Raw genomic sequence first — 56,024 nt, 5'->3', positions numbered from 1 at the left:
GGAAAAGCTCTTTAAAGATCCTGAGTTCTCATCAAAATTTGCTAAAAGTATGGGGAAAGAACAAACTCAATTAATGAAAACCTTATTAAAAGACCCTGAATACCAAGCAGGCGTTATAGAAATTATGAAAAATCCTGAAGTAGAAAAAATGATGTTACAAACAATGAAGAGTAAAGAATACCGTCAATATCTACAACAAGTACTAACAGAAACTGCTGAAAGTCCACTCTTCCAAGCCAAGATGATTGATATCATTAGTAAAGGTGTGCAAAAAGCTGAAAAAGGCGGATCTGGTAAGAAAGAAGCAGGCGGTGACGGTGGTTCTCAAGGCGAGAAGAAGGAAGAACAGTAAAAAATAATAACTATAATAACGAGTGGACAATTTATATATTGTTCACTCGTTATTACTTTATCTTGCTATTAACAGACAAAATGGACCCCTCTAATTAAGCGAAAGGTTTACTAGCAACAAAAGCCTTATTGTTGTCAGTAACAGGTGAACCCCACTGATTAAAGTTTCACTTTATTTTTGTGTAACAGCTGTTTTATCAATTACTGTTTCAGCTATTTTACTATAAATAATGCCAGTTGTATGTGTATCTTCATATACTGAAGGAGCAAAGTCTTCTTTATTCCAATCGGGTTGTTGCAGTGGAATACGACCAAGAACATTCGTTTGTAATTCGGTAGCTAACTTATCTCCCCCGCCTTTTCCAAATACATATTCTTTCTCACCAGTTACCTTACTTTCAAAATATGCCATATTCTCAACAACACCAAGAATACTATGTTCAGTGCGCAATGCCATCGCTCCAGCACGCGCTGCTACAAACGCAGCTGTTGGATGAGGCGTCGTTACAATAATCTCTTTGCAAGATGGCAACATTGAGTGCACATCTAACGCAACATCACCTGTGCCTGGTGGCAAATCTAGTACTAAATAATCTAAATCGCCCCATTCTACTTCTGTGAAGAAGTGGTTTAACATTTTCCCAAGCATAGGTCCTCTCCAAATAACTGGTGCATTATCCTCTACAAAGAAGCCCATTGAGATTACCTTTACACCTAAACGTTCCACCGGAATTATCTTGTCACCTCTTACGATAGGACGTTTTTCTATCCCCATCATGTCTGGCACACTAAAACCGTAAATGTCCGCATCAATAATACCAACTTTTTTTCCTAAACGAGCTAAAGCAACTGCAAGGTTAACGGAAACAGTTGATTTTCCCACGCCACCTTTTCCACTCGCTACTGCTAAGAATGTTGTTTTTGAATTAGGTGACAATAAAGATTCACTTTGCTCTTCTTCTTGTTCCGGTGCAAACTGAGCTAATTCCTCTTCTGTAAATTCTGCAAAACGAAGTCCAACTGTTGCTGCCCCAAGTTCTTTTACTAACTTTACAATTCCAGACTGCAACTGCATTTGTTCCGCTGTACCGGTTTTTACGATTGCAATTTTAACACTCACATGTTCCTTCTCTGGCTTGACTGTTACCTCTTTAATTGCACTTGTTTCTTTTAATGTTTTATGTAAAAACGGATCTACAATCCCTTCTAACGCTTCAACCACTTGCTCTTTCGTTACCATAATTAGCCCAGCCCCCTGTATGAAAAATAACGTAATGTTAATTGAATTTATCTCTGCGTATTCTTGAAATAAATGCGTTTACATTTCCAGTATAACATATTTTCCGAAAACTTCGTTAACGAGAGAAGCTCAAAAAAATCCTCCTTATTCTGGAGGATTTCCTTTTTCCGTGAAATAACGTAATATACCACGGTATATTGCAGCTGCTACCTTTTGCTGATATTTCTCCGAATTTAACATATACCTTTCGTTCACATTTGATAAAAAGCCGGCTTCAATTAAAGCACCTGGTGTTTTAGAATACTTTAATAAATACACATGCGAAATTGTCTTAGCAGAACGATTCGTGTTCTCTAAACTTGTTCTCAATTCAGCCTGTATAAATTTTGCAGCACGTTCATTTTCAATCGAAGAGCGGTAATAGAACGTTTGTGCGCCTTTCGATCCACTACTAGTTAAAGCATTTAAATGAATACTTGCAAAAAAGTCTACATCAGGTTTATTGATGATTTCTACACGTTTTTTTAAATCCTCTGCTTTACGTCTACTATATGACTTTGTATCTTTGTTAGCTAAATCATAATCTCCCTCACGCGTTAAAATAACTAGTGCACCTTGTTCTTGTAAATAGTCTTGTACCTTTTTTGTAATTTCAAGCGTAATATCCTTTTCTATAATATCCTTTCCACCAACAGCCCCTCCATCTGGTCCACCATGCCCAGCATCTAATACAATTACTTTCCCTGATAAGGGTAAATTCCAAGCTCGCCACGATTTTGTAATTTGAAATTCTTGCTTGACTAAAAAAAACAATACAACCGCAGCGAGTGCAAAAGAGATAATTCGAATTCTCTTCATACCTTTCCTCCTCCAGCTAGTCCCTCTAATTACTTATATGGGACAAGAGGAAAGTTTATGCTTGTCTTAATGAAGCTTTAATCGATATCTTCTTTCACCTTTTTCATACCCTTCTTGCCACCACAATCCTATAAACTGCTGACAAGATTCAAAAAGTAACTCCTCATCTTTCAACTTTATTTCTCGCATAGTCATACTCGTTAAAAATTGAAATAGCGTTTCAGTTAATTGTTGTTCTTCTTCTAAAGCTCTATATTTCACATCAAAAAACGATTCACCATAATAACCAAATTTACTGTATCTCGCTCCTAATAAATAAGATTCTATCCCTAATTCAATACAGTAATCTTCATACTGACGATGAAGCTCTTGCATTTGAAAGGCATCACGAATATTTGAACGCAATGTTTTTAATGATAATTCCCGCAACATCTTCCGCTCGTATTTTAACTGCTTTTCTTTTTGTTTTTCTTGTAAGCTGACAATGACATTCATAGTACATATAAACCTCCCTAATACGTATTAGTCTAAACTTCTAAAGAAGAAGCATACGCGCGGCGGTAGCACTAAAATATTCCAAGCTATAAAAATTGCAAAAGAGGAATGAAACATAAAAAAACCCCAACCAAAATGGTTGGGGTTTGTAGTTCGCAAAAATTAACGTTTTGAGAACTGAGGTGCACGACGTGCGCCTTTAAGACCGTATTTTTTACGCTCTTTCATACGTGCGTCACGAGTTAATAGACCTGCACGTTTTAATGTTAGACGGTATTCTGGATCAGCTTTTAATAAAGCGCGAGAAATACCGTGACGAATAGCACCAGCTTGACCAGTGTATCCACCACCATTTACGTTTACAAGTACATCGTAGTTACCTAAAGTTTCTGTTGCAACTAGAGGTTGTTTCACTACTTCACGTAATGCAGCAAATGGGATATAGTTTTCAAAATCACGACCGTTAATGATAACGCGTCCTTCGCCTGGAACTAGGCGTACGCGCGCTACTGAACTCTTACGACGTCCAGTGCCATAGTATTGAACCTGTGCCAAAGTAAGCCCTCCTTTAATTAATTATCCGCGAAGTTCGTAAACTTCTGGTTTTTGTGCTTGGTGTGGATGCTCTGCTCCAGCATACACGTTAAGTTTCTTAGAAACTTGACGGCCTAAGCGTCCTTTTGGAAGCATGCCTTTAATTGCAAGCTCTAACATTTGTACAGGGTAGTTTGTACGCATTTCAAGAGCTGTTCTTTGCTTAAGTCCACCTGGGTGGTTAGTGTGACGGTAGTAAATTTTATCGTTTAATTTATTACCTGTTAAATGAATTTTCTCAGCGTTAATAATAATTACATGATCACCCGTGTCAACGTGTGGTGTAAATGTAGGTTTGTTTTTACCACGTAAAATGGATGCTACTTCACTAGCAAGGCGACCTAAAGTTTGACCTTCAGCATCAACCACATACCATTTACGCTCAACTTCGTTAGCTTTTGCCATAAAAGTCGTACGCATGTGTTTCCCTCCTCGTTATCTTTTCCATAGAAAAAATCTATTGTTTATCTTAAACACGATTTCCTTCCGGGGCTAATCGTGGTTTTAGAAACAATACCATATGTTATGATATACTTTTGAGTTTCTAATGTCAAGCAAATGTTACACCAGGATTAGTTGTTATAGTTTACCTCCCATAAGTAAAGCCCATGACCTGGAGCCATCTTTCCAGCAAACTGACGATTTTGTTTCGCTAAAATCTCTGGAATGCTATCAGGATCAAGCTTTCCTTGCCCTACGCTAAGTAACGTACCAACAATAATTCTGACCATATTATATAAAAATCCATTACCTACAAAACGAAAAATTATTTCATCATCTTGTTCAATTAACTCGATTTCATAAATTGTTCGCACTTTATCTTTTTTGTCAGTTTTTGCCGAACAAAAAGAAGTAAAATCATGCGTTCCAATAAAATAAGGAATTGCTTTTCTTATAGAGTTGATTTCGAGCGGGTATGGATATTGATATACGTAATTTCTACGGAATACATCCGCAGTCTTTGATAATAATACACGATAACGATATTCTTTTTTCTCAACACCGTAACGTGCATGAAATTCTTCTGTTTTTTTCTCTACTTGCCTAATAACAATATCATCTGGCAACATTGTATTTAAAGCATTACTCCATTGCCACTCTTCAAGAGACAAAGGAGTATCAAAGTGTATTACTTGTCCTTTTGCATGAACTGTAGAATCTGTTCTACCAGATGCCTGAACACGAACAAGTTCTCCCTTATGCAATTTCTGCAATGCTTTTTCTATCTCCTGTTGAACAGTACGATGGTTCGGCTGAATTTGATAACCACAAAAATGCATGCCATCATATGCAACCGTACATTTTATTCTATCCATTTCTCTATTCTCCATTACGATCGCACCCATGCCAAAATACAAGCTAAACAAAATAAGCTGACAATCGTTACTGTATCGCTTGTTTTCCAGCGTAGTTGCCTAAATTTAGTACGTCCTTCACCACTTTGATATCCACGAGCTTCCATCGCAATGGCTAAGTCCTCTGCACGCTTAAAAGCACTGATAAACAGAGGAACGAGCAGTGAAATAATAGCTTTCATTCTATCTTTTATCGGTCCCCCGGCAAAATCAATACCACGTGACGCTTGTGCTTTCATTATTTTACTCGTTTCATCCATTAATGTCGGGATAAAACGAAGAGAAATTGACATCATTAATGCGATTTCATGAACAGGAACCTTTATACGCTTCAACGGCTTTAATAACGTCTCCAAACCATCTGTAATTTCAATAGGTGTCGTCGTTAACGTTAATAATGTCGTCATTAAAATAATAACGAAGAATCGTACAGAAATGTATATCCCTTGCTCTAATCCTTTTTCATATATCGAAAACCAACCAAGCTGGAATAGTACATCCCCCTCTTTATTTGTAAAAATATGCAGGAAAAATGTAAAAAGAAAAATCCATAAAATTGGTTTTAAGCCCGAAAGTACATAACGAATCGGCACTTTTGCAAAAAATAAAGCAATGAGTGCATATAAAAATAAAAATCCATATGAAATCGCATTATTTGCTAAGAAAACAACAAATACATATAAAAAGACAATCAGCAGCTTCGTACGTGGATCAAGTTGATGAATAAGTGAATTCCCCGGGATATATCTCCCAATAATCAACTGCTGCATGATTCATGACCACCTTTTCGTAACACCTGCACAACTTCATGAGTAAGATCCTCTAAAGATAAGGTAGCCTTTGGAATTGAAATACCAAACTTCTCTTCAATTGCACGTTTATACTTTAATGACATAGGAAGATCCACACCAATTTTCTCTAGTTCATCAGCATGTGAAAATACTTCCTCTGCACTTCCTTGCAAAAAGACCGTTCCTTTATGCATAACTACAATCTGCTCCGCATACTGAGCAGCATCCTCCATATTATGCGTTACAAGGATGACTGTAAGACCCTTCTCCTTGTGCAGCTTATAAAACATCTCCATAAGTTCGTTCTGCCCTTTTGGATCTAGTCCTGCTGTAGGTTCATCTAATACAAGCACTTCAGGTTCCATTGCCAGTACACCCGCTATAGCAACACGTCTCATTTGTCCACCACTTAATTCGAACGGAGAACGTGTTAACAGTTCTGGTTCTAGCCCTACAAGTTCAATTGCCTTTCTAGCCTTTTTCCTTGCTTCGTCTACAGATACTCCAAAATTAGTAGGGCCGAAACAAATATCTTTCTCCACAGTCTCTTCAAACAACTGATGTTCTGGAAATTGAAAGACAACCCCTACTTTTTTACGTAGTGGCTTTAGCTTTTTTTCTTTCTTTCCTGCCGAAATCAAATGTTCACCAATTTGAACTGTACCATTTGTCGGCTGCAATAAACCATTTAAATGTTGAATCATCGTCGACTTTCCTGAACCAGTATGACCGATAATGGCATAATAGCCCCCACTTGGAAACGACACGTCTACATCATAAAGTGCGCGTCTTTCAAATGGAGTTTTATATTGATAACGATGTTCTACTTTTTGGAATGTAATCTCCAAAGTTCGTTCACCAAGCTTTCCATTGTAAGATGCGTATTTTGCAAGAGAATTTCATTTCTTTTTAATAATTCTGCTATTTTCACCGAAAACGGTACATCTAAGCCAATTTCTTGGAGCATATGAGAGGATTTGAAAATTTTTTCTGGAGTCCCTTCCTCTAATATTTCTCCCTTATTTAAAATAATGACACGATCTGACTGTGCCGCTTCTTCTAAATCGTGCGTAATTGATAACACGGTAATACCTTTTTGAGTAACAAGTTGTCTAACCGTTTCTACTACTTCACGTCTCCCTTGAGGGTCTAACATTGACGTTGCTTCATCTAGTATTAAAATAGATGGTTGAAGTGCTAAAACGCCTGCTATTGCCACTCGCTGCTTTTGCCCACCAGATAAGGAATGAGGCTCATCATTAAGAAAATCTTCCATACGGACAAGTTGCAAGGCCTGTTCTAATCTTTCAATCATTTGTTCTCTTGGCATTCCGATATTCTCCAAGCCAAATACAACATCATCTTGCACTGTCGTTCCAACAAATTGATTATCTGGATTTTGAAATACCATTCCAATTTGTTTTCGAACATCCCATACCGTTTCCTCTGATAAAACCATTGTATCATTTACTGTAATAGTCCCTGCTTCTGGCAAAAACAAACCATTCAATAATTTTGCAAGTGTAGACTTTCCTGAACCGTTTTGTCCAATAATAGATACCCATTCTCCCTCATATAAGGAAAATGAAACATCTTTTAATGCATAAGTGGCTGCCCCAGGATATTGAAATGATATATTTTCTATCCGAAGTTTCTCTTTTTTCAATAGAAGGCACCCTTTCCTTCGCCAAGTTAGCCTATTTTTATATTTAAAAAAAAGGGCCATGACCAGTTTCTTGAAAAGAACTGTCCTGCCCTTTTAATTATCATTATACTAACTCGATAATTACCATTGGTGCTGCGTCTCCGCGACGTGGACCAATTTTTGCAATACGAGTGTATCCGCCTTGGCGCTCAGCATAGCGTGGAGCTACATCAGCGAATAGTTTTTGAAGTGCATCTTGACCAGTCTCAGCGTTAGCTACTTCATTGCGAATGAAAGCTGCTGCTTGACGACGAGCATGAAGATCTCCGCGTTTACCTAAAGTGATCATTTTTTCCACTACAGAACGAAGTTCTTTTGCACGAGTTTCTGTCGTTTGGATGCGCTCGTTGATAATTAAATCAGTAGCTAAATCACGTAACATAGCTTTACGTTGCGCACTTGTACGGCCTAATTTTCTGTATGCCATTCGTAGTTCCCTCCTTTGTTGATGGGTTTAAATCCTCAGTCGTCTTTACGTAAACCTAAACCTAATTCCTCAAGTTTATGTTTAACTTCTTCTAAGGATTTACGTCCTAAGTTACGAACTTTCATCATATCTTCTTCTGTTTTGTTCGCAAGCTCTTGTACAGTATTAATTCCTGCACGTTTTAGGCAATTATAAGAACGAACAGAAAGGTCTAGTTCTTCGATAGTCATCTCAAGAACTTTCTCTTTTTGATCTTCTTCCTTCTCGACCATAATCTCAGCATTTTGTGCTTCATCAGTTAAACCAACAAAGATATTTAAATGCTCAGTTAAGATTTTGGCACCTAAAGAGATAGCTTCTTTTGGCCCGATGCTTCCATCCGTCCATACATCAAGCGTAAGCTTATCATAATTAGCCACTTGTCCGACACGTGTCTTTTCCACTTGGTAAGTCACACGTGATACTGGAGTATAAATAGAATCAATAGGAATTACTCCTATTGGTTGATCTTCGCTTTTATTTGCATCAGCTGGCGTATACCCACGGCCACGCTTTGCAGTTAAACGCACGCGGAAATGCGCATCTTTTGCTAACGTTGCAATGTGTAAATCTGGATTTAAGATTTCTACATCACTATCGTGAGTAATATCAGCAGCTGTGACAATACCTTCGCCCTGTACATCAATTTCCAACGTCTTCTCTTCTTCAGAGTAGATTTTAAGAGCTAACTTTTTCAAGTTTAAGATGATCGTCGTAACGTCTTCTACTACGCCCTCAACTGTTGAAAATTCATGTAATACGCCATCGATTTGGATAGCAGTAACAGCGGCACCAGGGAGTGAGGATAAAAGAATACGACGTAAGGAGTTACCCAAAGTAGTACCATATCCACGCTCAAGCGGTTCAATTACGAATTTACCATATTTAGCATCTTCGTTAAGTTCAACCGTTTCGATTTTCGGCTTTTCGATTTCAATCATTAACTAAACCCTCCTTCAAAACGTCGAAACCCCGGTTAAACAAAGGTATAACCCCTGTCTAACCGAAAGTCCCCCTTAGGCAGTTCCCGATTGTGCACAACAAGCGATGTTTCTGTACGAAATTTCTCGATAATGCATCATATCCATTATAGACAAAAGGGAAAATTCTATACAGAAAAATTACACACGACGACGTTTTGGTGGACGACATCCATTATGAGGAACTGGAGTAACATCTCTAATTGCTGTTACTTCTAGACCTGCAGCTTGAAGAGCACGAATTGCAGCTTCACGACCAGCACCAGGACCTTTAACAGTAACCTCTAAAGTTTTTAAACCGTGTTCCATTGCAGCTTTAGCAGCAGTTTCAGCAGCCATTTGCGCAGCGAATGGAGTAGATTTACGAGATCCACGGAAACCAAGTGCACCAGCACTAGACCAAGAAAGTGCGTTACCGTGAGTATCTGTAAGTGTTACGATTGTGTTGTTGAAAGTAGAACGAATATGAGCTATACCAGCTTCAATATTCTTTTTCACACGTTTTTTACGAGTGTTTGTTTTACGTGCCATTGTTAGTTCAACCTCCTTTACTTATTATTTCTTTTTATTTGCTACTGTACGACGTGGACCTTTACGTGTACGAGCATTGTTTTTAGAGTTTTGACCACGAACTGGTAAACCACGACGGTGACGAAGACCACGGTAAGAACCGATCTCCATTAGACGTTTGATGTTAAGAGATACTTCACGACGAAGGTCTCCCTCAACTTTAATACGATCGATGATATCACGGATACGTCCTAATTCGTCTTCCGTTAAATCACGAACTCGTGTTTCTTCAGAAATACCTGCTTCAGCAAGAATTTTTTCAGCAGTTGTGCGACCAATGCCGAATACGTAAGTTAAAGAAATAACAACGCGTTTGTCTCGAGGAATATCTACACCTGCGATACGTGCCATTACGAATGCACCTCCTTCTGATTAACCTTGTTTTTGTTTATGTTTAGGGTTTTCACAAATAACCATTACTTTTCCACGTCTACGAATAACTTTACATTTTTCGCAGATTGGTTTAACTGACGGTCTTACTTTCATGTCTCGAACCTCCTTAAAGATTACGGAGTGCTATATTATTTAAAACGGTACGTAATACGACCACGATTTAAATCGTACGGAGATAATTCTACCGTAACTTTGTCTCCTGGTAAAATACGAATGAAGTTCATACGGATTTTACCAGAAACGTGAGCCAATACGACATGCCCATTCTCTAATTCTACTTTGAACATAGCATTTGGCAACGTTTCAAGAACGGTACCTTCGACTTCAATTACATCATCTTTAGCCATTCAATAGTTCTCCCTTCTTCAAATCAGTAACATTTTACACTGCTCTGAAATCCCGGAGAGCCAGCTACTTATAAAGTGGTAAGGATTTCGTATCCTGCTTCTGTAAGAGCAATCGTGTGCTCAAAATGGGCACACCATTTACCATCTACCGTTACCACTGTCCAGTCATCAGATAGTGTTTTTACATATCGTCTTCCTTGATTCACCATCGGCTCAACACAGATGACCATTCCCGGCTTTAATCTAGGGCCTCTATTTGGTGGACCATAGTGCGGGATTTGTGGGTCCTCATGTAAGTCTTGCCCGATTCCGTGACCAACATACTCCCTAACGATCGAGAATCCATTCTCTTCAGCATGGGTTTGAACCGCATGTGAGATATTTGATAATCTCTCGCCTGGTTTTACTTGTTCTAGACCAAGATACAACGATTTTTCTGTGACATCAAGTAGCTTTTGAACAGATTCAGAAATGTTTCCAACTGGATACGTCCATGCAGAATCTCCATGGTACCCATTGTATTTCGCACCAATATCGATACTGATGATATCGCCCTCTTTGAGCTTGCGCTTCCCTGGAATTCCGTGTACAAGCTCTTCATTTACAGAAGCACATATGCTCCCCGGAAATCCGTTGTATCCTTTAAAAGATGGCGTAGCACCATATTTTTGAATCGTCTTTTCCGCTATTTGATCGAGCTCTTTCGTTGTAATTCCTGGAGTAATGTGCTGTTTCAACTCTTGATGAGTCAAAGCAACGATCCTGCCAGCTTCTCGCATGATTTCTATCTCGCGAGGAGTTTTGCAGATTATCATTACGCTAAGCCTCCGATGAGAACATCGATATCAGCAAATACTTTATTGATATCTTGCTCACCATTAATGCTTTGTAAGTAACCAAGCTCTTCGTAGAAATCAAGCAAAGGTTTTGTTTGCTTAATATTTACATCTAAACGATTTGCTACAGTTTCTTCATTGTCATCAGAGCGTTGATATAATTCGCCACCACATTTATCGCACACATCAGCTTTTGCTGGTGGATTGAATTCTAAGTGGTAAGTCGCACCGCACTCTTTACAAATGCGACGGCCTGTAAGGCGTTTTAATAACAACCCTGAATCCACATTAATGTTTAAAACATAGTCGATTTTTTTGCCAAGATCTTTCATAATTTCTTCAAGAGCTGATGCTTGTGCAACAGTTCGTGGGAAACCGTCTAGTAAGAAACCTCTTACGCAGTCGTCTTGACTTAAACGTTCACGAACGATTCCGATTGTAACTTCATCTGGAACAAGTGCACCTTTATCAATAAAAGATTTTGCTTGTAGACCCATTTCAGTTTCAGCCTTCATAGCTGCACGGAACATGTCTCCTGTTGAAATGTGAGGGATGTTATACTTGGCAACAATCTGTTCGGCTTGTGTACCTTTACCAGCACCAGGAAGCCCCATTAAAATTAAGTTCATCCTTGTTCCCCCTCAGAGTACATGAGCATGTAGGGAAGACAATTCTTCCCACTTACTCACTGCTTGATAAACCCTTTGTAATGGCGTTTTACCAGTTGGCTTTCTAGCTGCTTCATTGTTTCTAAAGCAACGCCGACAACGATTAACATACTCGTTCCACCGATCTGTGCAGATGGAGGAAGATTTCCCAATTTCGTAAAGATAACTGGTAAGATTGCAATCGCTGCTAGGAAAATTGATCCTACAAAGGTCAAACGATACAAGATTTTTGTTAGATATTGTTCCGTATTCTTACCCGGACGAATACCTGGAACATATCCACCTTGCTTGTTTAGATTCTCTGACATTTGCTCTGGATTAACCTGAACAAATGCATAGAAATATGTGAAGGCTACAATGAGCGCAACATATATGATCATTCCCACTGGGTGAGAATAGTTAAAGTTTGCAATAATCCACTGCGATACATCATGTTTCGGGAAGAACTGTGCAATAGTCGGAGGCGTAATTAAGAATGAAACAGCAAAAATTACTGGAATAACACCAGCACTATTTACCTTAAGCGGTAAATGTGTGTTTTGTGCTCCAGCATAACCACCATTTCCTCCTGTTACACGCTTCGCATATTGAATTGGGATCTTTCTAACAGCCTGTTGAATGAAAATAACACCCACAATAACTGCTAGCACAGCTAGTAAAATCAATGCAACTTTAACGATACTCATGAACAATTGATCTCCGATATTTTGAAACTGTTGCTGATACACTTGAGATATAACACTTGGGATCGCTGCGGCAATACCGCCAAAGATAAGGATGGAAATACCATTACCTACACCTTTAGCTGTAATCTGTTCACCTAACCACATTAAAAATGCAGTACCAGCAGTCAGTACCGTAGCAATGTATAAATAAGTGCTCCAACCTGGATTCAAAATTAATTGTCCACCTACCATACCGTTAAAACCGATTGACATACCAAACCCCTGAATAAACGCAAGAACAATTGTAAAGTAACGCGTGAATTGCGTTAATTTACGACGGCCCATTTCACCTTGCTTCGACCATTCCGAAAATTTAGGAACAACATCCATCTGCAATAATTGCACGATGATGGATGCTGTAATATACGGCATGATTCCCATCGCAAAGATGGAGAAGTTTTTCAAGGCTCCACCGCCAAATGTATTTAGAATACCTAAAGCATTTAATTGATCTTGTGCCTTCAGTACGTCTCCATTTGTAAATGGCACGGGGATAAACGTGCCAATCCTGAATACGATTAACATCGCTAAAGTGAATAATATTTTACGTCTTATCTCAGCAACGCGCATAAAGTTGGAGATTGTACGAAACATTAGATCACCTCAACTGATCCGCCAGCTGCTTCAATTGCTTCTTTAGCACTTGAAGAGAACTTGTGCGCTTTAACAGTTAGTTTTTTCTCTACTGCTCCGCTTGCAAGAACTTTAACACCGTCGTTTAACTTGCTGATAACGCCAGTTTCCAGCAATAATTCAGGTGTTACTTCTGTACCATCTTCAAAACGATTTAACGTTGATAAGTTTACAATAGCAAACTCTTTACGGTTAATGTTTGTGAAGCCGCGTTTTGGTAAACGACGGAATAATGGAGTTTGACCACCTTCGAAGCCAAGACGAACACCGCCGCCAGAACGTGCGTTTTGTCCTTTATGACCTTTACCAGCAGTTTTACCGTTACCAGAACCGATACCACGACCGACACGGTTACGTACTTTACGAGAACCTTCTGCAGGTTTTAATTCATGAAGTTTCATTCCCAGGCACCTCCTTATATTAATGAGTTATCCTTAAGCTTCTTTTACAGTTACAAGGTGAGAAACTTTGTTGATCATACCAAGAATAGCAGGAGTTTCTTCCTTAACTACAGTTGAATTCAACTTTTTAAGACCTAAAGCTTCTACCGTCGCACGTTGATCTTGTGGACGACCAATTACACTACGAGTGAGGGTAATTTCTAACTTTTTCGCCATTTGTTTTCCCTCCTTAACCTAGTAGCTCTTCTACAGATTTACCGCGTAATTTTGCAACATCTTCAGCGCGCTTAAGTTCGCTTAATCCGTTCACAGTAGCGCGAATCATGTTGATTGGTGTGTTAGAACCAAGAGATTTCGAAAGAATATCTTGTACACCAGCTAATTCAAGGACCGCACGAACAGGTCCACCAGCAATAACACCAGTACCCTCAGCAGCAGGTTTTAAGAATACTTCACCAGCGCCAAAATGACCGTTGATTGTGTGTGGAATTGTTGTACCAACTAATGGTACAGCGATTAAGTTTTTCTTAGCGTCTTCGATAGCTTTACGGATTGCGTCTGGTACCTCTTGTGCTTTACCAGTACCGAATCCAACATGACCGTTTTTATCGCCAACTACAACTAGTGCAGCAAAGCGGAAACGACGACCACCCTTAACAACTTTCGCGACACGATTTATCGTAACTACACGTTCTTCAAGTTCTAATTTACTTGGGTCAATGCGATGCATCAATTTTCCCTCCTTTGACCATTAAAATTGTAATCCAGCCTCACGAGCAGCTTCAGCTAGAGCTTTAACACGGCCATGGTATAAGTAACCACCGCGATCAAATACTACTTCTTTAACGCCTTTCTCTACAGCACGCTTAGCAACTGATTCTCCAACTTTCGTAGCAGCTTCAATATTGCTAGTACCGTTAAGAGCAAGGTCTTTATCAAGAGTAGATGCACTTACTAACGTTACACCATTCACATCATCAATAACTTGAGCGTAAATATGTTGGTTAGAACGGAACACGTTTAAACGTGGACGCTCTGCAGTACCAGTAAGTTTAGCACGTACACGTGCATGTCTTTTCTTACGAGTCGCATTTTTATCAGCTTTAGTGATCATTCTTGTCACTCCTTTCTCTCACCTAACGGGTTTACTTAGCAGTTTTACCTTCTTTACGACGAACAACTTCGCCTTCGTAACGAATACCTTTACCTTTGTAAGGCTCAGGAGCACGTACAGCACGGATGTTAGCAGCGAATTCGCCAACACGTTGCTTGTCGATACCTTTAATTACGATCTTAGTTGGTGCAGGTACTTCAACTTCAAGACCTGCTTCCGGAGTCATTTCTACTGGATGAGAATAACCTACGCTTAATACAAGTTTATCACCTTGTTTTTGAGCACGGTAACCAACACCGACTAATTCAAGTCCGCGTGCGAAACCTTCAGTTACACCTTCAACCATGTTTCCGATTAAAGCACGAGTTGTACCGTGTAATGCACGGTGTTCCTTCTGTTCAGATGGACGCTCAACTGTTAATGTATTCTCTTCAATTTTGATAAGCATATCAGCATTGAAAGTACGAGTTAATTCACCTTTAGGGCCTTTTACTGTTACAGTATTGTCTTCTGCAACTGTAATAGTAACACCTGCAGGGATTTCAAGAATCTTTTTACCAATACGAGACATGTGGTCACACCTCCGTTCGTTTTAAATATATATTACCAAACGTATGCTACTACTTCTCCACCAGTTTGTAATTGACGAGCGTCTTTGTCTGTCATTACTCCCTTAGATGTAGAAACAAGAGCGATACCTAATCCGTTAAGTACACGTGGTACTTCGTCAGCTTTAGCGTAAACGCGTAAGCCAGGTTTACTGATACGTTTTAATCCAGTGATTACACGTTCATTGTTTGCACCATATTTCAGGAAAATACGAAGGATACCTTGTTTGTTATCCTCGATGTATTCTACATCACGAATGAAACCTTCACGTTTTAAAAGTTCAGCGATCTCTTTTTTGATTTTAGAAGCAGGAACCTCTAATTTCTCATGACGTACCATGTTCGCATTACGGATGCGAGTAAGCATGTCTGCAATTGGATCTGTCATCACCATGTGTTTTACCTCCTTCCCATTTGTGGGTTTTACCAACTAGCTTTTTTAACACCAGGAATTTGACCTTTATATGCAAGTTCACGGAAACAAATACGGCAAAGTTTAAATTTGCGGTATACAGAATGCGGACGACCGCAGCGTTCGCAACGTGTATACTCTTGTACTTTAAACTTAGGAGTACGCTTTTGTTTCGCTATCATAGATTTTTTAGCCACGTTTTCGCCTCCTCTACTTAGCGTTGGCTTCCATTATTTTTGGAATGGCATACCGAATTGTGTTAAAAGTTCACGAGCTTCTTCATCAGTTTTCGCTGTAGTAACGATTACGATGTCCATACCGCGGACTTTGCTTACTTTATCATAATCAATCTCAGGGAAAATAAGTTGCTCTTTAACACCTAATGTATAGTTTCCACGACCATCGAATGATTTCTTAGAAACACCACGGAAATCACGTACACGTGGTAAAGAAACTGATACTAATTTGTCGAAGAACTCATACATTTGCTCGCCGCGTAAAGTTACTTTCGCACCGATTGGCATACCTTCACGAAGACGGAAACCAGCGATTGATTTTTTAGCACGAGTTACAACAGGTTTTTGACCTGTGATTTGTGTTAATTCTTCTACTGCGTTGTCTAACGCTTTTGAGTTAGATACCGCGTCACCAACACCAGTGTTGATTACGATCTTTTCGATTTTTGGTACCTGCATTACAGATTTATAGTTAAACTTGCTCACTAGAGCAGGAGTAATTTCCTTTTGGAACTTCTCTTTAAGGCGATTCAATGAAGTGACCTCCTTTCTTAAGAAAATTATTTATCTAATAATTCACCAGATTTTTTTGCAATACGAACTTTTTTACCATCTTCTACTTTGAAGCCTACGCGAGTAGGTTCACCTGTTTTCGGATCTAAAATCATAACGTTAGAAACGTGAATAGGTGCTTCTTTAGTAATAATTCCACCTTGTGGATTTAATTGAGATGGCTTAGAGTGCTTCTTAACGATATTGACACCCTCAACGATAACACGGTTTTGCTTTGGGAAAGCCACAAGGATAACGCCTTGTTTTCCTTTGTCTTTACCAGTGATTACCTGTACTTTATCACCTTTTTTTACATGCATCTTAATTCTGCACCTCCTTAGCAAGGCAATACCTTAAATTATAGAACTTCTGGAGCTAAAGAAACGATCTTCATGAAGTTGCTATCACGTAATTCACGAGCTACTGGTCCGAAGATACGAGTACCACGTGGGCTCTTATCGTCTTTAATGATAACCGCTGCGTTTTCATCAAATTTGATGTAAGAACCGTCCGGACGACGAGCTCCGCTCTTCGTACGTACTACTACTGCTTTAACAACGTCACCTTTTTTAACAACGCCACCTGGTGTTGCTTGTTTTACCGTAGCAACGATAATGTCACCAATGTTAGCATATTTACGACCAGAGCCGCCTAATACTTTAATTGTTAAAAGTTCACGTGCACCAGAGTTGTCAGCAACTTTCAAACGAGATTCTTGTTGGATCATGTTATGAAACCTCCCTTCGGACTAAAAATTCCGATTCGTCTATTTAGATAATAACCGCTTCTTCAACGATTTCAACTAAACGGAAACGCTTAGTAGCAGAAAGCGGGCGAGTTTCCATGATTTTAACGATATCGCCAAGTTTCGCTTGGTTTTGCTCATCATGGGCTTTGTACTTCTTAGAATACTTAACACGTTTTCCGTACAAGGAATGAGTTTTGTAAGTTTCAACTAAAACTGTAATCGTTTTGTCCATTTTGTCAGACACTACACGACCAGTATAAACTTTGCGTTGGTTACGTTCGCTCACTATGCAAACCTCCCCTCAATTTATCGATTAATTCCGATCTCTCTTTCACGAACTACAGTTTTCATACGAGCAATTGCTTTACGCACTTCACGAATGCGAGTTGGATTCTCTAATTGTCCTGTAGCAAGTTGGAAGCGAAGATTAAACAACTCTTCCTTTAAAGCTTTAACTTTTGTTTCGATTTCGGCAGTGGTTAATTCACGAATATCATTAGTTTTCATTAGATTCACCACCATTTTCTTCACGTTTTACGAATTTACATTTCACAGGTAACTTGTGAGCTGCAAGACGTAATGCTTCGCGTGCTACCTCTTCAGATACACCCGCGATTTCGAACATAATTTTCCCAGGTTTTACTACTGCTACCCAGCCTTCTGGTGCCCCTTTACCGGAACCCATACGTACTTCTAGAGGTTTTGCAGTGTAAGGTTTAGAAGGGAAAATTTTAATCCATACTTTACCGCCACGTTTCATGTAACGAGTCATTGCACGACGAGCAGCTTCGATTTGACGGTTTGTAATCCATGAAGCAGCTTGTGCTTGTAAACCGAATTCACCGAAAGCAATTTCAGTTCCACCTTTAGCACGACCACGCATTTTACCACGATGCTCTCTACGATATTTTACGCGTTTTGGCATTAACATATTATTTTCCTCCTTCCTCAGAAGCTTTCTTTTTTGTAGGAAGGACTTCTCCACGGTAGATCCATACTTTTACGCCTAATTTACCGTATGTTGTATCAGCTTCAACTGCTGCATAGTCAATATCAGCGCGAAGTGTATGAAGTGGAACAGTTCCTTCACTGTAAGATTCTGCACGAGCGATATCAGCTCCGCCAAGACGACCAGAAACCTGTGTTTTAATACCTTTAGCACCTGCACGCATAGCACGTTGAATAACTTGCTTTTGTGCACGACGGAATGATACACGGTTTTCTAATTGACGAGCGATGTTTTCGCCTACTAATTTAGCGTTAAGATCAGCTCTCTTAACTTCTAAAATGTTGATGTGTACACGCTTGCCTGTTAATTGGTTAAGAGCTTTACGAAGTGCTTCAACTTCAGTACCACCTTTACCAATTACCATACCAGGTTTTGCAGTGTGAATTGTAACATTTACACGATTTGCTGCACGTTCGATTTCTACTTTAGCAACAGCAGAATCTTTTAAGCGTACATTAATGTACTCACGGATTTTGATGTCTTCATGTAATAATGTAGCGTAATCTTTCTCAGCGAACCAACGAGATTCCCAGTCACGGATAACGCCGACACGAAGACCAATTGGATTAACCTTTTGACCCATCGATTATCCCTCCTTCTTTTCTGATACCACAACTGTGATGTGGCTTGTGCGTTTGTTAATTTGGCTTGCACGACCCATTGCACGTGGACGGAAACGTTTTAACGTTGGACCTTCGTCAACGAAAACTTTTTCTACAACTAGGTTGTTAATGTCCATCTCATAATTGTGCTCTGCATTTGCGATTGCAGATTTTAAAACTTTTTCTACAACTGGAGAAGCAGTTTTTGGTGTGTGGTTAAGGATAGCAATCGCTTCACCCACTTGCTTACCTCGGATTAAGTCTACTACTAAACGAACTTTACGAGGAGCAATACGAACTGTTCTCGCTACTGCTTTAGCTTGCATTGAAGTGCCTCCTCTCATTATCTTCTAGTTTTCTTATCGTCAGCAAGGTGACCTTTGTACGTACGAGTTGGTGCGAATTCACCTAACTTATGGCCAACCATATCCTCAGTGATGTACACAGGTACGTGTTTACGACCATCATATACAGCGATTGTGTGTCCGATGAACTGAGGGAAGATTGTTGAACGGCGAGACCAAGTTTTAACAACTTGTTTTTGCTCAGATGCAACTAATTTTTCCATTTTGCTCATTAAGTGATCATCGACAAATGGTCCTTTTTTTAAGCTACGAGCCATTTTGGTGCCTCCCTTCGTGATTGGCGTACGGTTCTAGAAATGAACCGTACTACAATCCCATTATTTTTTACGACGACGAACGATAAATTTGTCAGACGCTTTGTTTTTCTTACGAGTCTTGAATCCAAGAGTTGGTTTACCCCATGGAGACATTGGAGACTTACGTCCGATTGGAGAACGTCCTTCACCACCACCGTGTGGGTGATCAACAGGGTTCATTACAGAACCACGAACTGTTGGGCGTTTACCTAACCAGCGAGAGCGACCTGCTTTACCGATTTTGATAAGTTCGTGTTGTTCGTTACCTACTTGACCGATTGAAGCGCGACAAGCAGATAATACAAGACGTACTTCACCAGAAGTTAAACGTACAAGTACGTATTTACCTTCTTTACCAAGTACTTGAGCAGATGTACCAGCAGAACGAACTAATTGTCCGCCACGACCAGGCTTAAGCTCGATGTTATGAACAACAGTACCTACTGGAATGTTGATTAATGGTAATGCGTTACCGATTTTAATGTCAGCTTCTGGGCCAGACATAACTTCCATACCTACTTCTAAAGATTTAGGAGCAAGAATGTAACGTTTTTCACCGTCAACGTAGTTAATTAATGCGATATTCGCAGAGCGGTTTGGATCGTATTCGATCGTAGCAACGCGTCCTGGAATTCCATCTTTGTTACGCTTAAAGTCGATGATACGGTATTGACGCTTATGTCCGCCACCTTGATGACGTACAGTGATTTTACCTTGGTTATTACGACCAGCCTTCTTGCTTAAAGGAGCAAGTAATGACTTTTCGGGTCTATCAGTCGTGATTTCAGCGAAATCATTCGTAGTCATATTACGACGACCGTTAGTAGTTGGATTATACTTTTTGATTCCCATCTCAATTTCCCTCCTTCTTTAGTAAGAATTAAACGCCTTGGAAGATTTCGATTTCTTTGCTGTCAGCAGTTAGCTTAACGATTGCTTTACGACGACGGCTAGTAAAACCAGCGTGACGACCAACGCGTTTTGCTTTCGGCTTGTAGTTCATGATGTTCACTTTTTCTACTTTAACACCAAAGATCGCTTCAAGAGCATCTTTAACTTCTGTTTTATTAGATTTAACGTCCACATCGAACGTGTATTTTTTTTCAGCCATCATTTCCATAGAACGTTCAGTGATAACTGGGCGCTTAATGATATCACGAGGATCTCTCATTATGCAAGCACCTCCTCTACTTTTTCCACTGCCGCTTTTGTCATGATTAGCTTATCATGATGAAGCACGTCTAAAACGTTTACGCCATCAGCAGTGATTACTGTTACTCCAGGGATATTGCGAGCAGATAACTCTACAGATTCGTTTGCATCAGCAGTTACGATAAGAGCTTTCTTCTCAACAGTTAATCCTTTAAGTACTGCTAGCATGTCTTTTGTTTTTGGTGCATTTAACACTAGGTCTTCAAGAACTACAATGTTGTTCTCAACTACTTTAGTAGCTAATGCAGATTTGATTGCTAAACGACGAACTTTCTTAGGAAGTTTGTACGCATAGCTTCTTGGTGTAGGTCCGAATACCGTACCACCACCACGCCATTGAGGAGAGCGGATAGACCCTTGACGAGCACGTCCAGTTCCTTTTTGACGCCATGGTTTACGACCACCACCGCGAACTTCAGAGCGAGTTTTTACTTTGTGTGTACCTTGACGTAAAGATGCACGTTGCATCATTACAGCTTCGAAAAGTACAGCTTCATTTGGTTCGATACCGAAAATAGCTTCAGCTAATTCGATTTCACCAACCTGTGAACCAGTTTGGTTATATACAGTAACTTTTGGCATTGGAATTCCTCCTTCCTATTGTGAATTATTTGCTAACCTTCACAGCGCCTTGAACAACTACAAGAGATTTCTTAGCACCTGGAACGTTACCTTTTACTAGTAATAAGTTGCGCTCAGTGTCAACTTGAACGATTTCTAAGTTTTGGATAGTAACTTGGTCTCCACCCATACGTCCAGCAAGTTTTTTGCCTTTGAATACACGGTTCGGAGCAACTGGGCCCATTGAACCTGGACGACGGTGATAGCGAGAACCATGAGACATAGGTCCGCGAGATTGTCCGTGGCGTTTGATAACACCTTGGAAACCTTTACCTTTAGAAATTCCTGTTACATCAACGATTTCACCTGTAGCGAATACGTCAACTTTTACCTCTTGACCAACCTCTAATCCGTCCACGTCTGCATCGCGGATTTCGCGAATGAAGCGCTTAGGAGTTGTAGATGCTTTAGCAGTGTGGCCTTGTTCAGGTTTGTTAGTTAACTTTTCACGTTTATCTTCAAATCCTAACTGGATTGCATTGTAGCCATCAGTTTCAGTTGTTTTCTTTTGAAGAACAACGTTTGGATTAGCAGCGATAACTGTTACTGGGATTAACTCACCGTTCTCAGCAAATACTTGAGTCATACCGATCTTTCTTCCTAAGATTCCTTTGGTCATGAGTTACACCTCCTACATTTTTAAGTTATATAAATTATAGTTTGATTTCGATATCTACACCAGATGGTAAGTCTAAACGCATTAATGAATCTACTGTTTGTGGAGTAGGACTCACGATGTCGATTAGACGTTTGTGCGTGCGCATTTCGAATTGCTCACGAGAATCTTTGTACTTATGAACAGCACGAAGAATTGTGTAAACAGTTTTTTCAGTTGGTAATGGGATCGGACCAGAAACTGTTGCCCCAGAACGCTTAGCTGTTTCTACAATTTTCTCAGCTGACTGATCAAGAATACGGTGATCGTAAGCTTTTAAACGGATACGAATTTTTTCTTTTGCCATTATTTTCCCTCCTTCGTTCGCCTATTTCTAAAATAGACCTTCTCCATGGAAATTTCCCCACACCATGCCATGGCAAAGCGGCCGGGTGTGTCAGCAACCTTCCACTTCATCGCAGTCAAAGACCAACATTGTCTATTATACAATGTTATTCGTCTAGATGCAAGCATCTTTTTGTTTGCATCTGCTTTTCTCTACTTTTGCTATTATACATGGCACTTTAAAGAATTTCAAGTTTTCATCTAACAGAATTCATTTTACAGTTTCTGGATTATCTTTTGTCGTTTTTATAATACTATAGAAGAAACTCGTCAAAACAAAAAACACCCTCTGCTTCCTTATATAAACGCAAACAAAAAACCTAAGGGAAAATCCCTTAGGTTTTTTTATATCAGTTAAGATTACTCAACGATAGTAGCAACTACACCGTAACCTACTGTACGTCCACCTTCACGAATAGAGAATTTAGTTCCCTCTTCGATAGCGATTGGAGCGATAAGTTCGATAGTCATTTCGATGTTGTCACCAGGCATTACCATTTCAGTACCTTCTGGTAATTGGATGATACCAGTTACGTCAGTTGTACGGAAGTAGAACTGAGGACGGTAGTTAGCGAAGAATGGAGTGTGACGTCCACCTTCTTCTTTAGATAATACGAAAACTTCAGCTTTGAATTTAGCGTGAGCTTTTACAGAACCGCTTTTTGCAAGTACTTGTCCACGTTGGATGTCTTCACGAGCAACCCCACGAAGTAAAGCACCGATGTTGTCTCCAGCTTGAGCTTGGTCAAGAAGTTTACGGAACATCTCTACACCAGTTACAGTTGTAGAAGCATTTTCTTCAGCAAGACCGATGATTTCTACTACGTCACCAACTTTAACGATACCGCGCTCAACACGACCAGTAGCAACTGTACCACGACCTGTGATAGAGAATACGTCCTCTACAGGCATTAAGAATGGTTTGTCAGTTTCACGTTCTGGAGTTGGGATGTAAGCATCAACTTCAGCCATTAATTCAATGATTTTTGCTTCCCAATCAGCTTCTCCTTGAAGAGCTTTAAGAGCAGAACCTTTGATTACAGGAATGTCGTCGCCTGGGAATCCGTATTCAGATAATAGGTCGCGAACTTCCATTTCTACTAATTCTAATAATTCTTCGTCATCTACCATGTCGCATTTGTTTAAGAATACAACGATGTAAGGAACACCTACTTGACGAGAAAGAAGGATGTGCTCACGTGTTTGAGGCATTGGGCCATCAGCAGCAGATACTACTAAGATACCGCCGTCCATTTGAGCAGCACCAGTGATCATGTTTTTAACATAGTCAGCGTGACCTGGGCAGTCAACGTGTGCATAGTGACGAGTTTCAGTTTCGTACTCAACGTGTGCAGTTGAGATTGTGATACCGCGCTCTCTTTCTTCTGGAGCAGCATCGATTTGATCGTATCCGCGTGCTTCAGCACCACCAGCTTTTGCAAGAACTGTAGTGATCGCAGCAGTTAATGTAGTTTTACCATGGTCAACGTGGCCGATTGTACCGATGTTAACATGGGGTTTAGAACGTTCGAATTTAGCTTTAGCCATTCTAAATTCCTCCTTAGTTTATATAGGTTATTTTATATTTAGACTAGAAAGTGAAACTTACGTCCCACTTTCTAAGCTTACATAAGTAGTTATACTTGAACAATCGATAAAAATCAATTATTCACCTTTATTTTTTTTGATAATTTCTTCAGAAACAGACTTTGGTACTTCTTCATAGTGGTCAAACACCATAGAGAATGTTCCGCGTCCTTGAGTGTTAGAACGTAATGACGTTGCATAACCGAACATTTCAGAAAGTGGAACCATAGCGCGAACAACTTGTGCGTTACCGCGAGCTTCCATACCTTCTACACGTCCACGACGAGATGTTACGTCACCCATAATGTCACCCATGTACTCTTCAGGAATTACAACTTCAACTTTCATCATTGGCTCAAGAATTACTGGGTTACATTTAGAAACCGCAGCTTTAAGTGCCATAGATGCAGCGATTTTGAACGCCATCTCAGATGAATCGACATCATGGTAAGATCCGTCAACTAATGCAGCTTTAATGTCAACTAGTGGATAACCAGCTAGTACACCATTTTTAAGTGCATCTTCAAGACCTGCTCCAACAGCTGGGATGTATTCACGAGGAACTACACCACCGACGATCTTGTTTTCGAATTCGAATCCTTTACCTTCTTCGTTAGGTTCAAACTCAATCCAAACGTGACCGAATTGTCCACGACCACCAGATTGACGAGCGAACTTACCTTCAACTTTCGCAGCAGCGCGGAAAGTCTCACGGTATGCTACCTGAGGAGCACCAACGTTTGCTTCCACTTTGAATTCACGGCGCATACGGTCAACGATGATATCAAGGTGAAGTTCACCCATACCAGCGATGATAGTTTGGCCAGTTTCTTGGTCAGTGTGAGCACGGAATGTTGGATCTTCTTCAGAAAGCTTAGATAATGCTGTACCCATTTTATCTTGGTCAGCTTTAGATTTTGGTTCGATAGCTACAGAGATAACTGGCTCTGGGAATTCCATAGACTCAAGGATAACAAGGCTCTTCTCGTCACAAAGAGTATCACCAGTAGTAGTATCTTTTAAACCTACAGCAGCAGCGATATCACCAGCGTAAACTGTTGAAATCTCTTCACGGCTGTTAGCGTGCATTTGTAGGATACGACCTACACGCTCACGCTTACCTTTAGTTGAGTTTTTCACGTATGATCCAGAGTTTAACACACCAGAGTACACACGGAAGAACGTTAACTTACCAACATAAGGGTCAGTCATGATTTTGAATGCTAAAGCTGCGAATGGTTCTTCATCGCTAGACTTACGTTCTACTTCTTCATCTGTATCCGGTAGAGTACCTTTAATAGCAGGTACATCTAGTGGAGATGGAAGGTAGTCGATAACTGCGTCTAACAGAATTTGAACACCTTTGTTTTTGAATGCAGAACCACAGATTACTGGGAAGAATTCTACAGAAGTTGTAGCCTTACGGATACCAGCTTTAAGCTCTTCTACAGTGATTTCTTCACCTTCTAGGTACTTCATCATCATTTCTTCATCAAGCTCAGCTACCGCTTCAATAAGTTTTCCACGGTATTCTTCAGCTAATTCTTTGTGCTCTTCAGGAATTTCAACACGTTGAATGTCTGTTCCTAAATCGTTACCGTACATGTAAGCACACTCTTCAACAAGGTCAATGATACCATTGAACTCATCTTCAGCACCGATTGGTAACTGAATTGGATGTGCGTTTGCTTGTAAACGATCGTGGATTGTTCCTACAGAGTATAAGAAATCTGCACCGATCTTATCCATTTTGTTAACGAATACGATACGAGGTACGCCGTAAGTAGTAGCCTGACGCCAAACAGTTTCTGTTTGTGGTTCTACACCAGATTGCGCATCAAGTACTGCTACAGCGCCATCAAGTACGCGTAAAGAACGTTCTACTTCTACTGTGAAATCTACGTGTCCTGGAGTATCAATGATGTTTACACGATGACCTTTCCATTGTGCTGTAGTTGCAGCAGAAGTAATTGTGATACCACGCTCTTGCTCTTGCTCCATCCAGTCCATCTGAGATGCACCTTCGTGAGTTTCACCGATTTTATGAATACGTCCTGTGTAGTACAGAATACGCTCAGTTGCTGTTGTTTTACCAGCATCGATGTGAGCCATGATACCAATATTACGAGTGTTTTCTAAAGAGAACTCTCTTGCCATTTGGTGTCTTGCTCCTTCCATATATGGATTGGATTTTTTTATTTTAAGTAGCAAAAAAGCCACTTTATATTGTTACACATGTCAGTATGTCCAGTACTCTCATTATGTAAAACGAGCGCCCGATGAAAGGGAGAGGCATTCTCCCTCTCCACACTTCCATAAGCGACAAATAAAGCGGTTTATGCTTACATTTATTTTACGTTGAATCCTACCAACGGTAATGAGCAAATGCTTTGTTAGCTTCTGCCATTTTATGAGTGTCTTCACGTTTCTTAACAGATGCACCAGCGTTGTTAGCTGCATCTAAGATTTCGTTAGCAAGACGCTCTTCCATAGTTTTTTCACCACGAAGACGAGCGTAGTTTACTAACCAACGAAGACCTAAAGTTGTACGGCGTTCTGGACGAACCTCAACTGGAACTTGGTAGTTAGCACCACCAACACGACGAGCGCGTACTTCAAGAACAGGCATGATGTTCTTAAGAGCTTGCTCGAATACTTCCATTGGCTCTTTACCAGTACGTTCGTTTACGATATCGAACGCATTATAAAGAATTGTTTGAGATTTACCTTTTTTACCGTCAACCATCATTTTGTTGATAAGGCGTGTTACTAGCTTCGAATTGTACATTGGATCTGGTAACACGTCACGTTTCGCAACAGGTCCTTTACGAGGCATATTGAGTTCCTCCTTTCATTTTAAAGTTATTATTTTTTAGCAGGTTTTGGTCTCTTAGTACCATATTTAGAACGTCCTTGCATACGTTTGTCAACACCAGCTGTGTCAAGCGCACCACGAACGATGTGGTAACGTACCCCCGGTAAATCCTTTACACGACCACCGCGAATTAATACTACGCTATGCTCTTGTAGGTTATGACCGATACCTGGGATGTAAGCTGTAACCTCGATACCGTTTGTTAAACGTACACGAGCGTATTTACGTAACGCTGAGTTAGGTTTCTTTGGAGTCATTGTACCAACACGAGTACATACACCACGTTTTTGAGGTGCAGAGATATCAGTTGATTTTTTCTTTAAAGAGTTAAAACCTTTGTTTAACGCAGGTGATTTAGATTTCCATACTTTATCAGTACGACCATTTCTCACTAATTGGTTAATAGTAGGCATTTGATTATCCTCCCTTCGCATGTTTGTATGACCACATATCCAGGTGGTTCATTATTAGTTGAAAACAAAGTTTTTGCAAGGAAGAGCAAATGCTCTCTCCTCACAAAAACAGTTTTAACTTATTATTCCTATTGCTGAAGCTCCCACTTGAATCCCCGAAGCTTTACCAAGCTTACGAACTGATTCAACTTTTGTTATGGGCACGTTATATTGCATTGCAACACGAATGATAGCATGGGTTAACCGCATGTCAGCATCCTCTGCGATGACAACTTCTTTAACTGTACCATTTTTGATTGCCTCCAATGTGCGTTTATGACCAACGACTACATTTTCAGCAGTTGATACTTTTTGATAAGACATATAAATATCCTCCAAAGCATCGTTCAGGAGCAACCTTGATTATAGTAACATTTTGACTCATACAATGTCAACTAAGATTAATTGTTTTTATACAAAATTTATGCCGGAAAATTTTACTGTTCCACATAAACCTCATCGTTTTCTACATTCATGTCATCTTGTGTTGTTTTTACAAGATCCACTTTGCGATAACGATTCATACCTGTTCCAGCAGGAACAAGTTTACCGATAATAACATTTTCTTTTAATCCTAGAAGTTCATCGCGTTTACCCTTAATTGCTGCATCAGTTAAGACACGAGTTGTTTCTTGGAACGATGCTGCAGATAAGAATGAATCTGTTTCAAGTGAAGCTTTTGTAATACCAAGTAGAACAGGTCTAGCTGTTGCTGGTTGCTTACCTTGCAGTAAGACCTTAGCATTCGCATCAGTGAACTGATGGATATCTAGTAATGTTCCTGGTAATACATCTGTTTCACCTGCATCACTTACACGAACTTTACGTAACATTTGACGTACCATTACTTCTACGTGTTTGTCACCAATTTCTACCCCTTGCATACGGTATACTTTTTGAACTTCACGTAATAAGTATTCTTGAACCGCCGTAATGTCCGTTACTTTTAGTAATTCTTTCGGATCAATAGAACCTTCTGTTAACTCTTTACCGTGGCTAATTGGCTGTCCTGGAGTTACTTTCAGACGAGCACCGTAAGGAATAGCATACGTACGAGCTTCAACTTCACCCTGTACAACTACTTCTTGGCGATCTTTAACGTCGTTGATCGCTGCGATAACACCGTCGATTTCACTGATAACTGCCTGACCTTTCGGATTACGAGCTTCGAAGATCTCTTGGATACGAGGTAAACCTTGAGTAATATCATCTCCGGCAACCCCACCTGTATGGAATGTACGCATCGTTAACTGTGTACCTGGCTCACCGATAGATTGAGCTGCGATAATACCTACCGCTTCTCCTACTTCTACGTCTGTTCCAGTTGCTAAGTTACGACCGTAACACTTCTTACATACACCGTGGCGAGTGTTACACGTAAACGCTGAACGAATGTTTACAGTTTCAACACCCGAATTTTCAACGATATGAGCGATATCTTCAGTAATTAATTGATTTTCAGCAACTAATACTTCACCTGTTTCAGGATGTTTTACAGTTTTTCTTGCAAAACGTCCAACAAGACGATCATATAATGACTCGATAACTTCATTACCCTCTTTAATCGCACCAATTAATAAACCGCGATCTGTTCCACAATCATCTTCACGAACGATTACATCTTGTGCAACGTCAACAAGACGACGTGTTAAGTAACCAGAATCGGCAGTTTTAAGTGCTGTATCGGCAAGACCTTTACGCGCACCATGCGTAGAGATGAAGTACTCAAGTACTGTTAAACCTTCACGGAAACTCGATTTGATTGGAAGTTCGATGATACGACCAGATGGATTGGCCATAAGACCACGCATACCAGCAAGCTGAGTAAAGTTAGATGCGTTACCACGGGCACCTGAGTCACTCATCATGAAGATTGGGTTGCGTTTATTCAAGGATTTCATCAGTTTTCCTTGGATAACATCTTTTGCATTACTCCAAATAGAGATAACGCGATCGTAACGTTCTTCTTCCGTGATTAAACCGCGACGGAATTGTTTAATTACATTATCTACTTTTGCTTGTGCTTCGTGGAGAATTTCATCTTTTTCGCCTAATACAAGAATGTCAGATACCCCAACTGTAATACCAGCTTTTGTAGAGTACTTGAATCCTAAGTTTTTCATACGGTCAAGCATGCGAGACGTTTCTGTAATTTGGAAACGTTTGAACACTTCCGCAATGATGTTACCAAGGATCTTCTTGCTAAATGGCGCCACTTCTTCGCGACTAGCAATAATTTCTTTAATGTTCGCACCTTTTTCAACGAAATATTTCGCTGGTGTTTCTTTTTCAAGGTTTGAATTTGTTGGTTCATTAATATAAGGGAACGACTCTGGTAAGATTTCGTTAAATATTAATTTACCAACTGTTGTTAATAGAAGCATACTCTTTTGCTCTTCAGTAAATGTTGCGTTGTTTACTGCACTTGCAGCTACTGCAACACGTGTATGAAGATGAACATATCCATTTTGATATGCAAGCAATGCTTCATTTGCATCTTTGAAGACCATACCTTCACCGATTGCACCTTCACGCTCAAGTGTTAAGTAATAGTTACCTAATACCATATCCTGAGATGGAGTAACAACTGGTTTACCGTCTTTCGGGTTCAAGATGTTTTGTGCCGCTAACATAAGAAGACGAGCTTCAGCTTGAGCTTCTGATGATAAAGGTACGTGAACGGCCATTTGGTCACCGTCAAAGTCCGCGTTGTATGCAGTACATACAAGTGGGTGAAGACGGATTGCGCGACCTTCTACTAATGTAGGTTCAAACGCCTGGATACCAAGACGGTGAAGTGTTGGTGCGCGGTTTAGAAGTACTGGATGTTCTTTAATCACAGATTCTAAAACGTCCCAAACTTCAGGTTGTACACGCTCGATTTTACGTTTCGCACTCTTAATGTTATGTGCTAATCCTTTTTCAACTAACTCTTTCATTACGAAAGGTTTGAACAGTTCAAGCGCCATTTCTTTTGGTAATCCACATTGATACATCTTTAAGTTCGGTCCTACAACGATTACAGAACGACCAGAGTAGTCAACACGTTTACCTAATAAGTTTTGACGGAAACGTCCTTGTTTACCTTTAAGCATGTGAGATAGTGATTTTAATGGACGGTTACCTGGCCCAGTAACTGGACGGCCACGACGACCATTATCGATTAATGCGTCTACAGCTTCTTGTAACATACGTTTTTCGTTTTGAACGATGATGCTTGGTGCACCTAAGTCCAATAGACGTTTTAAACGGTTGTTACGGTTAATTACACGACGGTATAAGTCGTTTAAGTCAGAAGTAGCAAAACGTCCACCGTCTAACTGTACCATTGGGCGTAGTTCTGGTGGGATTACTGGTAGAACATCTAAGATCATCCAAGACGGTTCATTTCCAGAGTTACGGAATGCTTCTAATACTTCTAGACGTTTAATAGCACGAGTACGGCGTTGTCCTTGTGCTGTTTTTAATTCTTCTTTTAAGAAGTCTACTTCTTTATCTAAATCGATGTCTTGTAGTAGCTTTTTAATTGCTTCTGCACCCATAGCAGCTTGGAATGTGCTACCATATCGATCACGATATGCACGGTATTCTTTTTCAGAAAGTAATTGCTTCTTATCAAGTGGTGTATCTCCACTTTCTGTTACAACATAAGAAGCGAAATAAATTACTTCTTCAAGCGCGCGAGGGGACATGTCTAAGACAAGTCCCATGCGGCTCGGGATACCTTTGAAATACCAAATATGAGATACAGGAGCAGCTAATTCGATATGACCCATACGTTCACGACGTACTTTTGCACGCGTTACTTCAACGCCACATCGATCACAAACTACACCTTTATAACGTACACGTTTGTATTTTCCGCAATGACATTCCCAGTCCTTTTGTGGTCCGAAAATACGCTCACAGAACAAGCCATCTTTTTCAGGCTTTAACGTACGATAGTTAATAGTTTCTGGTTTCTTAACTTCACCGTATGACCAAGAACGAATCTTGTCAGGTGAAGCAAGTCCAATCTTCATATATTCAAAGTTATTTACATCTATCAAGGGGCCTACCTCCCTTTTAGTCTACAGGTTATCCCAATTATTCCTTAGTTGTCTCAACTTCGACATTCAATTTATCTGCTGATTGATGATCATCGTCATCTTCTGTATCACGCATTTCAATTTCTGTATCGTCGCTAGACATCATTTTAACGTCCATACCTAAACTTTGCAGCTCTTTAATCAATACTTTGAATGATTCAGGAACGCCTGGTTCTGGAACATTTTCGCCTTTAACAATTGCTTCATAAGTCTTAACACGTCCAACAACATCATCAGACTTCACTGTTAAGATTTCTTGAAGAGTATAAGCAGCACCGTAAGCTTCAAGTGCCCAAACCTCCATCTCACCGAAACGCTGTCCACCGAACTGAGCTTTACCTCCAAGAGGTTGCTGCGTTACAAGTGAGTATGGTCCAGTAGAACGAGCATGAAGTTTATCGTCAACCATGTGCGCAAGTTTGATCATATACATGACACCAACAGATACGCGGTTATCGAATGGTTCACCAGTACGTCCGTCATACAGGATTGTTTTCGCGTCATTTGCCATACCAGCTTCTTCAATTGTGCCCCAAACATCTTCCTCACGAGCACCATCGAATACTGGTGTTGCAATGTGAATGCCAAGGTATCTTGCTGCCATACCAAGATGAAGCTCTAATACCTGACCGATATTCATACGAGATGGTACCCCTAATGGGTTTAACATGATATCGATTGGCGTACCGTCTGGTAGGTAAGGCATATCTTCTTCTGGTAAAATACGAGAAATAACACCTTTGTTACCGTGACGTCCGGCCATCTTGTCACCTTCAGAAATTTTACGTTTTTGAACGATATATGCACGTACAAGTTGATTCACGCCTGGTGGCAATTCATCGCCATCTTCACGGTTGAATACTTTTACGTCTAAGATAATACCGCCACCACCGTGTGGTACACGTAGTGATGTATCACGTACTTCACGCGCTTTTTCTCCAAAGATAGCATGTAATAGACGTTCTTCAGCTGTTAATTCTGTTACACCTTTAGGTGTTACTTTACCAACAAGTAAATCTCCATCTTTTACTTCAGCACCAACGCGAATGATACCGCGCTCGTCAAGGTTACGTAATGCGTCTTCCCCAACGTTTGGAATGTCACGTGTAATTTCTTCTGGTCCAAGCTTCGTATCACGAGCTTCTGATTCATATTCTTCAATATGAATAGAAGTGTACACATCATCTTTTACAAGGCGCTCACTCATGATGATCGCATCCTCGTAGTTATAACCGTCCCAAGTCATGAAGCCAACAAGCACGTTACGTCCAAGTGCTAGTTCACCTAATTCCATAGAAGGACCATCCGCAAGGATTTCACCTTTTACAACTTCATTTCCAACACTTACGATTGGACGTTGGTTGTAACAAGTTCCTTGGTTAGAACGAATGAATTTTTGCATTTTGTAGCGATCTAAGTCGCCTTTTACTGTTTGACCGTCAACTTCTACATAGCGACGTACCCAAACTTCACGTGCTTCTACGCGCTCAACAATACCAGGATGTTTACAGATTACTGCAGCACCTGAGTCTTTTGCTGATACGTACTCCATACCTGTACCTACAATCGGAGATTCCGGATTCATTAACGGAACCGCCTGACGTTGCATGTTCGCTCCCATAAGTGCGCGGTTAGAGTCATCGTTTTCTAAGAACGGAATACAAGCTGTCGCTGCCGACACTACTTGTTTTGGAGATACATCCATGTAGTCGATGCGTTCTCTATTTGTGACAATGTTTTCACCACGGAAACGAGCTACGATATCTTCACTTAGGAATTCACCTTCGTCAGATAATTTCATATTCGCTTGGGCTACAACATAGTTATCTTCTTCATCTGCCGTTAAGTAATCAACATGCCCTGTTACAAGACCAGTTTCTGGGTCAACACGACGGTATGGTGTTTCAATGAAACCAAACTCATTTACTTTCGCGAACGAAGATAATGAGTTAATCAAACCGATGTTTGGTCCCTCTGGTGTTTCAATCGGACACATACGACCGTAGTGAGAGTAATGAACGTCACGCACTTCAAAGCCTGCGCGCTCACGCGTTAAACCACCAGGTCCTAATGCAGATAGTCTTCGTTTGTGAGTTAACTCTGCTAATGGGTTTGTTTGGTCCATAAACTGAGATAACTGAGAACTTCCGAAGAACTCTTTAATAGATGCAATAACAGGACGAATATTAATTAGTGCCTGCGGTGTAATTGCATTTGTATCTTGGATCGACATTCTCTCACGAACAACACGTTCCATACGAGAAAGACCGATACGGAATTGATTTTGTAACAGTTCTCCAACAGAACGCAGACGACGGTTTCCTAAATGGTCAATATCATCTGTATCCCCTACTTTGTATAGTAGGTTGAAGAAGTAACTGATAGAAGCAAGGATATCACCTGGTGTGATGTGTTTCACATCACGAGTAATGTTTGCATTACCAATTACATTAATTACGCGTTCGCCTTCCGACTCAGGAGCATAAATCTTAATAGATTGCAGCTCAACATCGCCTTCTACCACTCCACCCATTGGTTTCGCTGTTTTGAATCCAATGTTTTTCTCTAAGTAAGGTAAAATGCGATCAAGTGTACGACGATCTAAGATTGTTCCTTCTGCCGCTAAAATTTCACCAGTTTCTGGATCCACTAATGTTTCAGCTAAACGTTGATTAAACAATCTGTTTTTAATGTGTAACTTCTTGTTGATCTTATAGCGACCTACATTTGCTAAATCGTAGCGCTTTGGATCAAAGAAACGAGACACAAGTAAGCTCTTAGCGTTTTCTACTGTTGGTGGTTCACCAGGACGTAGACGCTCATAAATTTCAAGCAATGCTTTTTCTGTGCTATCTGTGTTGTCTTTTTCTAATGTGTTGCTTAAGTATTCGTTATCACCTAAAAGCTCGGTGATTTCTTGATCAGAGCCAAACCCTAATGCGCGTAACAAAACAGTTACAGGAAGTTTACGCGTACGGTCAATACGCACATATACAACATCCTTAGCATCTGTCTCATACTCTAACCAAGCTCCGCGGTTTGGAATTACAGTAGCAGTAAAACCACGTTTTCCGTTTTTATCCACTTTGCCACTATAGTATACGCTTGGAGAGCGAACTAACTGGGAAACGATAACACGTTCTGCACCGTTAATTACGAATGTTCCAGTCTCTGTCATGAGTGGGAAATCTCCCATGAACACATCTTGTTCTTTTACTTCACCAGTTTCCTTGTTGATTAGACGCACTTTTACACGAAGTGGTGCTGCATACGTCACATCACGCTCTTTGCATTCGTCTACAGAGTATTTAGGTTCACCTAAGCTGTAGTCGATAAATTCAAGCGATAGATTTCCCGTAAAGTCTTCAATCGGAGAAATGTCTTGGAACATTTCTCGCAAACCCTCATCAAGAAACCACTGATAAGAAGAGGTTTGAATTTCGATAAGATTTGGTAACTCTAATACTTCACTAATACGGGCATAACTTCTTCGTTGGCGGTGGCGTCCGTATTGAACTAGTTGACCTGTCAACTGCTTCACCCCTCAAATCATGAGTATTATAAATGCACAAAAAAATTTGTGCAAAATCACAAATAAATACAACTACTGCTATTAGCGTAGTCTCTTTCTCTTAAAGATAAATACGTTGAGTCTTTCTACCTGCTCAAAAAAGAAAAATGGCTTCTATAAGAAAACCATCATTCTGTTTCATAATCTGCTGATTTTACTATCTTTTCCAAGAGAAACAAAAATATACATCTTTCTCAACGCAGAAAATCATATATTGGCATTGTATAATGTTAACATAGCCAAAAATAACCGTCAACGTTTTTTTGATTTTATGATATAATATCCTTTTTTCTTTTCTACAACCTCAACTTCAGAAAATACTTCTTCTAGTTTTTTTAGCGCAGACGGTGCACCTTGTTTCTTTTGAATAACAATCCAAAGTTCTCCACCTGGAACTAAATACTCCACAGCTTTTTCTAAAATCTCATGTACGATATCTTTACCCGCACGAATTGGAGGGTTAGATAGAATAGCAGCATACTTACCATCTACATTTTCATAGACGCTACTTTGAAAAATACGTATATTCTCGATTTTGTTATTAGCGGCGTTTTCTTTCGCAAGCCCAAGTGCCCTCTCATTCACATCCACCATGTGAACTTCACGACCTTGAAACTCTTTCGCTAACGACAAACCAATAGGACCGTATCCGCAACCTACGTCTAATATATTACCTTTAATATCTGGCATTTGAAACGCTTCAATTAAAAGACGGGAACCAAAGTCCACTTCGTTTTTCGAGAACACCCCATGGTCAGATAAGAAAGTAAATCGAGATCCACGAAGGACAAACTCCCATCGCTTACGATCACTTTTACTAGAAGGGTCGTTAGAAAAATAATGGTCTGCCATATGGCCACCTCTTTTCTTTACAGTTAAAAAAAAAGCTCGCATGAGAGCGAGCTTTTTTTAAAGCATCAAAAGTTAATTACTTAACTTCTACAGCAGCGCCAACTTCTTCAAGTTTAGCTTTGATTTCTTCAGCTTCTTCTTTAGCAGCAGCTTCTTTGATTACTTTTGGAGTGTTGTCAACTAATTCTTTAGCTTCTTTTAAGCCAAGACCAGTGATTTCACGAACAACTTTGATAACTTTGATTTTTTGTGCACCAGCGCTAGTTAGTTCCACATCAAATTCAGTTTTCTCAGCAGCAGCTTCTCCAGCGCCACCAGCAACAGCTACAGGAGCAGCAGCAGTTACGCCGAATTCTTCCTCGATAGCTTTTACTAAGTCGTTAAGTTCTAATACAGTCATAGATTTAACTGCTTCAATGATTTGTTCTTTAGTCATTGTAAATATCCTCCCTTAAATAGGTTTGTATTGTTTTATCGATAATACGTAATTATCTTTTAAAAAATTAAGCGCCTTGCTCTTCCTTTTGATCTGCAACTGCTTTAGTAGCAAGTGCAAGGTTACGGATTGGAGCTTGAAGAACGCTAAGAAGCATAGAAAGTAAGCCTTCACGTGATGGAAGAGTAGCGATTGCTTTAACCTCATCAAGTGTTACAAGTTTACCTTCGATTACGCCCGCTTTAATTTCTAAAGCTTCATGATCTTTAGCGAAGTCGTTTAATACTTTCGCAGGAGCAACTACATCCTCGTTACTGAACGCGATTGCGTTTGGTCCTGTTAAGAATTCATTTAACTCAGCCATTTCAGCAGATTCTGCAGCACGACGAGTTAGAGAGTTTTTGTAAACTTTGAACTCAACGCCAGCTTCACGTAATTGCTTACGTAATTCTGTTGCTTCAGAAACTGTTAAACCACGGTAGTCAACAACGATTGTAGATTTACTAGCGCGAAGTTTGTCCGCGATTTCAGTTACAACTTGTTGTTTAGTTTCGATTACTTTGCTCATGTTATTACACCTCCTGTAGATTATATAGAAGATGTACCGAAAGTGCACTAAAAACCTCCATGCCCAACTTGTAGACATGGAGGCATATAGTCACAGAAAAAAGATTCCGCTTCGTATATTAACACCTAGGTAGGAAATTAAGTCTATTGACACCTACTGTCTACGGTACACTAATTAAATTCACAACATAAATGATTATATTAAAACTTCTTTATGAAGTCAACTTCCAAAATTTACGCTAATGTAGAAACGTCTACACGTACGCCAGGTCCCATTGTAGAAGCAACTGTTACGTTCTTCATGTAAGTACCTTTTGCAGCAGCTGGCTTAACTTTTTGTAAAGTGTCAGCAATTGTTTTGAAGTTTTCTACTAATTTAGCATCTTCGAAAGATACTTTACCGATTGGAACGTGGATGTTACCAGCTTTATCAACGCGGTATTCAACTTTACCAGCTTTGATTTCGTTAACAGCTTTAGTTACATCGAAAGTAACTGTTCCAGTTTTAGGGTTTGGCATTAAACCTTTAGGTCCTAATACGCGACCAAGTTTACCAACTTCACCCATCATGTCAGGAGTTGCTACTACTACATCGAAATCGAACCAACCTTGTTGGATTTTACCGATGTAATCAGTATCGCCTACGAAGTCAGCTCCAGCAGCTTCAGCTTCTTTAGCTTTTTCACCTTTAGCAAATACTAATACACGTTGTACTTTACCAGTACCGTGTGGAAGAACAACTGCACCACGGATTTGTTGGTCAGCTTTCTTAGGGTCAACACCTAAACGGAATGCAGCTTCTACAGTTGCATCAAATTTAGCTGTGTTTGTTTTCTTTACTAATTCTACTGCTTCTGTCGCAGAGTAAGCAGCTGCACGATCAACAAGCTTTGCAGCTTCTACGTACTTTTTACCTCTTTTAGCCATTTTTATTTCCTCCTCGAATGTGGTTTTAGCGGAATAACCTCCCACGTTTACGCCTGTTTTCAGGTATAACCTGAGGATGAGCGCCATCCATTTATTTAAAAACGATAATCATTTACGATAATAAAGGTTGCGAATTGGAATTCCAGACCCGCAACCTTTTTTAAAAACAAATCGAATTAGTCTTCGATAACGATGCCCATACTGCGTGCAGTACCTTCAACCATACGCATTGCAGCTTCTACGCTAGCAGCGTTTAGGTCAGGCATTTTAGTTTCAGCGATTTCGCGTACTTTATCACGCTTAACAGTTGCCACTTTATTACGGTTTGGTTCACCAGAACCAGACTCAATACCAGCTACTTTCTTAAGAAGAACAGCAGCAGGAGGAGTTTTAGTAATGAAAGTGAATGAACGGTCCTCAAATACCGTAATTTCAACAGGGATGATAAGACCAGCTTGATCTGCTGTACGAGCGTTAAACTCTTTACAGAAGCCCATGATGTTAACACCTGCTTGTCCTAATGCTGGACCAACTGGTGGAGCTGGGTTAGCTTTACCTGCAGGAATTTGAAGCTTTACCATTTTAATTACCTTTTTAGCCACGAGACACACCTCCTTAAGTCCGTGATGTGGTCAATTGGACAGTGATTTGCCCTCCCACGTCATATTTTATCTGTAAGGATAAAATCTTTCAAAAAACGTCTCCGATAACGAAGACGTACTGACTTAAAAGATATTATCACTTTTTACAATTCATTTCAAGTTTCATTTTATAATTTTTCAATTTGATGGAAGTCAAGTTCAACTGGAGTCTCGCGACCAAACATGTCCACAAGCACGCTAACCTTTTTCTTCTCCACATCAATTTCTTCAATAGCACCTGTATAATCTGCGAATGGCCCCTCATTTACACGTACTGTCTCATGAAGTTCAAAGTCGAAATCAACCACTTCGTTATCCATTCCCATATGTTTCATAATGGTAACAACTTCCTCTTCTAATAGAGGTGATGGTTTAGATCCAGAACCAGAAGAACCAACGAACCCAGTTACACCCGGCGTGTTACGTACAACATACCAAGAGTCATCAGTCATGATTAATTCTACTAATACATAACCTGGGAACACTTTTCTTTTCATTAATTTTTCTTTTCCGTTTTTCATTTCTACTTCTACTTCTTCCGGGACAACAACACGGAAAATTTTATCTTGCATACCCATTGATTCTACACGTTTCTCTAGGTTTGCTTTTACTTTATTTTCATATCCAGAATAAGTATGGACAACATACCAACTTTTTTCCATTCATTTAGGACGAGCGTCCTTCCCTCCCTGACGTACATTTTTTTGCGCAAATGAAAAAACCCGTTCACCGGGCTTTTACACAGTTCTTATAAATAACATTATATCATGGATAAGTGCTTCTTATTCAAGAATTAACCAAGAATTAACCGAATTAAAGAAGAAATGCCCATATCAACTACTGCGAAGAAAATCGCAAAGAACACAACTGTAGCAACAACAGTCGCTGTTGAGCGGAGTAATTCATCTTTTTTAGGCCAACTTACTTTTTTCATTTCGCGACCTACATCGCCGAAAAAGTTCGTTAAACGCATCTGCGGGACCTCCAGTGTATTATTTCAATTATTTATTTTGTTTCCTTGTGAACTGTATGCTGATTGCATGTTTTACAAAACTTTTTTATTTCAAGTCGCTCTATTGAGCTCGTATCTTTCATAGTAGAGTAGTTTCGATTTTTACACTCTTCACATGAGAGTACAACTTTTTTCCTCATTAGTTACACCAACCTTGTAACATTATGTCCCTAAAAATGTATCATACAATAAAAGACAATGTCAATGACATGCATTTTGTACTCTCTACAAAAGAAAACAGGTGATTTATTTTACACCTGTAGCACTTGTTACTTCTTATGAATTTAAAGTTGTACTTTCTCTCATTTCCATATATCGTTCCAATTTTCTCTTTACTCTTTGTAAAGCGTTATCAATAGATTTCACATGCCTGTTTAACTGTTCTGAAATCTCTTGATAAGAACGACCATCTAAATATAAAGAAAGCACTTTCCTTTCTAAATCGCTTAATAATTCAGATATTTTTGATTCTATGTCTGTATATTCTTCCTGGCTAATGATCATCTCTTCAGGATCAGTCACCTTCGCTTCAGAAATAACATCCAATAACGTTCGATCAGATTCCTCATCGTAAATCGGCTTATCTAAAGACACATACGAATTTAAAGGAATATGTTTTTGTCTTGTTGCCGTTTTAATAGCGGTAATAATTTGTCGAGTGATACATAGTTCAGCAAATGCTTTGAATGAAGACAGCTTGTCCTCTTTATAATCACGAATTGCTTTAAACAACCCTATCATACCTTCTTGAACAATGTCTTCTCGATCGGCACCCACTAAAAAGTAAGATCTTGATTTCGCACGAACAAAGTTCTTATACTTGTGAATTAAATATTCTAGAGCGTCAATATTACCTTTTCGAACTAACTCAACGATTGCCTCATCCTCTAAATCACGAAATGTAACGTCGCCTATACTTACGAAGCCTGCTTCCACCTTGATCCCTCCGACCGCTATTTATTTAGCAATATTATACAGTAAAAAGATAAAGAGCGTCAATGCTTCAACGCTCTCCTCTTCTTAATTTTTCTAATTTTTCTGTAATATCTTTACTAAATATCTTTCGCATGGCGGGCTGCTGTTCTTTCGTGTCTTTTGTGCGCCTTCTTACTTGTTGTTCCATCGCTTGTACTTCCAACTCTAATTCACGCGCAGATTTTCGAAGGGCACCTTGCCCAAATATAACCCATTGTTCTGTATAATCAGAAGTCGCAACATATATTTGTGTATTTATATTTCTAAGCTCTATCGCAAGTTGCTCTATCTTTTCGTCTGCAGTTTGATTCTTTCGTGTGAATATTACTTCTACACGAGATTGTTTCATCTTTTTTTCAATACCATGGACTGTATAGGCATCAAAGACTATCATCACTTTTATACCTGTATAACCTTGATAATCCGCCATCTTATCAATAAGCGCATCTCTTGATGATTGTAAATCTACATCCCGCAGTTTCTTCAAATCTCCCCAAGCTCCGATAATGTTGTAACCGTCAACGATTAAAATATCGTTCATTTTTTATTTACCAATTTCGTGACGTTTACGATATACCTCATACATTAACAAACTTGCGGCTACTGAAGCATTTAAGGATGTAACTTTACCAACCATCGGTAAAGTGATTAAGAAATCACACTTTTCACCAATAATACGACTCATACCTTTTCCTTCACTACCAATTACTAACCCAATCGGCATTGTACCATCTAAATTACGGTAATCCGTTTTCCCTTTGGCATCTGTACCAGCAATCCAAAGTCCACGCTCTTTTAATTCATCAATTGTACGAGATAAGTTTGTTACGCGCGCAACAGGAATGTATTCAATCGCTCCTGTTGATGCTTTCGCAACTGATGCTGTAAGTCCCACAGCTCTTCTCTTCGGAATAATAATTCCATGAGCTCCTGTTGCATCAGCAGTACGCATAATAGAACCTAGGTTATGCGGATCTTCAATCTCATCTAAAATCAAGAAGAATGGATCTTCATTACGTTTTTCTGCCACTTTGAATAAATCTTCTAACTCTGCATACTGATATGCAGCTACTTGAGCAATTACACCTTGATGATTACCCTCAACTAATTGATCTAACTTTTTCTTTGGTGCATGTTGTAAAATAATCTTATTTTCTTTCGCTAACGCTAGTACAATTTGTACTTGTCCTTTGGCAGCACCTTCTGCGATCCAAATTTTATTAATATCTCTCCCTGATCTTAACGCTTCAATTACAGGGTTACGTCCGATAATATATTCACTAGTCATGATGATGTGCCCCCTTCCTTTTCTTCTAAAACTGCAATTGCCTTATATACAATTTCGTCTAATCTTTCACGATTATTTAATAAATGATGATAACCAATTAGCGCTTCAAAGGCTGTACTATGTCGATATGTTTGTACATCCGTATTTTTCGGAACTGTACCTGAATTTGCATTACGCCCTCTTCTTAATACCGCCTCTTCTTCCTCTGTCAAAAATGCCGTCTCTAATAAATGATAAACAACTTTCGCCTGTGCTTTTGCTGAAACAAAGCTCGTCCCTAAGCGGTGTAATTGATTAGGGCGAACTTTTCCTTTTTGAAGGAGGTGATAGCGGATATATTGTTCATATACCGCATCACCCATATACGCTAACGCCAAGCTGTTTAATTGCTTTGCATCGATCATCCTTATCCTCTTTTCCATCTTGTACCTTGAGCGGTATCTTCTAAAATAATATTACGTTCTTTTAAATCGTCACGAATTTGATCAGACAATGCAAAATCACGATTTTTACGAGCTTCAATGCGCTTTTGGATAAGCTCTTCGATTTCTTCATCCAGTAATTCTTCTTTTGATAATTCTAATCCTAAAATATCAAATAACGTTTCCAGTTGTTTTACGTATGCTTCAATCACAACTTTAGATGTATGCTCTTCAAGTAAATATTGATTTGCATGATTTGCTACGTTGTATAATTCGGTAATTGCATTTGCAGTGTTAAAGTCATCATTCATTGCCTCTTCAAATGCAGTCTGGAATTTCTCTATTTCAGCTAACCATTTCTCATTATGATCCGTTAAATCCGTACTACTCTCCATACGATGCTTTAAGTTTCCATAAGCTGTTTTAATTCTTTCCAGTCCATTATTCGTACTTTGTAATAACTCTTCACTAAAGTTAATCGGGTGACGATAGTGTACTGATAACATAAAGAATCTAATTAACTGCGGGTCGTATTGCTTAATAATATCGTGAACTAAAATAAAGTTACCAAGCGATTTAGACATCTTCTCATTGTTAATATTAATATATCCATTATGCATCCAGTAACGTGCAAACGTTTTTCCAGTCAATGCCTCTGACTGCGCAATTTCATTTTCATGATGTGGGAAAGCCAAGTCTTGACCACCAGCATGAATGTCAATTGTATCCCCTAAGTACTTACGCGCCATTGCTGAGCATTCAATATGCCATCCTGGACGTCCTTGCCCCCAAGGGCTTTCCCAGAAGATTTCTCCTTCTTTCGCAGCTTTCCATAAAGCAAAATCAAGAGGGTCTTGTTTCTTTTCCCCTACCTCAATACGAGCACCGTGACGTAAATCTGCGATTGGTTGATGTGATAATTTACCGTAACCTTCGAATTCCTTCGTCTTAAAGTACACATCACCCTCTGATTCATATGCATACCCTTTATTCACAAGTTCTTGAATAAATTCAATAATGATATCCATATTTTCTGTTACACGAGGATGGACTGTTGCGTGTTTGCAACCTAGTGCTGTTACATCTTCAAAGTACGCTTCAACAAAACGATCAGCAATTGTCGGTACATCTTCACCTAATTCATTTGCCGCTTTAATTAATTTATCATCTACATCCGTAAAGTTAGATACATATTGCACATCGTATCCTTTGTATTCTAAATAACGACGCACTGTATCGAATACCATAGGAGGCCTTGCATTCCCAATATGAATGTAGTTATAAACTGTAGGTCCGCATACATACATCTTTACCTTATTTTCTTCTAATGGAACAAACTCTTCTTTTTGACGTGTTAACGTATTATAAATGTGAATAGTCATTTTTATCCTTCCTTTCTACCTTTAATTCCAATTGTTTCTTCAATTTATCAAGTTCTACTTCCATAGCCTTTAATTTATCAAAAATCGGATCCGGAAGGTCAGAGTGATTTAATTCTTGACCAATCTTTACTCCATTTTGAATAACGACACGGCCAGGTATACCTACAACTGTAGAATGTGCAGGAACTTCTTTTAATACGACAGACCCTGCTCCGATTTTAGAATTCTCTCCCACAGTAATAGAACCAAGAACTTTAGCACCCGTCGCAATTAATACATTATCCTGAATTGTTGGATGCCTCTTTCCTTTTTCTTTTCCTGTACCACCTAATGTAACCCCTTGATAAATCGTTACATTATCACCAATTTCACAAGTTTCTCCGATTACAACTCCCATTCCATGATCTATGAAAAAACGTCGACCAATTGTTGCTCCTGGATGGATCTCAATGCCAGTAAAAAAGCGGCTCACTTGTGAAACAAAACGTGCAAGAAAGAAAAAATTTCTTTTATAAAAAGCATGTGCAATTCGATGGGCCCAAACTGCATGTAATCCAGAGTAAGTTAAAATGACTTCGAAATAACCTCTTGCCGCTGGATCCTGTTCAAAAACGACTTCAATATCTTCCCGAAGCCTCTTAAACATCGGTGTTCCCTCCCCTTTATGGGCTGCTTTTTTGTCGAGCGAACTAACTCCCCTAACTCATCACTTCTCCCCTAATTCTTTATATAAGGAGATAAATTCTATATTCATACCTATTTACACGGTATAAAAAAAAGGCGTCTCTGTCATATTGACAGAGACGCCTTTTAAGCGCGGTTCCACTCTGTTTAGGCTTAAAAAAGCCTCAAACTCATCCATGATAACGGTGTAAACCGCTTCTGCTTACTTTGCGGCCTAAGACATCCCACGAAGCAATTCGCTGTTCAGCAGAAGACTCGAAGGGGCATTTCAAAAATCCGCTTATAAACCACTCCCAGCCTAAAGGTGGTTCTCTCTGTAAAAAGCCTGATTTTCTACTTCTCCTTCTCGTCGCTTTTCCTTATTAGGTTTTAGGTATACTTATTATATTTCTAAACCTAGAAAATGTTAACCAATTACTTTTTGAAGACGATTTAAAACTTTTTCTTTTCCAAGAAGTGCAATAGCATTCGGAAGCTCTGGACCATGCGTTTGTCCTGTAGTTGCAACACGGATTGGCATAAATAAATTTTTACCTTTATGTCCTGTTTCCTTTTGAACTGCTTTAATCGCTGCCTTAATTGCTGCTGGCTCCATTGCTTCTAGAGCTTCTATTTGACCAGCAAATGCACGAAGTACTTCAGGTACTTGTTCACCATTTAATACTTCTTGTCCTTCTTCTTCATAATCAACATGATCTTTAAAGAACATTTCAGAAAGCTCTACAATTTCAGCTCCAAAACTCATTTGTTCATGGTATAAAGCAATTACATCACGAATCCAAGCTTGGTCTTGTTCGCTTAAAGTTTCTCCCACACGTCCAGCTTTCACTAAATGCGGTAAGCTTAACTCTACAACCGTATCTAAATCTTGCTTTTTCATATACTGGTTGTTCATCCATTTTAGTTTTTGAGAATCAAATAATGCAGGTGATTTTGATAAACGAGCTGCATCGAACATTTTGATAAACTCATCTTTAGAGAAGATTTCTTCTTCTCCTACCGGAGACCAACCTAGTAGTGCAATAAAGTTAAAGATTGCTTCTGGAAGATACCCAAGCTCTTTATATTGCTCAATAAATTGAATAATAGATTCATCACGCTTACTTAACTTTTTACGACTTTCATTAACAATTAGAGTCATATGACCGAATTGTGGAATATCCCAGCCGAAAGCTTCATAAATCATCATTTGTTTCGGTGTATTTGAAATATGATCATCACCACGAAGTACATGTGTAATTTCCATTAGATGATCATCTACTGCTACTGCAAAGTTATAAGTTGGAATTCCATCCTTTTTCACAATAACAAAATCACCGAAATCATTTGAATGGAACGCAACTTCATCTTTTACAATATCTTTGAATGTGTAGTCACGATCAGCTGGTACACGGAAACGAATACTTGGAATACGTCCCTCAGCTTCAAATTCTTTCACTTGTTCTTCAGTTAATTCACGGTGGTTACCTGCGTAACGAGGTGTTTCACCGCGAGCGATTTGTCCTTCACGCTCTGCTTCTAGCTCTTCTTCTGTCATATAACATTTATAAGCTAGACCACGCTCTAATAAATCTTCATATAATTTTTTATAAATATCTAAACGCTCTGTTTGGCGATATGGTCCAAATTCACCACCAACATCAACACCTTCATCCCAGTCCATACCGAGCCATTTCAAGTATTTTAATTGGCTTTCTTCTCCACCAGCCACGTTACGTTTTACATCAGTATCTTCAATACGAATAATAAATTTGCCATCTAAATGACGAGCAAATAAATAATTAAATAATGCCGTACGCGCATTTCCGATATGTAAGTGTCCTGTTGGACTTGGCGCGTAGCGCACTCTCACTTGCTTTTCCATAATTGGTACACCTTCCATTCTTAATGTCAACACATTCTATAATTGTACACCAAAAAAATGTGATTATCCATCTTACGAATTAAAAACCATTATTTTTTCTGTAATAAAACAACCGCTTGAGAAGCAATCCCTTCTTCTCTACCTGTAAATCCTAATTTTTCTGTTGTTGTTGCCTTTACATTAATGTTATCGATAGACGTTTCTAACAGTTCACTAATGCGCTTACGCATACTCTCAATATGTGGTGCCATTTTTGGTTTTTGAGCAATAATTGTACAATCTAAATTTCCTAACTCGTAACCTTGTTCACGCACAAATTCCCAAACTTTTTGTAACAATACAGCTGAATCTGCATCTTTAAAAGCTGGGTCTGTATCAGGAAAATGCTTTCCGATATCTCCTGCTGCAATCGCACCTAAACATGCATCAGCAATCGTATGTAACAATACATCTGCATCTGAATGGCCGATTAATCCTTTCTCGTGTGGAATTGTAATTCCACCGATAATCAACGGGCGCCCTTCCGCAAATTCATGTACATCAAAACCTTGTCCAATTCGAAACATCCTTACTTCCTCCTTAAGCTAAACTACTGAGCTTTATGACTCTATATTATATCGCTATCCTTATAAAGAAAAGCCCGGCTGTTGCCGAGCTTTTCTTTATTAACACGTCATCAATGTTATTTCTTTTGAACACGTAGGAAACTTTCAGCAATTAATAGATCTTCCGGAGTCGTCACTTTAATATTATAGTAACTCCCCTCTACTACACCTACTTGCTTCCCAACACGTTCTACGAGACTTGCATCATCTGTGCCAAGAAAACAACTTTGCTTTGCGCTTCTATGAGCTTCTAGCAAAAGAGAAACAGAGAATCCTTGTGGTGTTTGTACAGCGTTAAGTTGAGATCGCTCTACCGTTTCTACAACAACACCCTGCTCTACTTTCTTAACAGTATCTTTTACTGGCACTGCACAAATGGAAGCTCCATATTTTTCTGCTGCAGTTAATACATCGCGAATCACTTTATTCGTTACGAACGGGCGCGCCCCGTCATGCACAAGAACATATTCGACACCACTCGCATACTGAAGTGCGTTATAGACGCTATCTTGTCTTTCGGCTCCACCCTGAATGAATTGTACGTGCTTTTCAATCTGGTACTTCTGCATTAACTCTTCAAAATACGGGCGTTCTTCTTCGTTAATTGCCATAATAATACTTTTGCACGCTTTATCTTTTTCAAAAGCACGCAATGTGTGCACAATAATTGGTACTTCATCTATAAGTAAAAATAACTTATTTTTACCAACACCCATTCGTTTTCCTTGGCCCGCTGCCGGAATAATTAATGTATACATATTAATAATCCTCTACTTATAATGCTTTTTCTAGCAATTTACGTTTTGCGAAAATCATACGACCAGCCGATGTTTGTAATACGCTAGTAACAAGTACGTCAAGTTGTGAACCCACATACTCTCTACCATCTTCTACTACAATCATCGTACCATCATCTAAGTATGCAACACCTTGATTTTGTTCTTTACCATCTTTCACAACATAAACACTTAATTCTTCACCAGGGAGTACGACTGGTTTAATCGCATTAGCTAAATCATTAATGTTTAACACCGTAACCCCTTGTAATTCAGAAACTTTGTTTAAATTGAAATCGTTTGTTACTACAGTTCCACCAGTGATTTTTGCCAACTTTACAAGCTTGCTATCTACTTCTTGGATATCATCGAAATCGCCTTCATAAATTTCTACCGGAATTGGCATCTCCTTTTGAATACGATTTAAAATGTCTAGCCCTCTGCGGCCACGATTACGCTTTAAAGCATCTGAAGAATCGGCAATATGCTGAAGCTCTTCTAATACGAATTGCGGAATGACAATTGTTCCTTCTAAAAACTTTGTTTGGCAAATATCTGCAATACGTCCGTCAATAATTACACTCGTATCGAGAATTTTCCAATGAGTCGTAGATTTTTCTGCTTCGACCTCTACCTCTTCATTCTCACTATTGTTTTTCTTCTTACCTCCGCGTTGGGGTAATGTAAATAATCCTAGCAATTCATTCCTCTTTTTAAATCCTACTTGGAATCCTAAATATCCAAGTAAAAGGGTGAAGAACACTTGCAACACCGTACTAATAACTGGAATTGTAAATTCACGAATTGGTATCAAAATTAAATATGCAACAATAAGACCAGAGATTAATCCTAATGTACCAAATAAAACATCTGCTACAGGCGCCTTTACAAGAGCCTCTTCAATATGCTTAATAAGTTGAACAATATAATCTACAAGCCAAAATGTTGTTAAAAATAAAATAATTGCACCAATAATTGCACGAACATACGATCCTTCCAACAAAGGAACCGCACCGATATCTAATACATTAATAATTTTTGGGATTAAGTAAATCCCTAACGCTCCCCCGATCACTAAAAAGAAGAGCTGTACAATCCGTTTTAACATCCAACCACCTCCTACTCATTATTAACCATTGTTTCGCTAATCAAAACGCCGAATGCAAAAGCGGACGTGTTTTTTTGTAAATAGTTTTATTTACCAATATATCATATCATATACCAAAAATGTTCTAGTGTCGTTATATTATAGAATCAATGTAATATTCTTAATTGTGTCTACTCATATAGAGATGCTCTTGAATTCTTTTTAGACCTTCTCGTATTTTCTTCGCTCTCACTTCTCCAATTCCTTCCACATCATCCAATTCATTAATAGTTGCTCGGCAAACACCTTGCAATGTTTTAAATCGATTAATTAAATTCTCGATAATAAGTGGCGGAACACGAGAAATCTTGCTTGTGATTCGGTACCCTCTAGGTGTCACACTTTCTTCTAAACTTGTTTGTCCTGGATAGCCAAGCAATTTAACTAAATCACTATCCTCTAAAAGTTGTGTATTTGCAAGATCTTGTAACTTTTTCAAGATTTGATGATGGTCTTGTGTTTTCTCCTGGTGATAATCTTTAATTAACAATGCTGCCTCTGCCTCTAAATCAGCTAGTAATTCTGTAAGCTGTAAACGAATTAACCTACCTTCTGTTCCTAACTCATGAATATAGCTCAATATTTCATTTTTAATACGCAGCACCATTTCAACACTATGTAAAACGTGAACCACCTCGGACATTGTAACGACCTCTTCAAATTCTAGAATACCCAAATTCGTAATGCCGTCATTCCATACAGCCTTATATTTTTCTAGCGTTTGAATTGCTTGATTTGCCTTCGTTAAAATGACACCTATATCTTTTAATGTATAACGTAAGTTCCCTTGATATAGCGTAATTACATTACGTCTTTGTGAAATGGCCACAACAAGGCTGCCCGTCTGCTTTGCTACACGCTCTGCTGTTCGGTGACGCATACCTGTTTCAATAGAATCAATAGATGAATCTGGAACTAACTGTGCGTTTGCAATTAAAATTTTACTTCCAGTTTCATTTAAAATAAGTGCTCCATCCATTTTTGCTAATTCATATAAACTAGCAGGAGAGAATGCGCAATTAATATGAAAACCACCATCAACAATGCTTTTAATCTGCTCATTATACCCAAGAACAATTAGTCCCCCCGTTTGTGCGCGAAGTACATTATCTATCCCTTCGCGCAGTGGTGTTCCTGGGGCCACGAGCTGTAAAATGTTAATCATACTTTTGACACGTTGCTTATTTTCTTCCATAGCCTAGCCTCCTAATGTCAAACGAAGCGCTTCTCCCAAATTAGAAACACCTACAACCTCAATCCCCTCTGGAATTGTCCATCCCCCTAAATTTTTTCTAGGAATGATAGCACGTTGAAATCCTAATTTAGCTGCTTCTTGTACACGTTGTTCAATTCTTGATACTCTTCTTATTTCTCCAGTTAATCCAACTTCTCCTATTACCGCATCAGTTGGTGCCGTAGATTTATCTCTAAAACTTGAAGCTATACTTAAGGCGACAGCTAAATCAATTGCCGGTTCGTCTAATTTCAAACCACCAGCTACTTTTAAATACGCATCTTGATTTTGTAATAGTAAACCTGTTCTTTTCTCTAGTACCGCCATAATAAGCGAGACACGATTATGATCAATTCCTGTCGCCATTCTTCGAGGATTTCCAAAACTAGTAGGGGAAATTAATGCCTGTATTTCTACTAAAACTGGTCTTGTTCCTTCCATTGAGGCAACTACTGTTGAACCTGCAACTCCAACTGGTCTTTCCTCAAGGAAAATTTCAGAAGGATTTAAGACTTCTGCAAGGCCAAGTTCTTTCATTTCAAAGATACCCATTTCATTCGTAGAACCAAAACGATTCTTTACAGCTCGTAAAATACGATATGTATGGTGTCGATCTCCTTCAAAGTAAAGAACTGCATCGACCATATGTTCTAGCATACGCGGTCCCGCAATTGCACCTTCTTTTGTCACATGTCCTACGATGAAAATTGGGATTCCCTTTGTTTTTGCAAGTTTCATTAATTCTGCTGTACATTCACGTACTTGCGCCACACTACCAGGAGCTGATGTTACCTCAGGTAAATGTATCGTTTGAATAGAATCAATAACAACAAAAGCAGGATTCATCTCTTCAATATGTGCTGCAATACGCTGTAAATCTGTCTCTGATACAACAAATAGATTACTACCATTTACATGTAAACGATCTGCACGAAGTTTAATCTGCTTTGCTGACTCCTCACCTGATATATACAATACATCATATGAAGCATCTGCTAATTGCGAGGAAATCTGTAATAATAACGTTGATTTTCCAATCCCAGGGTCCCCACCAATAAGTACTAAAGATCCATCTACAATTCCGCCACCTAGTACACGGTTAAACTCTTGAAATTTTGTTTCAATACGTGCCTCAGACTTTGTTTCTACTTCTGTAAGACGTCTTGGTTTTGTTACTTCTGTTTGAATTGCATTTGCATAATTTAGGCGTCTGGATGATACAACGGGTTCCATCTCTTCAACAAGCGAATTCCATTGACCACACCCTGGACATTTACCCATATATTTTGGTGATTGATAACCACACTCTTGACATGTGAATTTTGTTTTCTTTTTAGCCATATCTTTTTATATTTCACTTCGCTTTCATCTATAAACATTTGACCTTCTCGTACAAGAAAGAGGGCTATCTCGTAGCCCTCTTAGTTTGTCTATACTTATTTTACCTTTTCAGCACTATGAATGACAAATGTTTCCCCTTCTACATCAAAGATAACTTTTTGACCTTTCTCAATAGCACCTTTTAAAAGTTCTTCCGATAGTCTATCTTCTACATGCTTCTGAATTGCTCTACGTAGTGGACGAGCACCATATTCACGATCAAACCCTTTATCAGCAATAGCTGCAATCGCTCCTTCTGTTAAGTGCAATTCAATTTCTTGTTCTTTTAAGCGATTCACTAACTGATTTACCATAAGAGTCACAATTTCTTGAATATGTTTTTTCTCAAGCATATGGAATACGATAATTTCATCAATACGGTTTAAGAATTCTGGACGAAATGCCTTTTTCAGCTCATCCATTACTTTACCTTTCATATCCGAATAATCACGGCTTTCATCTTGTACGTTAAATCCAAGATGTTTGTTACGTTTTAACGCCTCAGCACCAACGTTAGACGTCATAATAACAATCGTATTACGGAAATCAACTGTACGTCCTTTAGAATCAGTTAAACGACCATCTTCCAATACCTGTAGTAGAATATTAAATACATCAGGATGTGCCTTCTCTACTTCATCTAATAGGACAACTGAATAAGGCTTACGACGAACCTTCTCTGTTAATTGTCCGCCTTCTTCATACCCAACATATCCTGGAGGAGAACCAACTAAGCGAGAAGTTGAATGTTTCTCCATATACTCAGACATATCAATGCGAATCATTGCATCCTCATCACCGAACATAGATTCTGCCAATGCTCTTGCTAATTCTGTTTTACCTACACCTGTTGGCCCTAAGAAAATAAATGAACCAATTGGACGTTTCGGATCTTTCAGTCCTGCTCTTGCACGACGAACAGCTTTCGCTACAGCCACTACAGCTTCATCCTGACCGATGACACGATCATGAAGAATGGATTCTAAGTTTAATAATTTATCAGTCTCTGTTTGTGCAAGTTTAGAAACAGGGATACGTGTCCATGTAGAAACGACATTTGCAATATCTTCTACCGTAACCTCTGAATTTTCTTTTCCTTGTTGTTCTTTCCACTGACGCTTTGTATCTTCCAATTTCTCACGTAAGCGTTGTTCCATATCACGTAAGGAAGCAGCCTTTTCAAACTCTTGACTTTGTACAGCCGCATCTTTTTCTTTTCGAATTTCCTCAAGCTTCACTTCAAGCTCTTTTAAGTTTGGTGGTGTTGTATAAGAACGCAAGCGAACTTTTGAAGCAGCTTCATCAATTAAATCAATTGCTTTATCTGGTAAGAAACGATCCGTAATATAACGATCTGAAAGTTTTACAGCTGCATCAATTGCATCATCTGTAATAGACACACGGTGATGCGCCTCATAACGATCGCGTAACCCTTTCAAGATTTGAGTTGATTCTTCTAGACTCGGCTCATCAACATGAATTGGCTGGAAACGTCTCTCTAAAGCTGCATCCTTTTCAATATATTTACGATACTCATCTAAAGTTGTCGCACCAATACATTGTAATTCTCCGCGTGCTAAAGATGGTTTTAAAATATTCGATGCATCGATTGCACCTTCTGCTCCACCTGCACCGATTAATGTATGAAGTTCATCAATAAATAGAATAATATTCCCTGCTTGACGTATTTCATCCATTACTTTCTTTAAACGATCTTCAAACTCACCACGATATTTCGTCCCAGCTACCACTGTTCCCATATCTAGTGTCATAACACGCTTATCTCTTAACGTTTCAGGAACTTCATTATTTACGATTTGCTGTGCTAACCCTTCAGCAATTGCTGTTTTACCTACACCAGGCTCTCCAATTAACACTGGATTGTTTTTTGTTCTACGGCTTAACACTTCAATTACACGTTGAATTTCTTTACTACGTCCAATAACAGGATCCAAACGATTCTCACGTGCAACAACTGTTAAGTCGCGCGCTAAACTGTCTAGTGTCGGTGTATTTGCATTTGTCGATGAACCACCTTGGTGACCTGAACTTGCTTCGTTACTTCCAAGAAGTTGTAACACTTGTTGTCTTGCTTTGTTGAGGCTTACACCTAAATTATTTAATACACGTGCCGCTACACCTTCACCTTCACGGATTAAGCCAAGTAAAATATGTTCTGTTCCAACATAAGAATGTCCTAGCTTACGCGCTTCATCCATAGACAATTCAATAACTTTTTTAGCACGAGGTGTATAATGTACAGTTTGAGAAGCTTCTGTTCCACGTCCAATTAACGCTTCTACCTCTTTTTGCACTTTCTCCGGGCTCAATCCAAGAGCAATTAACGCTTTTGCTGCAATTCCTTCACCTTCGCGTACAAGCCCAAGTAAAATATGTTCTGTTCCAATGTTATTATGCCCAATGCGAATTGCTTCCTCTTGAGATAAAGCTAATACTTTCTGTGCTCTTTCTGTAAATCTTCCAAACATCATAGAAATCGCCTCCTACTTGCGCTTAGTTTTTTTCAATACGTAATCGCTCACGGATTAAGGTTGCTCTTCGATAATCTCTTTCTTCTGGTCCTAAAGGTCCTCCTGCATATTGTTGTAAAATACCAGGTTGCGTAAGAACCATTAGCTCAGTCAAAATATTTCTCGATATACCTTTTATATATCCTAGATCAATACCGAGTCGTACATCCGATAAGCAAGTTGCCGCTTCTGCAGATTGAATTAAACGACTGTTTGCTAGTATACCGTAAGAACGATAAACCTTATCTTCAAGCTCAATGCTCGAATTTTGTACAATTAATTCTCTGGCCAATTGTTCTTGTTGTATAATTTGCTGCATGACACTCTTTAAATCTGCAATAATATCTTCTTCGGATTTCCCTAACGTCATTTGATTTGATACTTGAAATATATTACCTAACGCTTCGCTACCTTCACCGTATATTCCTCTTACTACTAAACCTAATTTTTGAATTACTTGTATAATACGGCTAATTCTTTTTGTTAAAACCAGCCCTGGTAAATGAATCATTACAGAAGCTCTTAATCCTGTACCAACGTTAGTAGGACAACTCGTAATATATCCAAGTGATTCATCAAAAGCATATTCAACCTCTTTCTCAATCCAATTATCTATTTGATTGGCGCTTTGAAGCGCCTTTGATAACTGTAGTCCTGGAAATAGGCACTGAATCCTAATGTGGTCTTCCTCATTAAGCATCACACTAATGTGTTCGCTTTCTGATAACAGACATGCTCCATATTCGGTCCCTGCTAGATTTGGACTAATTAAATGCTTTTCGACTAAAACTCGCCTTTGAAGAGGAGTTAGTTCATTCATTTTTAATAGTCCAAACTTCCCAAAGGGCTCTACCGCTTTATTTATAAATTTCTTTTTAAATAATTCTTGAACCTTTTGAGCTTCCTCTTCGTTTTGCATAGTAGAAAATTGATATTGCTTAAAATTACGAGCCAAACGAATTCGACTACTTAAAACAATATCAGAATCAGGGCCATCCCCCTTCATCCATGGACTAATCGCTTCATTCATAATTTTGTCCAGTGACATAGAACTACTCCCCCTCTCTATGCTCACTAAGCTGAGTTTCAAGCCCTCGAATCTCATCTCTTACCTCAGCAGCTTTCTCAAACTCCTCATTCTGTACATATTGTTTCAGAATAAGTTTTAGTTCATCTAATTCTTTCTTTAAGTGGATATTTCCTTCCATTCGTTCCGGAATTTTTCCACAATGTTCTGTATGTCCACCATGAAGTCGCTTTAACAATGGGTTTAAGTGTCCTTTAAATGTATCGTAACAAGAAGCACAACCAAAGCGTCCCACTTTTGTAAAATGTTCATATGTCATCTTACAATCTGGACATCTTACTGTATTTGTATTTGAAAACCCGTTTTTTCCTTCTCCAAACATTGTTGATTCACCGTGTAATAAACCAGCAAATACATCATGAAATGAAAAGTTAGACTGTGATGATTGAAAGAAAGACGTATAGCCACTTTGCTCCGCACATTGCTCACAAAGATGAACTTCCGCCTTCTTCTCGTTGATTACTTTTGTATAATGTAAAGTTGCTGGTCTTATATTACAGTTTTGACAAGTCATCAATATCCCCACCTTTACAACAGGAACGATCTACCTCATGATACTTTTCATACATTACTAGATTGTCCTCTTTCCTTAATCCACTCAGATAAAAGTACATGCTCTTTTTCAAAACTTCTACAATATTTAACTGCCCTATCTTAATTATCATTCTTTTACAAAAGCTGTATTTATTTATATTTCAGTGTTCTTAACATTGCGCATAATATTCGAGCCCTAAGTTCATCTCGAGAAGGAATATCCATTGATAATACAGAACGATCTAGTACACTTAACATTAATTTTGCTTCACGGCCTGTTATGATTCCCTCTTCTAATAAACGTATAATCATACTCTCTGCATTCCCTTGTGCAACGCTATGATCAATCATATGAAGCATTTGATCAATAATGTCTATATCATCATGCAGTTTGACTTTTATAATGCGAATGTAACCTCCTCCACCACGTTTACTTTCTACTACAAATCCTCTTTCTAATGTAAAACGGGTATTGATTACATAATTGATTTGAGATGGTACGCACTCGAATCGATCCGCAATCTCATTTCTTTTGATTTCAATCACATTATTATTACTTAAGTCAATAACTTGCTTTAGATATTGCTCAATGATATCAGATATATTTCTCATTTATCCGCCACCTTTATTGACTTTGACTATCTTTGACTTTAATTATATACGTATTAATAAAATTTGCAACTCTTTTGCTTATTCACTATCCTAGCCACATTCCCCTGCATTTAATCAAAATAGTAATTATTTAAGCATATTTTTTTAATTACTATGGATTATAAAAGAAAACACGAAAAAACACGAGTCATTTGACTCGTGTTTAGTTGCTTGGCGACGTCCTACTCTCACAGGGACAAGGTCCCAACTACCATCGGCGCTAGAGAGCTTAACTTCCGTGTTCGGTATGGGAACGGGTGTGACCTCTCTGCC

At 39.1% G+C, this 56,024-nt stretch carries 71 protein-coding genes, 1 rRNA gene and 2 other annotated features (1 of these 74 running past the window's edge); of the genes, 1 reads left to right on the top strand and 71 read right to left on the bottom strand.

The annotated features are described in order from the left end of the window. Positions 1–352 carry the 3' portion of a spore germination lipoprotein GerD gene (gerD, locus tag MR136_RS26820; RefSeq protein WP_000827295.1) on the top strand. Its footprint begins 266 nt before the window's first position, so the window shows 352 of its 618 coding nt (coding positions 267–618); its start codon lies off the left edge, out of view; it ends in the stop codon at positions 350–352. Between the two features lie 171 nt (positions 353–523). On the opposite strand, the gene MR136_RS26815 is transcribed toward gerD, so the two are convergent. From MR136_RS26815 to rrf, 71 genes are all read right to left on the bottom strand, one after another. Beyond that, a complete protein-coding gene (locus tag MR136_RS26815; protein WP_000256628.1) occupies positions 524–1,591 on the bottom strand; it encodes an Mrp/NBP35 family ATP-binding protein in 1,068 nt (355 codons plus the stop codon). Positions 1,592–1,735: 144 nt separating this feature from the next. Then, positions 1,736–2,449, bottom strand: a complete 714-nt coding sequence (gene cwlD / locus MR136_RS26810) for an N-acetylmuramoyl-L-alanine amidase CwlD (RefSeq protein WP_000822439.1) — start codon at positions 2,447–2,449, stop codon at positions 1,736–1,738. A gap of 66 nt (positions 2,450–2,515) precedes the next feature. Continuing rightward, on the bottom strand, positions 2,516–2,944 hold the full coding sequence (locus MR136_RS26805) for a DUF2521 family protein (RefSeq protein ID WP_001101005.1): 429 nt from the start codon (positions 2,942–2,944) through the stop codon (positions 2,516–2,518). A 162-nt stretch (positions 2,945–3,106) separates the two neighbouring features. Then, the gene (rpsI, locus tag MR136_RS26800) at positions 3,107–3,499 is read right to left on the bottom strand and encodes a 30S ribosomal protein S9 (RefSeq protein ID WP_000079986.1); all 393 of its coding nucleotides are present in this window, start codon (positions 3,497–3,499) and stop codon (positions 3,107–3,109) included. Between the two features lie 21 nt (positions 3,500–3,520). Then, positions 3,521–3,958 (bottom strand): 50S ribosomal protein L13, encoded by a 438-nt coding sequence (gene rplM, locus MR136_RS26795; RefSeq protein WP_001260793.1) that lies wholly within the window; start codon positions 3,956–3,958, stop codon positions 3,521–3,523. A 152-nt stretch (positions 3,959–4,110) separates the two neighbouring features. Continuing rightward, positions 4,111–4,854, bottom strand: coding sequence for a tRNA pseudouridine(38-40) synthase TruA (gene truA, locus MR136_RS26790; RefSeq protein WP_002164804.1), 744 nt, complete (start codon positions 4,852–4,854; stop codon positions 4,111–4,113). 14 nt (positions 4,855–4,868) lie between these two features. Then, on the bottom strand, positions 4,869–5,663 hold the full coding sequence (locus tag MR136_RS26785) for an energy-coupling factor transporter transmembrane component T family protein (protein WP_001186526.1): 795 nt from the start codon (positions 5,661–5,663) through the stop codon (positions 4,869–4,871). Further along, entirely contained in the window at positions 5,651–6,532 is an 882-nt protein-coding gene (locus MR136_RS26780; protein WP_061456708.1) for an energy-coupling factor ABC transporter ATP-binding protein, read from the bottom strand. The genes MR136_RS26785 and MR136_RS26780 overlap by 13 nt, the downstream gene beginning before the upstream one ends. After that, on the bottom strand, positions 6,508–7,350 hold the full coding sequence (locus MR136_RS26775) for an energy-coupling factor ABC transporter ATP-binding protein (RefSeq protein WP_000711757.1): 843 nt from the start codon (positions 7,348–7,350) through the stop codon (positions 6,508–6,510). The genes MR136_RS26780 and MR136_RS26775 overlap by 25 nt, the downstream gene beginning before the upstream one ends. A 103-nt stretch (positions 7,351–7,453) precedes the next feature. Continuing rightward, positions 7,454–7,816: a 50S ribosomal protein L17 gene (rplQ, locus tag MR136_RS26770; protein ID WP_000331490.1), complete on the bottom strand. Its 363-nt coding sequence runs from the start codon at positions 7,814–7,816 to the stop codon at positions 7,454–7,456. 35 nt (positions 7,817–7,851) lie between these two features. Continuing rightward, on the bottom strand, positions 7,852–8,796 hold the full coding sequence (locus tag MR136_RS26765; RefSeq protein ID WP_000569643.1) for a DNA-directed RNA polymerase subunit alpha: 945 nt from the start codon (positions 8,794–8,796) through the stop codon (positions 7,852–7,854). Between the two features lie 180 nt (positions 8,797–8,976). Beyond that, positions 8,977–9,366, bottom strand: a complete 390-nt coding sequence (gene rpsK, locus MR136_RS26760) for a 30S ribosomal protein S11 (RefSeq protein WP_000101798.1) — start codon at positions 9,364–9,366, stop codon at positions 8,977–8,979. Positions 9,367–9,390: 24 nt separating this feature from the next. Continuing rightward, positions 9,391–9,756 carry a 30S ribosomal protein S13 gene (gene rpsM, locus MR136_RS26755; protein ID WP_000090788.1) on the bottom strand — a complete coding sequence of 122 codons (366 nt, stop codon included), beginning with the start codon at positions 9,754–9,756 and terminating at the stop codon, positions 9,391–9,393. Between the two features lie 21 nt (positions 9,757–9,777). Next, positions 9,778–9,891 (bottom strand): 50S ribosomal protein L36, encoded by a 114-nt coding sequence (gene rpmJ / locus MR136_RS26750; RefSeq protein ID WP_000868344.1) that lies wholly within the window; start codon positions 9,889–9,891, stop codon positions 9,778–9,780. 35 nt (positions 9,892–9,926) lie between these two features. Then, a complete protein-coding gene (gene infA / locus MR136_RS26745) occupies positions 9,927–10,145 on the bottom strand; it encodes a translation initiation factor IF-1 (protein ID WP_001029884.1) in 219 nt (72 codons plus the stop codon). Between the two features lie 68 nt (positions 10,146–10,213). After that, positions 10,214–10,960, bottom strand: coding sequence for a type I methionyl aminopeptidase (gene map, locus MR136_RS26740; RefSeq protein WP_000582539.1), 747 nt, complete (start codon positions 10,958–10,960; stop codon positions 10,214–10,216). After that, positions 10,960–11,610, bottom strand: coding sequence for an adenylate kinase (locus MR136_RS26735; RefSeq protein ID WP_001048989.1), 651 nt, complete (start codon positions 11,608–11,610; stop codon positions 10,960–10,962). Before MR136_RS26735 ends, map begins: the two co-directional genes overlap by 1 nt. 56 nt (positions 11,611–11,666) lie before the next feature. Continuing rightward, positions 11,667–12,968, bottom strand: a complete 1,302-nt coding sequence (gene secY, locus MR136_RS26730) for a preprotein translocase subunit SecY (protein WP_000490117.1) — start codon at positions 12,966–12,968, stop codon at positions 11,667–11,669. After that, positions 12,968–13,408, bottom strand: coding sequence for a 50S ribosomal protein L15 (gene rplO, locus MR136_RS26725; RefSeq protein ID WP_000766081.1), 441 nt, complete (start codon positions 13,406–13,408; stop codon positions 12,968–12,970). Before rplO ends, secY begins: the two co-directional genes overlap by 1 nt. A gap of 33 nt (positions 13,409–13,441) precedes the next feature. Continuing rightward, on the bottom strand, positions 13,442–13,624 hold the full coding sequence (gene rpmD / locus MR136_RS26720) for a 50S ribosomal protein L30 (RefSeq protein WP_001085234.1): 183 nt from the start codon (positions 13,622–13,624) through the stop codon (positions 13,442–13,444). A gap of 13 nt (positions 13,625–13,637) precedes the next feature. Next, on the bottom strand, positions 13,638–14,138 hold the full coding sequence (gene rpsE, locus MR136_RS26715; RefSeq protein WP_000554646.1) for a 30S ribosomal protein S5: 501 nt from the start codon (positions 14,136–14,138) through the stop codon (positions 13,638–13,640). 21 nt (positions 14,139–14,159) lie between these two features. After that, the gene (gene rplR / locus MR136_RS26710) at positions 14,160–14,522 is read right to left on the bottom strand and encodes a 50S ribosomal protein L18 (RefSeq protein WP_000628816.1); all 363 of its coding nucleotides are present in this window, start codon (positions 14,520–14,522) and stop codon (positions 14,160–14,162) included. A gap of 31 nt (positions 14,523–14,553) precedes the next feature. Continuing rightward, a complete protein-coding gene (rplF, locus tag MR136_RS26705) occupies positions 14,554–15,093 on the bottom strand; it encodes a 50S ribosomal protein L6 (protein ID WP_000086558.1) in 540 nt (179 codons plus the stop codon). 32 nt (positions 15,094–15,125) lie between these two features. Beyond that, positions 15,126–15,524: a 30S ribosomal protein S8 gene (gene rpsH, locus MR136_RS26700; RefSeq protein WP_000245511.1), complete on the bottom strand. Its 399-nt coding sequence runs from the start codon at positions 15,522–15,524 to the stop codon at positions 15,126–15,128. A gap of 29 nt (positions 15,525–15,553) precedes the next feature. Continuing rightward, positions 15,554–15,739 carry a 30S ribosomal protein S14 gene (gene rpsN / locus MR136_RS26695; RefSeq protein ID WP_001085700.1) on the bottom strand — a complete coding sequence of 62 codons (186 nt, stop codon included), beginning with the start codon at positions 15,737–15,739 and terminating at the stop codon, positions 15,554–15,556. Positions 15,740–15,772: 33 nt separating this feature from the next. Next, positions 15,773–16,312, bottom strand: a complete 540-nt coding sequence (gene rplE, locus MR136_RS26690; protein WP_001080831.1) for a 50S ribosomal protein L5 — start codon at positions 16,310–16,312, stop codon at positions 15,773–15,775. Between the two features lie 26 nt (positions 16,313–16,338). Next, positions 16,339–16,650, bottom strand: a complete 312-nt coding sequence (rplX, locus tag MR136_RS26685) for a 50S ribosomal protein L24 (protein ID WP_000558200.1) — start codon at positions 16,648–16,650, stop codon at positions 16,339–16,341. Positions 16,651–16,688: 38 nt separating this feature from the next. After that, the gene (gene rplN / locus MR136_RS26680; protein ID WP_000615912.1) at positions 16,689–17,057 is read right to left on the bottom strand and encodes a 50S ribosomal protein L14; all 369 of its coding nucleotides are present in this window, start codon (positions 17,055–17,057) and stop codon (positions 16,689–16,691) included. Positions 17,058–17,100: 43 nt separating this feature from the next. After that, a complete protein-coding gene (rpsQ, locus tag MR136_RS26675) occupies positions 17,101–17,364 on the bottom strand; it encodes a 30S ribosomal protein S17 (protein ID WP_000004106.1) in 264 nt (87 codons plus the stop codon). Between the two features lie 20 nt (positions 17,365–17,384). Continuing rightward, positions 17,385–17,585: a 50S ribosomal protein L29 gene (gene rpmC / locus MR136_RS26670; protein WP_000855718.1), complete on the bottom strand. Its 201-nt coding sequence runs from the start codon at positions 17,583–17,585 to the stop codon at positions 17,385–17,387. Continuing rightward, the gene (gene rplP / locus MR136_RS26665) at positions 17,575–18,009 is read right to left on the bottom strand and encodes a 50S ribosomal protein L16 (RefSeq protein WP_000928969.1); all 435 of its coding nucleotides are present in this window, start codon (positions 18,007–18,009) and stop codon (positions 17,575–17,577) included. Before rplP ends, rpmC begins: the two co-directional genes overlap by 11 nt. A 1-nt stretch (position 18,010) precedes the next feature. After that, positions 18,011–18,670, bottom strand: coding sequence for a 30S ribosomal protein S3 (gene rpsC / locus MR136_RS26660; RefSeq protein ID WP_000529956.1), 660 nt, complete (start codon positions 18,668–18,670; stop codon positions 18,011–18,013). Positions 18,671–18,673: 3 nt separating this feature from the next. Then, positions 18,674–19,015 (bottom strand): 50S ribosomal protein L22, encoded by a 342-nt coding sequence (gene rplV / locus MR136_RS26655; protein ID WP_001148024.1) that lies wholly within the window; start codon positions 19,013–19,015, stop codon positions 18,674–18,676. A 17-nt stretch (positions 19,016–19,032) separates the two neighbouring features. Continuing rightward, positions 19,033–19,311 carry a 30S ribosomal protein S19 gene (gene rpsS / locus MR136_RS26650; protein WP_000124454.1) on the bottom strand — a complete coding sequence of 93 codons (279 nt, stop codon included), beginning with the start codon at positions 19,309–19,311 and terminating at the stop codon, positions 19,033–19,035. A 60-nt stretch (positions 19,312–19,371) separates the two neighbouring features. After that, the gene (rplB, locus tag MR136_RS26645; protein ID WP_000511583.1) at positions 19,372–20,202 is read right to left on the bottom strand and encodes a 50S ribosomal protein L2; all 831 of its coding nucleotides are present in this window, start codon (positions 20,200–20,202) and stop codon (positions 19,372–19,374) included. 28 nt (positions 20,203–20,230) lie between these two features. Further along, on the bottom strand, positions 20,231–20,521 hold the full coding sequence (gene rplW, locus MR136_RS26640; protein ID WP_001205558.1) for a 50S ribosomal protein L23: 291 nt from the start codon (positions 20,519–20,521) through the stop codon (positions 20,231–20,233). Next, on the bottom strand, positions 20,521–21,144 hold the full coding sequence (rplD, locus tag MR136_RS26635; protein WP_001127258.1) for a 50S ribosomal protein L4: 624 nt from the start codon (positions 21,142–21,144) through the stop codon (positions 20,521–20,523). The genes rplW and rplD overlap by 1 nt, the downstream gene beginning before the upstream one ends. A gap of 25 nt (positions 21,145–21,169) precedes the next feature. Beyond that, positions 21,170–21,802 carry a 50S ribosomal protein L3 gene (gene rplC, locus MR136_RS26630; protein WP_000160207.1) on the bottom strand — a complete coding sequence of 211 codons (633 nt, stop codon included), beginning with the start codon at positions 21,800–21,802 and terminating at the stop codon, positions 21,170–21,172. A gap of 34 nt (positions 21,803–21,836) precedes the next feature. Then, positions 21,837–22,145: a 30S ribosomal protein S10 gene (gene rpsJ / locus MR136_RS26625; RefSeq protein ID WP_001040596.1), complete on the bottom strand. Its 309-nt coding sequence runs from the start codon at positions 22,143–22,145 to the stop codon at positions 21,837–21,839. A gap of 398 nt (positions 22,146–22,543) precedes the next feature. After that, complete coding sequence (gene tuf, locus MR136_RS26620) at positions 22,544–23,731, bottom strand: elongation factor Tu (protein WP_001029614.1); 1,188 nt, start codon at positions 23,729–23,731, stop codon at positions 22,544–22,546. Positions 23,732–23,848: 117 nt separating this feature from the next. Continuing rightward, the gene (gene fusA / locus MR136_RS26615) at positions 23,849–25,927 is read right to left on the bottom strand and encodes an elongation factor G (protein ID WP_000090369.1); all 2,079 of its coding nucleotides are present in this window, start codon (positions 25,925–25,927) and stop codon (positions 23,849–23,851) included. Positions 25,928–26,135: 208 nt separating this feature from the next. After that, a complete protein-coding gene (gene rpsG, locus MR136_RS26610) occupies positions 26,136–26,606 on the bottom strand; it encodes a 30S ribosomal protein S7 (RefSeq protein WP_001137491.1) in 471 nt (156 codons plus the stop codon). 29 nt (positions 26,607–26,635) lie between these two features. After that, on the bottom strand, positions 26,636–27,058 hold the full coding sequence (gene rpsL, locus MR136_RS26605) for a 30S ribosomal protein S12 (RefSeq protein WP_001142341.1): 423 nt from the start codon (positions 27,056–27,058) through the stop codon (positions 26,636–26,638). Between the two features lie 114 nt (positions 27,059–27,172). After that, on the bottom strand, positions 27,173–27,421 hold the full coding sequence (locus MR136_RS26600) for a 50S ribosomal protein L7ae-like protein (protein ID WP_000121837.1): 249 nt from the start codon (positions 27,419–27,421) through the stop codon (positions 27,173–27,175). Positions 27,422–27,534: 113 nt separating this feature from the next. Then, entirely contained in the window at positions 27,535–31,146 is a 3,612-nt protein-coding gene (gene rpoC / locus MR136_RS26595) for a DNA-directed RNA polymerase subunit beta' (RefSeq protein WP_000567939.1), read from the bottom strand. Positions 31,147–31,183: 37 nt separating this feature from the next. Then, positions 31,184–34,717, bottom strand: a complete 3,534-nt coding sequence (rpoB, locus tag MR136_RS26590; RefSeq protein WP_000147551.1) for a DNA-directed RNA polymerase subunit beta — start codon at positions 34,715–34,717, stop codon at positions 31,184–31,186. A 291-nt stretch (positions 34,718–35,008) separates the two neighbouring features. Continuing rightward, positions 35,009–35,608 carry a class I SAM-dependent methyltransferase gene (locus MR136_RS26585; protein ID WP_000763289.1) on the bottom strand — a complete coding sequence of 200 codons (600 nt, stop codon included), beginning with the start codon at positions 35,606–35,608 and terminating at the stop codon, positions 35,009–35,011. A gap of 76 nt (positions 35,609–35,684) precedes the next feature. Further along, positions 35,685–36,044 (bottom strand): 50S ribosomal protein L7/L12, encoded by a 360-nt coding sequence (gene rplL, locus MR136_RS26580; RefSeq protein ID WP_000159736.1) that lies wholly within the window; start codon positions 36,042–36,044, stop codon positions 35,685–35,687. Between the two features lie 67 nt (positions 36,045–36,111). Further along, positions 36,112–36,612 (bottom strand): 50S ribosomal protein L10, encoded by a 501-nt coding sequence (gene rplJ, locus MR136_RS26575; protein WP_000048716.1) that lies wholly within the window; start codon positions 36,610–36,612, stop codon positions 36,112–36,114. Positions 36,613–36,651: 39 nt separating this feature from the next. Beyond that, positions 36,652–36,796, bottom strand: a sequence feature (ribosomal protein L10 leader region). A 49-nt stretch (positions 36,797–36,845) separates the two neighbouring features. Further along, positions 36,846–37,538, bottom strand: a complete 693-nt coding sequence (rplA, locus tag MR136_RS26570) for a 50S ribosomal protein L1 (protein ID WP_001987630.1) — start codon at positions 37,536–37,538, stop codon at positions 36,846–36,848. 176 nt (positions 37,539–37,714) lie between these two features. Further along, positions 37,715–38,140, bottom strand: coding sequence for a 50S ribosomal protein L11 (gene rplK / locus MR136_RS26565; protein WP_001085872.1), 426 nt, complete (start codon positions 38,138–38,140; stop codon positions 37,715–37,717). A gap of 167 nt (positions 38,141–38,307) precedes the next feature. Continuing rightward, entirely contained in the window at positions 38,308–38,841 is a 534-nt protein-coding gene (gene nusG, locus MR136_RS26560; protein ID WP_000415794.1) for a transcription termination/antitermination protein NusG, read from the bottom strand. A gap of 131 nt (positions 38,842–38,972) precedes the next feature. After that, positions 38,973–39,152: a preprotein translocase subunit SecE gene (gene secE, locus MR136_RS26555; protein WP_001241323.1), complete on the bottom strand. Its 180-nt coding sequence runs from the start codon at positions 39,150–39,152 to the stop codon at positions 38,973–38,975. Between the two features lie 32 nt (positions 39,153–39,184). Next, positions 39,185–39,331, bottom strand: a complete 147-nt coding sequence (rpmG, locus tag MR136_RS26550) for a 50S ribosomal protein L33 (RefSeq protein ID WP_014481927.1) — start codon at positions 39,329–39,331, stop codon at positions 39,185–39,187. Between the two features lie 136 nt (positions 39,332–39,467). Beyond that, positions 39,468–40,127, bottom strand: coding sequence for an RNA polymerase factor sigma-70 (locus tag MR136_RS26545; protein WP_242259681.1), 660 nt, complete (start codon positions 40,125–40,127; stop codon positions 39,468–39,470). Between the two features lie 67 nt (positions 40,128–40,194). Continuing rightward, positions 40,195–40,707 (bottom strand): NYN domain-containing protein, encoded by a 513-nt coding sequence (locus tag MR136_RS26540; protein ID WP_000997876.1) that lies wholly within the window; start codon positions 40,705–40,707, stop codon positions 40,195–40,197. A gap of 3 nt (positions 40,708–40,710) precedes the next feature. Beyond that, positions 40,711–41,454, bottom strand: a complete 744-nt coding sequence (rlmB, locus tag MR136_RS26535; RefSeq protein ID WP_000200237.1) for a 23S rRNA (guanosine(2251)-2'-O)-methyltransferase RlmB — start codon at positions 41,452–41,454, stop codon at positions 40,711–40,713. Further along, the gene (locus tag MR136_RS26530; RefSeq protein ID WP_000564261.1) at positions 41,451–41,858 is read right to left on the bottom strand and encodes a Mini-ribonuclease 3; all 408 of its coding nucleotides are present in this window, start codon (positions 41,856–41,858) and stop codon (positions 41,451–41,453) included. The genes rlmB and MR136_RS26530 overlap by 4 nt, the downstream gene beginning before the upstream one ends. Before the next feature lie 2 nt (positions 41,859–41,860). After that, complete coding sequence (cysS, locus tag MR136_RS26525) at positions 41,861–43,258, bottom strand: cysteine--tRNA ligase (RefSeq protein WP_000152276.1); 1,398 nt, start codon at positions 43,256–43,258, stop codon at positions 41,861–41,863. After that, positions 43,239–43,904: a serine O-acetyltransferase gene (gene cysE / locus MR136_RS26520; protein ID WP_000476497.1), complete on the bottom strand. Its 666-nt coding sequence runs from the start codon at positions 43,902–43,904 to the stop codon at positions 43,239–43,241. The genes cysS and cysE overlap by 20 nt, the downstream gene beginning before the upstream one ends. 150 nt (positions 43,905–44,054) lie before the next feature. Then, positions 44,055–44,301: a binding site (T-box leader), on the bottom strand. Between the two features lie 47 nt (positions 44,302–44,348). Next, positions 44,349–45,806, bottom strand: a complete 1,458-nt coding sequence (gene gltX, locus MR136_RS26515; protein WP_000415143.1) for a glutamate--tRNA ligase — start codon at positions 45,804–45,806, stop codon at positions 44,349–44,351. Between the two features lie 89 nt (positions 45,807–45,895). Beyond that, positions 45,896–46,372, bottom strand: coding sequence for a 2-C-methyl-D-erythritol 2,4-cyclodiphosphate synthase (ispF, locus tag MR136_RS26510; protein ID WP_000488386.1), 477 nt, complete (start codon positions 46,370–46,372; stop codon positions 45,896–45,898). 116 nt (positions 46,373–46,488) lie between these two features. Next, positions 46,489–47,169, bottom strand: a complete 681-nt coding sequence (gene ispD, locus MR136_RS26505) for a 2-C-methyl-D-erythritol 4-phosphate cytidylyltransferase (protein WP_242259680.1) — start codon at positions 47,167–47,169, stop codon at positions 46,489–46,491. Positions 47,170–47,185: 16 nt separating this feature from the next. After that, positions 47,186–48,295, bottom strand: coding sequence for a PIN/TRAM domain-containing protein (locus MR136_RS26500; protein WP_000919677.1), 1,110 nt, complete (start codon positions 48,293–48,295; stop codon positions 47,186–47,188). Between the two features lie 160 nt (positions 48,296–48,455). Beyond that, positions 48,456–49,529 carry a DNA integrity scanning diadenylate cyclase DisA gene (disA, locus tag MR136_RS26495; protein WP_000392163.1) on the bottom strand — a complete coding sequence of 358 codons (1,074 nt, stop codon included), beginning with the start codon at positions 49,527–49,529 and terminating at the stop codon, positions 48,456–48,458. A 3-nt stretch (positions 49,530–49,532) separates the two neighbouring features. Beyond that, complete coding sequence (gene radA / locus MR136_RS26490) at positions 49,533–50,909, bottom strand: DNA repair protein RadA (RefSeq protein ID WP_001085202.1); 1,377 nt, start codon at positions 50,907–50,909, stop codon at positions 49,533–49,535. Positions 50,910–51,004: 95 nt separating this feature from the next. Further along, on the bottom strand, positions 51,005–53,440 hold the full coding sequence (gene clpC, locus MR136_RS26485) for an ATP-dependent protease ATP-binding subunit ClpC (RefSeq protein ID WP_000971183.1): 2,436 nt from the start codon (positions 53,438–53,440) through the stop codon (positions 51,005–51,007). A gap of 22 nt (positions 53,441–53,462) precedes the next feature. Then, the gene (locus tag MR136_RS26480; protein WP_017673990.1) at positions 53,463–54,527 is read right to left on the bottom strand and encodes a protein-arginine kinase McsB; all 1,065 of its coding nucleotides are present in this window, start codon (positions 54,525–54,527) and stop codon (positions 53,463–53,465) included. A gap of 4 nt (positions 54,528–54,531) precedes the next feature. Beyond that, a complete protein-coding gene (locus tag MR136_RS26475) occupies positions 54,532–55,080 on the bottom strand; it encodes a protein-arginine kinase activator protein McsA (protein WP_000128399.1) in 549 nt (182 codons plus the stop codon). Between the two features lie 170 nt (positions 55,081–55,250). Continuing rightward, a complete protein-coding gene (gene ctsR, locus MR136_RS26470) occupies positions 55,251–55,712 on the bottom strand; it encodes a transcriptional regulator CtsR (RefSeq protein ID WP_001244565.1) in 462 nt (153 codons plus the stop codon). Between the two features lie 208 nt (positions 55,713–55,920). After that, positions 55,921–56,024 (bottom strand): 5S ribosomal RNA (gene rrf / locus MR136_RS26465); the annotation flags it as partial.

It is taken from the genome of Bacillus cereus group sp. BfR-BA-01311 (assembly GCF_022664295.1).
GTDB classification, from domain to species: Bacteria; Bacillota; Bacilli; order Bacillales; family Bacillaceae_G; genus Bacillus_A; species Bacillus_A cereus.
This window is presented reverse-complemented; position numbering and strand designations above follow the sequence as displayed.

What these genes read in the sequence shown, in the direction of transcription:
- MR136_RS26815 (WP_000256628.1), bottom strand. Translation starts at nt 1,591, where the DNA reads ATGGTAACGAAAGAGCAAGTGGTTGAAGCGTTAGAAGGGATTGTAGAT.
- cwlD (WP_000822439.1), bottom strand. Translation starts at nt 2,449, where the DNA reads ATGAAGAGAATTCGAATTATCTCTTTTGCACTCGCTGCGGTTGTATTG.
- MR136_RS26805 (WP_001101005.1), bottom strand. Translation starts at nt 2,944, where the DNA reads ATGAATGTCATTGTCAGCTTACAAGAAAAACAAAAAGAAAAGCAGTTA.
- rplM (WP_001260793.1), bottom strand. Translation starts at nt 3,958, where the DNA reads ATGCGTACGACTTTTATGGCAAAAGCTAACGAAGTTGAGCGTAAATGG.
- truA (WP_002164804.1), bottom strand. Translation starts at nt 4,854, where the DNA reads ATGGATAGAATAAAATGTACGGTTGCATATGATGGCATGCATTTTTGT.
- MR136_RS26785 (WP_001186526.1), bottom strand. Translation starts at nt 5,663, where the DNA reads ATGCAGCAGTTGATTATTGGGAGATATATCCCGGGGAATTCACTTATT.
- rplQ (WP_000331490.1), bottom strand. Translation starts at nt 7,816, where the DNA reads ATGGCATACAGAAAATTAGGCCGTACAAGTGCGCAACGTAAAGCTATG.
- MR136_RS26765 (WP_000569643.1), bottom strand. Translation starts at nt 8,796, where the DNA reads ATGATTGAAATCGAAAAGCCGAAAATCGAAACGGTTGAACTTAACGAA.
- rpsK (WP_000101798.1), bottom strand. Translation starts at nt 9,366, where the DNA reads ATGGCACGTAAAACAAACACTCGTAAAAAACGTGTGAAAAAGAATATT.
- rpsM (WP_000090788.1), bottom strand. Translation starts at nt 9,756, where the DNA reads ATGGCACGTATCGCAGGTGTAGATATTCCTCGAGACAAACGCGTTGTT.
- rpmJ (WP_000868344.1), bottom strand. Translation starts at nt 9,891, where the DNA reads ATGAAAGTAAGACCGTCAGTTAAACCAATCTGCGAAAAATGTAAAGTT.
- infA (WP_001029884.1), bottom strand. Translation starts at nt 10,145, where the DNA reads ATGGCTAAAGATGATGTAATTGAAGTCGAAGGTACCGTTCTTGAAACG.
- map (WP_000582539.1), bottom strand. Translation starts at nt 10,960, where the DNA reads ATGATAATCTGCAAAACTCCTCGCGAGATAGAAATCATGCGAGAAGCT.
- MR136_RS26735 (WP_001048989.1), bottom strand. Translation starts at nt 11,610, where the DNA reads ATGAACTTAATTTTAATGGGGCTTCCTGGTGCTGGTAAAGGTACACAA.
- secY (WP_000490117.1), bottom strand. Translation starts at nt 12,968, where the DNA reads ATGTTTCGTACAATCTCCAACTTTATGCGCGTTGCTGAGATAAGACGT.
- rplO (WP_000766081.1), bottom strand. Translation starts at nt 13,408, where the DNA reads ATGAAACTTCATGAATTAAAACCTGCAGAAGGTTCTCGTAAAGTACGT.
- rpmD (WP_001085234.1), bottom strand. Translation starts at nt 13,624, where the DNA reads ATGGCGAAAAAGTTAGAAATTACCCTCACTCGTAGTGTAATTGGTCGT.
- rpsE (WP_000554646.1), bottom strand. Translation starts at nt 14,138, where the DNA reads ATGCATCGCATTGACCCAAGTAAATTAGAACTTGAAGAACGTGTAGTT.
- rplR (WP_000628816.1), bottom strand. Translation starts at nt 14,522, where the DNA reads ATGATCACTAAAGCTGATAAAAATGCGACTCGTAAGAAAAGACATGCA.
- rplF (WP_000086558.1), bottom strand. Translation starts at nt 15,093, where the DNA reads ATGTCTCGTATTGGTAAAAAGATTCTTGAAATCCCTGCAGGTGTTACT.
- rpsH (WP_000245511.1), bottom strand. Translation starts at nt 15,524, where the DNA reads ATGGTGATGACAGATCCAATTGCAGACATGCTTACTCGCATCCGTAAT.
- rplX (WP_000558200.1), bottom strand. Translation starts at nt 16,650, where the DNA reads ATGCATGTAAAAAAAGGTGATAAAGTACAGGTAATCACTGGTAAAGAC.
- rplN (WP_000615912.1), bottom strand. Translation starts at nt 17,057, where the DNA reads ATGATCCAACAAGAATCTCGTTTGAAAGTTGCTGACAACTCTGGTGCA.
- rpmC (WP_000855718.1), bottom strand. Translation starts at nt 17,585, where the DNA reads ATGAAAACTAATGATATTCGTGAATTAACCACTGCCGAAATCGAAACA.
- rplP (WP_000928969.1), bottom strand. Translation starts at nt 18,009, where the DNA reads ATGTTAATGCCAAAACGCGTAAAATATCGTAGAGAGCATCGTGGTAAA.
- rpsC (WP_000529956.1), bottom strand. Translation starts at nt 18,670, where the DNA reads ATGGGTCAAAAGGTTAATCCAATTGGTCTTCGTGTCGGCGTTATCCGT.
- rplV (WP_001148024.1), bottom strand. Translation starts at nt 19,015, where the DNA reads ATGCAAGCTAAAGCAGTAGCGAGAACAGTTCGTATTGCTCCTCGTAAA.
- rpsS (WP_000124454.1), bottom strand. Translation starts at nt 19,311, where the DNA reads ATGGCTCGTAGCTTAAAAAAAGGACCATTTGTCGATGATCACTTAATG.
- rplB (WP_000511583.1), bottom strand. Translation starts at nt 20,202, where the DNA reads ATGGGAATCAAAAAGTATAATCCAACTACTAACGGTCGTCGTAATATG.
- rplW (WP_001205558.1), bottom strand. Translation starts at nt 20,521, where the DNA reads ATGAGAGATCCTCGTGATATCATTAAGCGCCCAGTTATCACTGAACGT.
- rplD (WP_001127258.1), bottom strand. Translation starts at nt 21,144, where the DNA reads ATGCCAAAAGTTACTGTATATAACCAAACTGGTTCACAGGTTGGTGAA.
- rplC (WP_000160207.1), bottom strand. Translation starts at nt 21,802, where the DNA reads ATGACCAAAGGAATCTTAGGAAGAAAGATCGGTATGACTCAAGTATTT.
- rpsJ (WP_001040596.1), bottom strand. Translation starts at nt 22,145, where the DNA reads ATGGCAAAAGAAAAAATTCGTATCCGTTTAAAAGCTTACGATCACCGT.
- tuf (WP_001029614.1), bottom strand. Translation starts at nt 23,731, where the DNA reads ATGGCTAAAGCTAAATTCGAACGTTCTAAACCCCATGTTAACATCGGT.
- fusA (WP_000090369.1), bottom strand. Translation starts at nt 25,927, where the DNA reads ATGGCAAGAGAGTTCTCTTTAGAAAACACTCGTAATATTGGTATCATG.
- rpsG (WP_001137491.1), bottom strand. Translation starts at nt 26,606, where the DNA reads ATGCCTCGTAAAGGACCTGTTGCGAAACGTGACGTGTTACCAGATCCA.
- rpsL (WP_001142341.1), bottom strand. Translation starts at nt 27,058, where the DNA reads ATGCCTACTATTAACCAATTAGTGAGAAATGGTCGTACTGATAAAGTA.
- MR136_RS26600 (WP_000121837.1), bottom strand. Translation starts at nt 27,421, where the DNA reads ATGTCTTATCAAAAAGTATCAACTGCTGAAAATGTAGTCGTTGGTCAT.
- MR136_RS26585 (WP_000763289.1), bottom strand. Translation starts at nt 35,608, where the DNA reads ATGGCAGACCATTATTTTTCTAACGACCCTTCTAGTAAAAGTGATCGT.
- rplL (WP_000159736.1), bottom strand. Translation starts at nt 36,044, where the DNA reads ATGACTAAAGAACAAATCATTGAAGCAGTTAAATCTATGACTGTATTA.
- rplJ (WP_000048716.1), bottom strand. Translation starts at nt 36,612, where the DNA reads ATGAGCAAAGTAATCGAAACTAAACAACAAGTTGTAACTGAAATCGCG.
- rplA (WP_001987630.1), bottom strand. Translation starts at nt 37,538, where the DNA reads ATGGCTAAAAGAGGTAAAAAGTACGTAGAAGCTGCAAAGCTTGTTGAT.
- nusG (WP_000415794.1), bottom strand. Translation starts at nt 38,841, where the DNA reads ATGGAAAAAAGTTGGTATGTTGTCCATACTTATTCTGGATATGAAAAT.
- secE (WP_001241323.1), bottom strand. Translation starts at nt 39,152, where the DNA reads ATGCGTTTAACGAACTTTTTCGGCGATGTAGGTCGCGAAATGAAAAAA.
- rpmG (WP_014481927.1), bottom strand. Translation starts at nt 39,331, where the DNA reads ATGAGGAAAAAAGTTGTACTCTCATGTGAAGAGTGTAAAAATCGAAAC.
- MR136_RS26540 (WP_000997876.1), bottom strand. Translation starts at nt 40,707, where the DNA reads ATGAACGATATTTTAATCGTTGACGGTTACAACATTATCGGAGCTTGG.
- rlmB (WP_000200237.1), bottom strand. Translation starts at nt 41,454, where the DNA reads ATGACTAGTGAATATATTATCGGACGTAACCCTGTAATTGAAGCGTTA.
- MR136_RS26530 (WP_000564261.1), bottom strand. Translation starts at nt 41,858, where the DNA reads ATGATCGATGCAAAGCAATTAAACAGCTTGGCGTTAGCGTATATGGGT.
- cysS (WP_000152276.1), bottom strand. Translation starts at nt 43,258, where the DNA reads ATGACTATTCACATTTATAATACGTTAACACGTCAAAAAGAAGAGTTT.
- cysE (WP_000476497.1), bottom strand. Translation starts at nt 43,904, where the DNA reads ATGTTTAAGAGGCTTCGGGAAGATATTGAAGTCGTTTTTGAACAGGAT.
- gltX (WP_000415143.1), bottom strand. Translation starts at nt 45,806, where the DNA reads ATGGAAAAGCAAGTGAGAGTGCGCTACGCGCCAAGTCCAACAGGACAC.
- ispF (WP_000488386.1), bottom strand. Translation starts at nt 46,372, where the DNA reads ATGTTTCGAATTGGACAAGGTTTTGATGTACATGAATTTGCGGAAGGG.
- ispD (WP_242259680.1), bottom strand. Translation starts at nt 47,169, where the DNA reads ATGTATACATTAATTATTCCGGCAGCGGGCCAAGGAAAACGAATGGGT.
- MR136_RS26500 (WP_000919677.1), bottom strand. Translation starts at nt 48,295, where the DNA reads ATGTTAAAACGGATTGTACAGCTCTTCTTTTTAGTGATCGGGGGAGCG.
- disA (WP_000392163.1), bottom strand. Translation starts at nt 49,529, where the DNA reads ATGGAAGAAAATAAGCAACGTGTCAAAAGTATGATTAACATTTTACAG.
- radA (WP_001085202.1), bottom strand. Translation starts at nt 50,909, where the DNA reads ATGGCTAAAAAGAAAACAAAATTCACATGTCAAGAGTGTGGTTATCAA.
- clpC (WP_000971183.1), bottom strand. Translation starts at nt 53,440, where the DNA reads ATGATGTTTGGAAGATTTACAGAAAGAGCACAGAAAGTATTAGCTTTA.
- MR136_RS26480 (WP_017673990.1), bottom strand. Translation starts at nt 54,527, where the DNA reads ATGTCACTGGACAAAATTATGAATGAAGCGATTAGTCCATGGATGAAG.
- MR136_RS26475 (WP_000128399.1), bottom strand. Translation starts at nt 55,080, where the DNA reads ATGACTTGTCAAAACTGTAATATAAGACCAGCAACTTTACATTATACA.
- ctsR (WP_001244565.1), bottom strand. Translation starts at nt 55,712, where the DNA reads ATGAGAAATATATCTGATATCATTGAGCAATATCTAAAGCAAGTTATT.